The following is a 57671-nucleotide window of genomic DNA, read 5'->3' as shown; positions in this document are numbered from 1 at the left end:
AATTGAGCCGACAGGCCGATTTGTCCCTGCGGATCAGCGGAAACGATGGTCAACGCTGGTACGACAGCTCGGCGCTGGTGCCCGACAAGCTCCCGCAGCAACCGGGTTTATCGACCATCAATGACAACGGCACCGACTACCGCGTGTTGAATGCGCCACTGTTCGTCGACAAAGCGGATTCGCCGCAACTGACGCTGCTGCTGGACATCACTCATCACCAACACTTTTTGCAACGCATGCAGCGCTTGATCTGGCTCACCGTCGGCTTGTCTGCCCTGGCCACCGCGCTGCTCGGTGCCTGGGCGGCGCGCAGCGGGCTGCGACCGTTGCGCCGAATGAGTGCGGTCGCCCGTGGTGTCTCCGCACAATCACTCAACGCGCGCTTGCCCGAGGAGCGCATGCCGCCGGAACTTGCGGAAATGGCCTACCACTTCAACGCCATGCTCGGACGCCTTGACGACTCTTTTCAGCGGCTCTCGGCGTTCTCCGCCGACATTGCCCATGAGCTGCGCACGCCGCTGTCGAACCTGCTGACCCACACCCAGGTCACCCTCACCCGCCCTCGCGCCCTTGAGGACTACCGCGAAGCGCTGCACAGCAACCTCGAAGAACTGCAATGGATGGCGCAACTGGTCAACGACATGTTGTACCTGGCCAAAGCCGACCATGGTTTGCTGACGCCTACCCGTGAACCGCTGGAACTGGCGGAAGAAGCGGACGTGTTGCTGGAGTTTTTTTCGCCACTGGCCGAGGACGCGCGGGTGACGTTGAGCCGCGAAGGCAGCGCGCGCATCGAGGGCGACCGCAGCATGTTGCGGCGGGCACTATCCAATTTGCTGGACAACGCGTTGCGGTTTACGCCGATCGAGGGTCAGGTTCGGATACGCATTGTCGATCAGGTAAAAGGTTTGAGCGTGACAATTGAGAACAGCGGCGAAGGGATCGACGAGACGTTATTGCCGCGTCTGTTCGACCGGTTTTATCGGGCAGATCCGGCGCGGCAGGAAGGTAGCAGCGAACATGCGGGGTTGGGCTTGGCGATTACCCAGTCGATTGTTCGAGCCCATGGCGGGCAGATTCGCTGTGAGTCGGAGGGCGGGTGGACGCGGTTTGTGATTGAGTTGCCGAAGGGGGATTGAGGCCAGCAGGACTGGCCCTATATCGCGAGCAGGCTCGCTCCCACATGGGCCCTGAGTCGTTCACCAATACGTGAATCGGCTCAGTCAAATGTGGGAGCGGGCTGGCTCGCGAAAGCGGTAGATCGCCTTACGAATAGCGCAACGCGTGAGCCGGCTCGATCTTCGCCGCTCGCCAGGCCGGATAGACGGTCGCCAAAAAGCTCAACACAAACCCCGCCGAGCAGATCAACAACACATCCCCACCCTGCAGTTCCGAAGGCAAGTTGCTGACGAAATAAACGTCGGAACTGAAGATGTGCTGCCCGCTCACGCGCTCCAGCCAGCCCACCAGTTCACTGACGTTCAACGCCGCAATCACGCCCAGCACGCCACCGATCAGGGTGCCGACCACGCCGATCACCGTGCCCTGGACCATGAAGATCGCCATGATCTGCCGAGGCGTGGCGCCGATGGTGCGCAGGATTGCGATGTCCGCGCCCTTGTCGTTCACCACCATGATCAGCGTGGCGATGATGTTGAACGCTGCCACCGCGACGATCATCAGCAACAGCAGGCCGATCATGGTTTTTTCCATCTTCATCGCACTGAACAGACTGCCCTGGGTGTGGGTCCAGTCGTCCGCCTTGTACGCCGTACCCAGGCCACCGGCGATGTCGCTGGAAACCTGCGGCGCCGCGTACAGATCCTTCACCGCCAGGCGCACACTCTGCACCTGATTCGGCTCCCAATGCTGCATCTGCGCGGCATCGGCAACGTGGATCAGGGCCATCGAACCATCGAGTTCAGCGCCCACCTTGAACACGCCAACCACGTTCAAGCGCTGCATGCGCGGGGTGATCCCACCTGGCGCGTTGCTGACTTCCGGGACGATCAGGGTAATTTTGTCGCCGACGTTCAAGCGGAAACGCCGCGCGGTAATCTCACCGATCACCACGCCGAACTCGCCCGGTTTCAAATCATCGAGACGACCCTGAACGATGTGCTGGGCCACGATCGACACCTTGCCTTCCAGCGCCGGGTCGACGCCGCTGACCTGGATCGGCTGCATCGTGCCTTTATAGGAGAGCATGCCTTCCATTTCGGTAAACGGCACGGCGGCAGTCACTTCGGGATTCTTCATCGCGGCGGCCGCCACCGGCTGCCAATCGTCGATCGGGTTGACGCCGACGATAGTCGCGTGGGGCACCATGCCAAGAATGCGCGAGCTCATTTCACGCTGGAAGCCGTTCATTACCGACAACACCACGATCATCGCCAGCACGCCCAGGGCGAGGCCGATCATCGAGGTCATCGAGATGAAGGAAACAAAGCGATTGCGGCGCTTGGCGCGGGTATAGCGCGTGCCGATAAAGATCGATAACGGTCTGAACATTCGCTGGGGCACCGTATAAAAATAAAAGACCCGACGCACTGTTCAGCACGCCGGGTTTCGGTCAATCAGATGGGCGTCAGGCAACCTTCCTGCAAATGCAGGACGCGATCCATCTGGCGAGCCAGGTTCATATCGTGGGTCACCACCAGGAACGCCGTGCGCATCGAGGTGCTGAGTTCCAGCATCAAATCCTGAATGCCCTGGGCGGTATGAGAGTCGAGGTTACCCGTCGGCTCGTCGAGCATCACCAGGCCCGGCTTGTTCACCAGCGCGCGGGCGATGGCCACACGCTGACGCTCGCCCCCGGACAATTCGGCCGGTTTGTGTTCGAGGCGATGACCCAGCCCTACCCGCTCCAGCAACGCCGTCGCGCGCTGCCGTGCTTCCGGGATCGCGGTCTTGCCGATCAGCAGCGGCATGCAGACGTTTTCCAGCGCAGTGAATTCCGGCAGCAAATGGTGGAACTGGTACACGAACCCGAGAGAACGGTTACGCAGCAGGCCACGATTTTTCTCGCTCAGTGCCGACAGCTCTTCGCCGTCGAGCCAGACACTGCCCTTGGTCGGCGTATCGAGGCCGCCCAACAGGTTGAGCAAGGTACTCTTGCCCGAACCCGAGGTGCCGACAATCGCCACGCGCTCACCCGGATGCAGCTCCAGCTGCAGACCGGCCAGCACCTCCACCGACTCCGGGCCTTCCTCGTAGGATTTGCCCAGGTTGCGGCAGCTCAAGATTGCTTTATCACTCATACCCGACTCACTCATAACGTAGCGCCTCCGCAGGCTGGGTGCGCGCGGCACGCCAGGCTGGATACAGGGTGGCGAGGAAACTCAGGACCAACGCGGCGGCGCAGACCATCAACACATCCTGGCTCTGCACTTGCGACGGCAGGTAATCGATGAAGTACACGTCGGCGTTGAGGAATTTGTGGCCGATCAGGCCTTCGAGCGCCGAGATCGCGGCGCTGACATTCAGCGCGGCGAAAATGCCGACCACGGCGCCGATCAGCGTACCGACCACACCGATGACGGTGCCCTGCACCATGAAGATCGCCATGATCGAACGCGGCGTGGCGCCGAGGGTACGCAGAATCGCGATGTCGCCCTTCTTGTCGTTCACCACCATCACCAGCGTGGAAATGATGTTGAACGCAGCGACGGCCACGATCAGCAGCAACAACAGGCCGATCATGGCTTTTTCCATGCGGATCGCCTGATACAGGTTGCCGTGGGTGCGGGTCCAGTCGCGGGCGTAGTAGTGGTCTTCGCCGAGCTGCTGGGCGATGTTCCACGCGGTGCGTGGCGCCTGGAACAGGTCGTCGAACTTCAGGCGGATGCCCTGCACCTGATCCGGTTTCCAGCGGTGCAGCCGGGCCAGATCCTGCAGGTTGGTGACGCCCAGGTAGCCGTCGATCTCGCCGGCGCCGACATGGAAAATGCCGACCACGGTGAAGCGCTTCATGCGCGGGAACATCCCGGCGGGGGTCACGGTGACCTCCGGCGCGACGAACGTCAGCTTGTCGCCGATGGCCGCACCGAGCTTGGCGGCCGCCTTGTCGCCGATGACGATGCCGAAACTGCCGGGGGCCAGGTCGTCGAGTTTGCCCTGCAGCATGAACTTGTCGATGATCGACACCTGCCGCTCCAGCGCCGGGTCGATGGCATTGAGCAGCACCTTGGAAACCTTGCCGTTGTTGGTCAGCAAACCCTGCATCTGGGTGAACGGCGCAACCGCCGTCACTTGCGGATTCTGCTTGACCTTGGCGGCCAGGCTTGGCCAGTCGCTGATCGGCTCGCCGGACTCGATGGTCGCGTGGGGCACCATGCCCAGCACGCGGGTGCGCATCTCATGATCGAAGCCGTTCATGACCGACAGCACGACGATCATCACGATCACGCCGAGGGCGAGTCCGATCATTGAAGTCAGGGAAATGAACGACACAAAATGATTGCGACGCTTTGCACGGGTGTAACGCGTGCCAATAAATACGAAGAGAGGTCTGAACATGTCGGGGCTTGTTCGGAGGGAAAAGGAACGTCCTTGTGGCGGGGGTCGATAACCAGCTTTACACTCAGACCACCGCCGCTACCATGGGTTCGCCATGTCGACATTAGATGAAGAAGATCGCCGCGAATACTACCGTATCGAGGATTCGATCGCACTGGAAATTCGGCCCCTGTCCGCTCCCGAAGCCGCAGGCCAGGAAGTGTTGCAGGATGCTTCCCCGCTCTTCAACCTGCTCAGCGAGCTGCACCTGAGCGAATTCGAGTCGCAGCACCTGCTGCGCCAGATCAGCGAGCGCGACCGGAACCTCGCGGCGTTCCTGAAATCCCAGAACAAACGCATCGATCTGCTCAGTCAGGTGATCGCCATCACCGTGCTCGGGCAGATCGGCGAGCCGCAGCCAGTGATCATCTCCGAGGGCGGCGTCGACTTCCAGCACCCGACCCCAATCGCCACGGGCGCGCACCTGTCGGTGAAACTGGTGTTGATGCCGCAAGCCCTGGGCCTGTTGCTGCGAGCGCGGGTCACCCATTGCGACCGCAAGGGCGACGGCTACGACGTCGGCACCGAGTTCGAACGCCCGACCGATGCCCAGCGCCAACTGCTGGCCCGCTACATTTTGCAGAAGCAGGCCCAGGAACGACGCCTGGCCCGCGAACAAGAATCAGGCATTTAACTGTCTCAGGCATTTAATTAAGGAAGAACCGTGACCCTCATCTACGGCCATCGCGGCGCCAAGGGCGAAGCACCGGAAAACACCCTGACCAGCTTTCAGGAATGCCTCAAGCACGGCGTGCGCCGTTGCGAACTGGACTTGCACCTGTCGAAGGATAACGAGCTGATGGTCATCCACGACCCGACGCTCAAGCGCACCACCGACCGGCGCGGCAAAGTCGTCGAGCACACCGCGGCCGAACTGGTGACCTACGACGCGCGCAAGGGCGGCCCGGGCTGGATCAAGCCGTGCCCGATTCCGACCCTGGAAGAATTGTTCGAGAAATGCGACTTCGAGCACTGGCAGCTGGAAGTCAAAAGCGCATCACGCACCCGCGCCGCGACCACGGTGCTGGCGATTCGCGAGATGGCCCAGCGTTTCGGCCTGCTCGAAAAGGTGACGATCACCTCGAGTTCACGGGAAGTATTGAAAGCCGCGCTGGACCTGGTGCCGGACGTGTCCCGCGGACTGGTGGCCGAGTACGCCTGGCTGGACCCGTTGAAGGTCGCGCAAAGCTATGGCTGTGAGATCCTGGCGCTGAACTGGACCCTGTGTACGCCGGAACGCCTGCAGAAGGCGCAGCGCCAGGGGCTGCATGTGTCGGTGTGGACAGTCAACGAGCCCGCGCTGATGCGCAGACTCGCCGACTTCGGCGTTGACAGCCTGATTACAGACTTTCCCGGTTTGGCCAGCGCCACCCTCGAGAATTGCTGAAATCGGTCTCCCCGGCCGGCTCAGGCCACCGGCCGGAGCCGCTCAAAAAAGCCGGTTGAGGCCGTCGTACGCCGCGACCCGATAGGCTTCGGCCATGGTCGGGTAGTTGAACGTCGTGTTGACGAAGTATTTCAACGTGTTCAACTCGCCCGGCTGGTTCATGATCGCCTGGCCGATGTGCACGATCTCCGACGCCTGATAACCGAAGCAGTGCACGCCCAGCACTTCCAACGTCTCGCGGTGGAACAGGATCTTCAGCATGCCCTGGGGCTCGCCGGCGATCTGTGCACGGGCCATGCTCTTGAAGAACGCCTTGCCCACTTCGTACGGCACTTTGGCCTGGGTCAGCTCCTGCTCGTTCTTGCCGATCGAGCTGATCTCCGGGATGGTGTAGATGCCGGTCGGCACGTCATTCACGAAGCGCCAGCTACCGTTGTCGACAATGCTGCCAGCGGCCGAACGGCCCTGGTCGTGGGCGGCACTGGCCAGGCTCGGCCAGCCGATCACGTCGCCGGCGCCGTAGATATTCTGGATGCCGGTGCGGTAAGCCTCGTCGACTTCGATCTGGCCGCGGCTGTTGACCTTGACGCCGATGTTTTCCAGACCCAGCTGATCGGTATTGCCGGTGCGGCCGTTGCACCAGAGCAAGGCGTCGGCCTTGATTTTCTTGCCGGACTTGAGGTGCAGGATCACGCCGTTGTCGACGCCTTCAACGCGGTCGTAGTCTTCGTTGTGGCGAACAGTGATGTTGTTGTTGCTGAAGTGGTAGCTCAGGGCCTGGGAAATTTCCGAGTCGAGGAAGCTCAACAACTGACCGCGGTTGTCCACCAGTTCGACCAGCACGCCCAGGCCGCTGAAGATCGAGGCGTATTCGCAACCGATCACCCCGGCGCCGTAAACGATGAGTTTGCGCGGGGTGTGGCCGAGGCTGAGGATGGTGTCGCTATCGTAGATACGCGGGTGATGGAAATCGATGTCCGCCGGGCGATAAGGACGCGAGCCGGTGGCGATGATGATGTGCTTGGCCACCAGTTTTTCGACCACGCCGTTGGCGCAGACCACTTCGATGGTTTGCTCGTCGGCGAAGCTGCCGGTGCCGAAGAACACGTCGACACGGTTACGGGCGTAGTAGCCGGTGCGCGAAGCGACTTGTTTGGAAATGACTTTCTCGGCGCTTTTCAGCACGTCCGGGAACGAGAACCAGCGTGGCTCACCAATCGCCCGGAACATCGGGTTGGTGTTGAACTGCATGATCTGCCGGACCGAGTGACGCAGTGCCTTGGACGGGATGGTGCCCAAGTGGGTGCAGTTGCCGCCGACCTGGCGACGGCTGTCGACCATTGCCACCTTGCGCCCTGCTTTGGCGGCGTTCATTGCCGCGCCTTCTCCCGCCGGGCCGGAACCCAACACCACCACGTCGTAGTTGTAGACAGCCATGCGTACTCCTCAGAACAGGCCGCGGCGCCCTCGGCACCTGCGGCTAAATCACGCCGATCTGCGGCGTGAAGGAACAATTTGGGGCCAGTACAGAACCCGGACACAGTCTATAGAAGCGTCAACGCCGCGCACATTAACCCTTGGTCGCGTCGTAGGCTAGTTTTGCCTGCACTACAACGCCAGTCTTCAATGCGCAAATCGCCGCAATCATTCGGTTTTGCCGCCACTGAGGCGCTCAAACGCCTGATTGGTTCGCGTGACGAAACCTGTATCGGCACGAATCACAAAGAATGCACCGATGTTGTGAGTTTCGGCGTAGTCCCAGCCCCGCTCCGGGCCAAGAATCAGCAACAGCGTCGATAAGCCATCGGCCATCAACGCTGAAGGATGAATCACCGTGACGGACGCCAGCGCATGTGAGACCGGCGCACCGCTGCGGGCATCAAAGGTGTGGGAATAACGCCGCCCTCCCTGCTCGAAATAGTTACGGTAGTCGCCAGACGTCGATACGCCGAAGCCGTCCACCGCGATGATCCGCTGCGCCACTTGCTGGTCGTCCCGAGGCTCTTCGAGGGCGATATGCCAGGGCGAGCCATCGAGCTTCCTGCCCGCAGCCTTGAGTTCACCGGTGGCTTCGGCCAGATAGTTGTGGATGCCCATGGCTTCGAGTCTGGCAGCGATCCTGTCGACCGCGTAACCCGCCGCGATGCTGTTGAAATCGACCTCGACGGCGGCGTCCTTGCACAGCTGATCGCCTTCGATGCGCAGGTGTTGATAACCCACGCGCTGCCGTGCCTCGGCCAAGGCTTGGTCGGTCGGGACTTTTTCCTCGCGGGCCTGCGGGCCAAATCCCCAGAGATTGAGCAGCGGCTCTACCGTGAGGTCGTAGGAGCCTTCGCTTTGTTCTGACAGTTGCTCGCCGAAGCGAACCAATTCAAGGACCGGTGCCGGCATTGTCTGACACCGATTGGCGGGCAGGTCGTTGAAACGTTCGATGTCCGAATCGCTGCGGTAGGTCGACATTTGCCGGTCGACTTCAGCGAGGATCTTTTCGACCTCGACGCGGACGTCTGCCGGGGCGGGAAGACCGGGGTGGCGCAGGTATTTGATCGAATAGGTGCTGCCCATGGTCGGGCCGCCGAAACCTTCCATGGCGTCGCCGTTGCCGCAGCCGGATAACGTGGCGATCAGGATCACTAAACCGCACAGCCGCCATTTCAACAAATCCTGCGTCCCCTGAAGAATCCTCTGACACAACGCCAAGGCTCGCCATTATGCATCACCCCGCAGGCTGAATTTCGACGTCCGACCGCGGTAATTCACTCCGGCTCCCAATCCACGTTGCCTAATGGCTATATCGTTTAAGCCGCAACCTAACTAATTGTTGCCTAACCATGCCCATACACATACTGTTACAACTATGCTCGCCAAGGGAGTCTGCCCTGCTGGGCGGCGGCGAGGACGCGTCTAAATCAAGGACTTCCGACCAGACAGCTAATAGTGAGTATGTTCACATGTCCTCGAATACGGGCAAAGGCAAAGCGATTTTTCGCGTTGTCAGCGGCAATTTCCTCGAGATGTTCGACTTCATGGTCTACGGCTTTTACGCCACGGCCATTGCCAAAACCTTCTTCCCTGCCGACAGCGCTTTCGCGTCCCTGATGCTCTCGCTGGCCACCTTCGGTGCCGGTTTCCTCATGCGTCCGCTGGGTGCCATTTTCCTCGGTGCCTACATTGACCGTCATGGTCGCCGCAAAGGCTTGATCATTACCCTGGCGATGATGGCGGCCGGTACGGTATTGATTGCCTGCGTGCCGGGTTACGCCACCCTGGGTGTCGCCGCGCCGCTGATCGTGCTGTTCGGTCGACTGCTGCAAGGTTTCTCCGCCGGCGTGGAACTGGGCGGTGTGTCGGTGTACCTCGCGGAAATCTCCACACCGGGCCGCAAAGGCTTCTTTGTCAGCTGGCAGTCCGCCAGCCAGCAAGCGGCGGTGGTGTTTGCCGGTTTGCTCGGGGTCGGCCTGAACCACTGGCTCAGCCCGGAACAGATGGGCGACTGGGGCTGGCGCGTGCCGTTCCTGATCGGTTGCATGATCGTGCCGGTGATCTTCGTGATTCGTCGCTCGCTGGAAGAAACGCCCGAGTTCCAGGCACGGAAACACCGCCCTACCCTGCGGGAAATCGTCCGTTCGATCGGTCAGAACTTTGGCATCGTCATTGCGGGCATGGCCCTGGTGGTGATGACCACAGTGTCGTTCTACCTGATCACCGCCTACACCCCGACCTTCGGTAAAGCCGAACTGCACCTGTCTGATCTGGATGCCTTGCTGGTGACGGTATGCATCGGCCTGTCGAACTTCTTCTGGCTGCCGGTGATGGGCGCCGTGTCTGACAAGATCGGACGAAAACCCCTGCTGCTGGCGGCGACCATTCTGGCGATCCTCACCGCCTACCCGGCCCTGTCGTGGCTGGTGGCGAACCCAAGCTTCAGTCATTTGCTGATTGTCGAACTGTGGTTGTCGTTCCTGTATGGCTCGTACAACGGTGCCATGGTCGTGGCGCTGACCGAGATCATGCCGGTGGAAGTTCGTACGACCGGGTTCTCATTGGCCTACAGCCTGGCGACCGCAACCTTTGGCGGGTTCACGCCAGCCGCGTGCACCTACCTGATTCATGTGCTGGACAACAAGGCAGCGCCGGGGATCTGGCTCAGCGGCGCAGCCGTGCTGGGGTTGATTGCGACGCTGGTGCTGTTCCGTGGCAACAAGCATGAACTGCGGACGGCGCAGGCAGCGGTGGCGGGCGGCGCCTGATAGATCGCCTTCGCGGGCAAGCCCGCTCCCACAGGATCCGGCACATTACCCTGTGAGAGCGGGCTTTCCCGCGAAGAGGCCCTCAAAAACACCAGGAATTCATCGCTCCGCCACCTTCAACGCCCCACTCCACCCGCCACCCAACGCCTTGTACAACGTCACCTGATTGATCTCCCGCGCCAGCTCCAACTGCGCCCATTTCTGCTGCGCATCAAACAACGACCGCTGCGCATCCATGGTGGAAAAGTAACTGTCCAGACCCGCCTCGAAGCGCAACCGCGACTGCCGATACGCCTCCTGATAATCCCCCACCAGCTTCTTCTGATACGCCACCTGCGTCAGCATTTCCTGCCGTGCATTCAACGCATCGGCCGCCTCGCGAAACGCGTTCTGCACAGTGGCTTCATACGCTGCGGCTTGCCCGTCAAACCGCGCATGACTGGCATCCACCTGCGCCCGCCGTGCACCGCCGTCAATCAAAGGCAACGTCCCCGCCAGCGCCACCGACCAGAATTCCGCCGGGCCACTGAGCAGCCGGGAAAAGTCGCCGGTCAGGCTACCCAGCGCCGAGGTCAGGGAAAACGTCGGGAAATACGCCGTGCGAGCAGCGCCGATATCGGCATTGGCTGCGCGCAACTGCGCTTCGGCGGACATGATGTCGGGTCGGCGCTCCACCAGCGACGACGGCAACCCGGCGGGCACATCCAGCGTCGCCATCTGCTCACCCAGTGCGCCGGTCGGCAGCAGATTCACCGGCACTGGTTGCCCCACCAGCACCCGCAATGCGTTGCTGTTTTGCGCCACTTGCATGCGATAGGTGTTGACCTGCACCGCCGCGGTGTTGGTTTGCGCATCCGCCTGGTGTACGTCGATCCGAGCGCTGGAGCCCAGGTTGAAACTCTTGCGCAGCAACTGGCCGTAACGGTCCTGGGATTGGTAAGTGTTCTGCGCGAGATCAAGCAAATGCTGATTGGCCTTGAGGCTCAACCAAGTGCTGGCCACTTCGCCGATGAGCGCCAGCCGCGCGGTTTGATAATCCGCCTCGGACGCCTCGAAGCGTGCCCCGGCAGCGTTGCGCTGGCTGCGGATGCGACCAAACAGATCCAGCTCGTAGGACGTGAACCCGCCGGTTGCCTGAAACGTGTTGGCGATGCTGCCGGCGCTGTCGCCACCGTTCGGCGTGCGCACCAACGGCGGCAGCTTGCTGCGTCCGGCATAGGTGTCGATACCAATCGTAGGAAAAAGCCCCGACCGCGCGCTGTCGTACCCGGCTCGCGCCTCTTCGACGCTGGCCGCGAACTGGCGCAGGCTACGGTTGTTGGCCAAGGCCATTTCGATCAACTGGCGCAGTCGGTCATCGACCACAAAGCCCCGCCAATCCTTGTCGAACGCCTGCTTGCCGACGCAGCACTCGCCAGCCGTGTTGGCCGGCCATTGCTGGTCGATGGGTGCGTCAGGTTTCTCGTAGGTCGGCTCCAGCGAACAGCCACCGATCAACAGCAACGACATGAAGAGCAATGACCACAGGCCAGAGCGGCCCACACTGAGGTGCGGCAAGGCGTGTTTCCGCGAACGCACGCTGACTGGCCGCCAACGATGCCGGGGCACGTAGGACGCTGACTTGATCGCTGCTGGCAAACGCGGCGTCGTGCGTTTCTCACCGATCAAAGAACGACGCAGCAAGGTGCCGAACGCCAGCGCCGGGTCGGCCTTGCTGACGACGTTTATCGTCGCGTCACTGAACAGCCGCGCGATCAAACGTCGCCGCAGCGCCTCATCGAGTTCGGCAAACCTCAGGCCCAGGCGATTTTCGTCGTGATTGCGCATGACCTCGACCTCAAGCCAGCCCAGCTTGTCGATCCACATCTCGCCACACAGGCCCGGTTTGATCGAAGACGCGAAAGCGCAGTGAAACGATGCACCGCTGAGGGAAATATCCAGCAGGCGACCGGGCAGGACCTTGCCGCCGAAGCGCAAACCGCTGGCTTTGTCGAACGGAAAACGTTCTTCGCCATGCAGCCGTGGACGATCGACACAGGCCACCAGGGTCGCCAGGTTGTAGACCAGCGCCACCACCGTCCAGCACAGGTTGAACAGCATATTGCCGTCGAATGCAGCAGCCGAGCTGATGGCGATGTAAGCACCGAACTGCGAAAACACCGTCAAGGCGAAAAAGAACCCGAACAGCTTCCAGTGCACCATGGTTTTCGTCCGGTCCAATCCCTTCGCGGTGACTTTGAACGGTCGCCCGAAGGGACGAATCATCGCGCTGGCGATGGTGGCCGTGACGGCGAGCGAGGCAACGATCTGCGTAACCTCGGTGAAAATCGGCAAGGTGCGCCGATCGGTGACCCAGGTGCCGTAGCCCCAGAACGCAATCAGCGCCGGCATGCCAAACGCGAGGAAATCCACCGGATTGGCGTAGAACCCAGCAATGCCGAAGTACCAATACAGCACCGGTGATACCAGCATCATCAAAATGAACGGCTTAGAAAACCAGTGCATCAGCCCGTGAATGTAGTGCAACCGGTCATTGAGCGTGTAACCGCCGCCCCGCAAAGGCCCGTCCTTGAGCAGCGCCACCTGAATGGTGCCGAGACACCAGCGGCCGCGCTGGTTGATGTATTCGGTCAGTCCCTCGGCTGACAAGCCGATCGACAGCCGCTCGTTCAGCCAGCGGGTGACGTAGCCTTTCTGCAGCAATCGATACGTGGTGTAGATGTCTTCGCAGACTGAACCTGTAGGAAAACCGCCGATTTCATCGATCAAATCGCGCCGCACCACGAAGGACGTGCCCACGCAAAATGCCGCATCCCAGCCATCCTTCGCCGGTTGAAATACATCGAAGAACACCCGCTGCTCATCCACCCAGCAGTCCGACGTGCCCAGGTTATGCTGGATCGGATCAGGGTTGTAATAGAACTGCGGCGTCTGCACCAGGCCGACTTTCGGGTCGTCGAACAAACCCAGGGTGCGCATCAGGATCGGCTGCTGCGGAGCGAAGTCGGCGTCGAGCACCAGGATGTATGGCGCATTGCTGCCGGCCGCCGATTGACGCAAGCCGTTGTTCAGGTTGCCGGCCTTGGCGTGTGAATTGTCCGGGCGCCGCGCATATTGCACGCCGACCTCGGCACAGTAATCGCGCAACCAGTCACGGCGTGTGTCGTCGAGTACCCAGATAGTGAAGTTGGGGTAGTCGATAGCCTGGGCAGCGATAATGGTTTTCTCGAGGATCTCCAGGCCTTCGTTGTAAGTGGCGATGAATATGTCCACCGCGGGCGCCGTTGAGCCTTGCGCGCGCAACCGGCGCTCTCCCGCATCAGCGTCTTTGCTGTGATCCGAACGACAGAGCATGACGACAATGGAAAACAGCGTGTAACCGATCGCCAGCATTTCGAAAAACAAAAAAGTGTAGGCCCAGACCGTGGCAAACCCGGAGTGACCGTCGGGCAGGGTGTCGCGAATCCGCCACGCCGCGTAATTGACCAGCAACAGTGCGGTGACGGCGCCAAACCCCGCTCGCGCAGCCCATTGGTCCCGGTGCGTCAGGCAGGTGAACAGGATCACCAGCGCCAGCGTCCAGAAGTTGATTTGCAGCAGTTGCATCGAGTCCAGTGCCTGCATGTCAGTCAGCCTCCATCGAACCGGTAAAGGGATTGACGCCCGTGGCCGCAATCGCCGCCCACGCCGTGGCGCCCAAGTGAGGCAGGTGGTAATAAAAGAAATCGTTGGTGACGGAGTCCGGACCGATGGCCAGTCCGGTACTGATGCGCGCCGCCGGTGTCGCAAACAGCCAGCCATCGCCCGCCTCCTGGGCGAGCAACACGCTCCACAGCGGCTGCGCCTTGTCACTCAGGCCATTCAATTGCGCGACGGCGGCCGCTTGCGCCGTGCCTTCGGTCCATAAGCCGTCGGGATCGCGATTGAAACCGTATCCATCACCGGCCCGATGCGCCTGATCAATAAATGCGAAGACGCGCCGCCAGTCCTTGGGCGGATCCTGCAAGGCGATCAGCGGCCAGATCTGCGCGTCCAGTCCTGAACGCACGCGGTCGGAGGTCTGACCATCGGCGCCGGTGCCAATCAGAAACCGACCTTCCCCGGCGTCCCACTGGCTGGAGACGAATTGCCGGGCAATCCGTGCCTGTTGCGCCGAGCCCGCATCCGGCGCCACTGCATCGAGTGCCGACCACGCCGCGGCCAGGTCAACGTTATGCTCCGTGGACTTCCAGTTCTGTTGGACCTGTTTGGAGAAGTAGCCGTAGTAGCCACCACTGAAACCCGCCGGCGATTGACCGTCGAAGGTGTTTGCCTGCGACCAGTGCAGGACTTTTCTGGCGGCCTCCAGGTAGGACTCCTCGCCGCTTTGGCGAAAAGCCTCCAGCAGGGCCAATGCCGCCCACGCCTGATTGCCGGTGGCGCTGCTGACCTGATACGCATCCTGGTTCCAGGCGTTGCGCTCGGTGCTCCAGTAACCAGGCAACTTCATCGAAGGCATACCCACCGGGCCGGCGGCGTAGGCGTTACGCAACCGGCCGTCCTGATATTCGGGGTCGTGCCGGGTCGCGAACACCAACGCATCGGCGATCCGCCGCGCCGATTCGGCTTTGCCACAGGCAAACAACGCGATGCTGGCCAACGCATTGTCGTAAGTGAACGCCACACCGCGCAGAGCCAGGATGGGTGCGGGTTGTCCATTCAACGGAGGATAACTGGCCACCAGTACCGGACCCGCCGACTGCGAGGTCACCGCCCGATCCAGTGCCGCGCACGTGCCCGCCATCAGTTGCGGCCGGGCTTGCGTGGCCAGTGCCGATGCTCCGCTGCCGATCAGGATCACGCTGACGATTCCCCGCAAAATGCCCTTCATGGTCGCGACACCTCGGCGCTGGCCCACAATCCCGGATTGCAGGTCATGGCGCGCTGGCTCTCGGTGAGGTCAGCAGCAAACGTGCCGACCACGTACACCGAATTTTGCTCGGCATACGGAAAAGGCACGCTGTAGGTGTTGGCGCGAATGTCCGAAGCGCTGGACAACAGCTGCACCACACTGGCCTTGAGCGGTTCAGCGAGGCCGCGGATTTTCACGGTCAGCACGCTGTCGCGGTCAAATTTGCTGGCCATGCGCTCGGGAAACACCGCGATCACATAGCTTTGCCCGCAATCGGTGGCACGCAGCAAGGTCGATCCCGCCTGCACCAGCGTACCCTGTGGCGCCAGCAGTTCTTGCACGGTGCCGGGTGAATAGGCCACGACGTCGTAACCGGCCATCAACTTGACCCGGTTCTGTTCGGTCGCAATCAATTGGTTGAGGTTGTCGAGTTCCTGTTGATAGGTCGCCCGATTGCGCGCCTGATTCTCCAGGCTGAGTTTCAGCGTGGTCATTTGCGCCGTGAGGTCGAACATGCGCAGTTGATCAGGATCGAGGTACACCTGTTGATTGGCGGCACTGACATCGCCGTCATTGATCCGCAATTGCGAGCGCACCGATTCCGCCGCACCTTGCAAGGACGCCAGTTGGGCTTTGGATGAAGCGACCACCGCGCCGCTCACCGCCCCTTGCACAAACAATTCGAGATTGCGCTCGACGGTTTCCTGAGCATCCATCAGCCGCGCACTCGCCGCACTGCTTTCGGCTTTCAGGGCTTTTTGGGTGAAGAGCTGGCGGGTATGAAACGCGGTTTGATACTGCTGGCTGGTTTTTTCCAGCGCCTCGTAATACTGCTGGTCATGCTCGGCCTGGCTGGCCGAAGAAGACAGCTGTTGTTCAAGGGTGAGACGTCGCGTTTGCAACGTCAGCAAGGTTTCCTGATTCGCTCGCGGATTTTCCACCACGGCGATCTTCTGGCCCTGGACAAACGTCGCGCCCGGCTTGACGTCCAGCGCACTCACCACGCCGTCAATCGGTGTCGTCAGCAGAATGACTGGCGCGTTCAAAATTGCCCGCGTGGCAGAGGCCGACACCAAGGGCATCAACAGCGTCGACAACAGCAGCCAGATGATAAATCCGAGAACTCCCAAACCCACCAGACGGGGTAACAACGACAATAGCCTTGAGCGTTCTTCAGCCATGTTCAGCTCTCCCGATAGACCAACCGCGTAAAGTCAGGCGACAGAAGGCCATGACCACGAAACACTATTGGCAGGGTGAGCAATGCGAATGAGTTTTCTGGACGGCAACTAAGCCGACGCTGTTTGTCTGGATTTATTGTGATGTGAGCAGGAATGAGATTCCTGTCTTTTTGGAGAGTTGCTGAACAGCGCGGTGCCGGGCGCCCTTGGCAGAGCGGGCGATGTTATTGCCGACACTAGGTTCAGCGCTTTGGAGTGTCAAGCATTCGAACCCAACAATTAAATGACGCCAAATATGTAACGCACGCTGAATTGGATCCGCTTTAGTTATTTCCACAGTACTAACGGGCAACCGCTTATTTTTAATGAATGTTTTTTATTTAATGGCGCATTGAACTTTGTATCAGAATTTCAATAATTCTTAATGGTTAATCGACAAGATAAAAACGATATAAGGAAACCCCAAAAAAAACACCCCGAGCTAAGTCGGGGCGTTTCAAGTGCGGCTAAACGCTTAGCGCGGGAAAGCTGGCGGGTTTACACCGGCCATGTCTTCCATCACGCGAACCACCTGGCAGCTGTAACCGAATTCGTTGTCGTACCAAACGTACAGAACAACGCGGTTGTCTTGGGTGATGGTCGCTTCCGCGTCCACTACGCCTGCGTGGCGCGAGCCCACGAAGTCGGTGGAAACCACTTCCTGCGAATTGACGTAGTCGATTTGCTTATGCAGATCGGAGTGCAGCGCCATGTAACGCAGGTAATCGTTCATTTCTTCGCGAGTGGCGGCTTTCTCGAGGTTCAGGTTGAGAATGGCCATCGACACGTTTGGCGTCGGAACGCGGATCGCGTTGCCGGTCAGCTTGCCGGCCAGCTCAGGCAAGGCCTTGGCAGCTGCGGTGGCCGCACCGGTCTCGGTGATTACCATGTTCAATGCGGCGCTACGGCCACGGCGATCGCCTTTGTGGAAGTTGTCGATCAGGTTCTGGTCGTTGGTGTACGAGTGAACCGTTTCAACGTGACCGTTGACGATGCCGAACTTGTCGTTGACCGCTTTCAGCACCGGCACGATGGCATTGGTGGTGCAGGAAGCGGCGGAAACGATCTTGTCTTCAGCAGTGATTTCGCCGTGGTTGATGCCGTGAACGATGTTCTTCAGCTTGCCTTTGCCAGGCGCGGTCAGAACAACGCGGTCGATACCCGGGCAGGCCAGGTGCTGGCCCAGGCCGTCGGCGTCACGCCATACGCCGGTGTTGTCCACCAGCAGCGCGTCTTTGATACCATACTGGGTGTAATCCACTTCAGTCGGGTTTTTCGCGTAGATAACCTGGATCAGGTTGCCGTTGGCGGTGATGGTGTTGTTTTCTTCATCAATGGTGATGGTGCCGTTGAACGAACCATGAACCGAATCGCGGCGCAGCAGGCTGGCGCGTTTGGTCAGGTCGTTTTCGGCGCCTTTGCGCACCACGATGGCACGCAGGCGCAGACCGTCGCCGCCACCGGTTTTTTCGATCAGGATACGTGCCAGCAGACGACCGATACGACCGAAGCCGTACAGCACGACGTCGGTGCCTTTACGGGCGGAAACGTTTTGCTGGCCAACCACGTCAGCCATTTCTTCCCGGACGAACTGCTCGGCAGTGCGGCCCTTGCCTTCGTTACGGAATTTGAACGCCAACTTGCCCAAATCTACCGAAGCTGCGCCGAGCTTGAGCTCGCTCATGGCTTTAAGCAGCGGGAATGTTTCGTGGACGGAGAGTTCGCTGTCGTCGGTGGAGCGGTGGCGAGCAAAGCGGTGGGCTTTGAGAATCGCGATGACAGACTGGTTGATCAGGCTGCGGCCATAGATCGAGCTCACCACGTTGTTATTGCGGTAGAGCTGACCAATAAGCGGAATCATCGCTTCTGCGAGTGCTTCACGGTCGATCCATTCACCAAGACACTGGTCGGGCTTCTGAGTCACGGGAACCTTCCACATGTAGGGGCAGAAAAAAGGGGCTACATTATGCCGCCGTGTGCCTCTCGTAGCAATGCGCGCCTGTCGTGCGATCGGTAACAAATTTCCCTGCAAAAAAATCACACACCGTTGAAGCCCAGTAAAACCGTGGCTTTCAGCGCAGTCATTTTTTTGGAGACATCGCTATCTTGTCCGTAACCCTCCGTAACACTCAGTCGTTTTGCCACTACATAATCGGTCATTTTCAGGCAAAAACCGGCGGATTTTGTCTTTACCACTACATTTCGCAAACCTGCGTAATAGACGCAGTCTGCAACTGACAGGCGGCACCCGGGGCCGCTACAATTACCGACTTTGTCGCAACGCTTGGAGCTCAACCTTCCGTGCCCGTTCTGCGTCTACCGCTTCTCCCTGCCGCGGCAGGTAAACAGCATTGGGGCAACCTGCCCGGTGCCGCCCTGAGCCTGGCCATCGCCGAGGCTGCCAGCGCTGCCAAGCGCTTTACCCTGCTGCTGACTGCCGACAGCCAAAGTGCCGAACGGCTGGAACAGGAGCTGAGTTTCTTCGCTCCGGATTTGCCGGTGCTGCATTTCCCGGACTGGGAAACGCTGCCCTACGATCTGTTCTCGCCGCACCAGGACATCATTTCCCAGCGCATCGCGGCCTTGTATCGATTGCCGGAGTTGAGTCATGGCGTGCTGGTGGTGCCGATCACCACGGCCCTGCACCGCCTGGCGCCGACCAAATTCCTGCTCGGCAGCAGCCTGGTCCTGGACGTCGGCCAGAAGCTCGATGTCGAGCAAATGCGCACTCGGCTCGAGGCCAGTGGCTATCGCTACGTCGACACGGTCTACGAGCACGGCGAATTCACCGTCCGCGGCTCGCTGATCGATCTGTTCCCGATGGGCAGCAAACTGCCGTTCCGGATTGACCTGTTCGACGACGAAATCGAAACGCTGCGGACCTTCGACCCGGAAAACCAGCGCTCCATCGACAAGGTGGACACCGTTCGCCTGCTGCCGGCGAGAGAGTTTCCGCTGCAAAAGGATGCGGTCACTCGTTTCAAGGCACGCTTCCGTGAGCGCTTCGATGTCGACTTCCGTCGCTGCCCGATCTTCCAGGACCTGAGCAGCGGGATTACCCCGGCGGGCATCGAGTACTACCTGCCGCTGTTTTTCGACGAAACGTCCACGCTCTTCGACTACCTGCCCCAGGACACGCAAGTGTTTTCCCTGCCAGGCATCGAGCAAGCCGCAGAAAACTTCTGGAACGATGTGCGCAATCGTTATGAAGAGCGCCGCGTTGACCCTTCCCGTCCTTTATTGCCGCCCGCCGAACTGTTCCTGCCGGTGGAAGACTGCTTCGCCCGCCTGAAAAACTGGCCGCGCGTGGTGGCCAGTCAGCAAGACGTTGAAACCGGCGTTGGTCGCGAACGCTTCCCCGCTCGGGCACTGCCCGATCTCGCTATCGAAGCCAAGGCCACCCAACCGTTGGCAGCGCTGGCCGGTTTCCTCGATGACTTTCCCGGTCGCGTGCTGTTTACCGCCGAGTCCGCAGGCCGTCGCGAAGTGTTGCTGGAATTGCTGGAACGCTTGAAGCTGCGACCGAAAACCGTCGACAGCTGGCCGGACTTCGTCGCGAGCAAGGAGCGCCTGGCGATTACCATCGCGCCGCTCGACGAAGGCCTGGTGCTCGATGATCCGGCCCTGGCGCTGGTTGCCGAAAGCCCGTTGTTCGGTCAGCGGGTGATGCAGCGCCGGCGCCGCGAAAAACGCGCCGATGCCAACAACGATGCAGTCATCAAGAATCTCACCGAGCTGCGCGAAGGTGCGCCGGTGGTGCACATCGATCACGGTGTCGGTCGCTACCTGGGACTCGCAACCCTGGAAATCGACGACCAGGCCGCCGAGTTCCTGACCCTGCAATACGCCGAAGGCGCCAAGCTGTACGTGCCAGTGGCCAACCTGCACCTGATCGCCCGTTACACCGGCAGCGACGATGCCTTGGCGCCGCTGCATCGCCTCGGCTCGGAAACCTGGCAGAAAGCCAAACGCAAAGCCGCCGAACAGGTGCGCGACGTGGCGGCCGAATTGCTCGACATCTATGCCCGCCGCGCCGCGCGCGAAGGGTATGCCTTTGAAGATCCGAAAGCTGACTACGCGACGTTCAGTGCCGGCTTCCCGTTCGAAGAAACCCCGGACCAGCAAACCACCATCGAAGCCGTCCGCGCCGACATGCTCGCGCCGAAACCGATGGACCGGCTGGTCTGCGGCGACGTCGGCTTCGGCAAGACCGAAGTGGCGATGCGTGCCGCCTTCATCGCCGTTCATGGCGGTCGCCAAGTTGCGATTCTGGTGCCGACCACCCTGCTCGCCCAGCAGCACTACAACAGTTTCCGCGACCGCTTCGCCGACTGGCCGGTGACCGTTGAAGTGATGAGCCGCTTCAAGTCGACCAAGGAAGTCAACGCGGCGGTGGCAGACCTCGCCGAAGGCAAGATCGACATCGTCATCGGCACGCACAAACTGCTGCAAGACGACGTCAAGATCAAAAACCTCGGACTGGTGATCATCGACGAAGAGCACCGTTTCGGGGTGCGCCAGAAAGAACAACTGAAGGCGCTTCGCAGCGAAGTCGACATCCTTACGCTCACCGCCACGCCGATTCCGCGCACGCTGAACATGGCGGTGTCGGGCATGCGCGACCTGTCGATCATCGCCACGCCGCCGGCACGTCGCCTGTCGGTGCGGACCTTCGTCATGGAGCAGAACAAGAGCACGGTCAAAGAGGCCCTGCTCCGTGAGCTGCTGCGTGGCGGTCAGGTCTACTACCTGCACAACGACGTCAAGACCATCGAGAAATGCGCCGCCGACCTCGCCGAACTGGTGCCGGAAGCACGGATCGGCATCGGTCACGGGCAGATGCGCGAACGCGAACTCGAACAGGTGATGAGCGACTTCTACCACAAGCGCTTCAACGTGCTGATCGCCTCGACCATCATCGAGACCGGCATCGACGTACCAAGCGCCAACACCATCATCATCGAGCGCGCGGACAAGTTCGGCCTGGCGCAACTGCACCAGTTGCGCGGCCGGGTCGGTCGCAGTCACCACCAGGCGTACGCCTACCTGCTGACGCCACCACGCCAGCAAATCACCGCGGATGCGGAAAAACGCCTGGAGGCGATCGCCAACACCCAGGACCTCGGCGCGGGCTTCGTGCTGGCCACCAACGACCTGGAAATCCGCGGCGCCGGCGAACTGCTGGGCGACGGTCAAAGCGGGCAGATCCAGGCCGTCGGTTTCACGCTCTACATGGAGATGCTCGAACGTGCGGTGAAATCGATCCGCAAGGGCGAACAACCCAACCTCGACCAGCCGTTGGGCGGTGGTCCCGAGGTCAACCTGCGAGTGCCGGCATTGATTCCGGAAGACTACCTGCCGGATGTGCATGCGCGCCTGATTCTGTACAAGCGCATCGCTTCGGCTACCGATGAGGAAGGCCTCAAGGACCTGCAAGTGGAAATGATCGACCGCTTTGGACTGCTGCCGGAGCCGACCAAAAACCTGATGCGCATCACCGCGCTGAAGTTGCAGGCCGAGCTGTTGGGCATCAAGAAAATCGACGGTGGTCCGCAAGGCGGCCGTATCGAGTTCGCGGCGCAGACGCCGGTCGATCCGCTGACGCTGATCAAACTGATCCAGGGCCAACCCAAACGTTACAAATTCGAAGGGGCCACGATGTTTAAATTCATGGTCCCGATGGAACGCCCGGAAGAGCGCTTTAATACTGTAGAGGCACTGCTTGAGTGCCTCGTTCCGAAAACTGCTTGAAGGACGCCGCATGCGCCTGTTCCGCTCACTGACTCTGCTGCTGACCCTGGCCACGCCCGCGGCTTTTGCCGATGATCTGTATCAGATTGAAATGATTCTGGTCCGGCAAAACGCCGTGCCCGCGATTGTCAGCCGCGCCGCACCGGAAGACTGGGCTGCCGGTGCCCAGCCCATCAGCCCTGAGAGCCTGCGCACGCCGAGCCTGAATGGCGAAGTGGAAAAGCTCACCGCCAGCAACGATTACACCGTGTTGCTACACAAGGCCTGGCAACAGAACCTCGGCGAAGAGGCGAGCAAAATCGCGGTCAGCGACGGCACGGAACAGTTCGGCCAATTCCCGATCGAGGGCACGTTGAGCCTGAAACTGGGGCGCTTCACCGACGTCGATGCCGACTTCTGGGTCAACCAGATCGACAGCAATGGCCTGGTCACCGCCAGCGAACGCCTCAAGCAGGAAAGCCACACCAAGAACGGCCTGCTGAACTTCCTCGACAATGGCCACCTTGGCCTGCTGATCAAGATCACCTCGCTCACCGCCCCTGCGCCTCGGCCAGTCCCCGATGAAATTCCGGACTGATTGAGTCCTTATGCCCGCGACCCTGAGCAAACCCCTCGCACCGTCCTGGGTCAGCCGCTTCAAGGAACAAAGCCTGGAGCGCGGCCGTCGCTACGCGCTGGAGAACCGCGTCAGGATCATTGAGGCCGGCGACGCAACGATTGCTGCCGTGTGCGAAGGTTCTGGCGGTAACGTCTACCGTCAGACCATTCGCCTGCGCGAGTCGGCCAAAGCCACACTGCTGATGGTCGATGCCACGTGTACCTGCCCGGTTCGCAGCAACTGCAAGCATTGCGCGGCCGTGTTGCTGAAAGTGCAGGAAACCCTCGCCTACCCCGCCGCCGCGCAAGACGCCGAACTGCTGGAGAAACTTCAGGCGGTCCTGGAAAACCGCAGCCCGAAAGCGCCTCCGCAAGTGCTGGTGGACAACGTGCAACCCGTGCCGCGCCTGTGGCTGGCGAGCATCGAGTTCAGCGCCTTCGAACCGCGCAACGGCAAGATGCAACGCTACATCCAGCACCGCGCGGCGCTGTCCTTCAGCTACCTGGATGAATACGTCTGCGGGCAGAAGAATACTGACATCCTGATTCGCCAGGAAACGCAGACCTTACGGATAAAACGCCACCCGGAAGTGGAACAGGCCTACAGGGAACAGTTGCGAATTCTCGGCTTCAAGGTCGCCACCCGGCAAAGTAAAGCGCTACCGGAAAGTGCCGGCGAACTCTATGAAATGGTCAACGACAGCGCCTGGCTGACCTTCACGCTCAATGAATTGCCGAAGCTGCGCACCCAGGGCTGGGAATTGCAGATCGACGAGGATTTCGGTTTCGACCTGACCGCCGTGGACGACTGGTACGCTACCGTGGAGCAGGCGCCGGAGCGCGACTGGTTCGATCTGGAGCTGGGGATCATCGTCAACGGCGAGCGGCTGAGCCTGCTGCCGATCCTGCTGAACCTGATGCGCTCCCACACCGAAATCCTCAACCCGGAACGCCTCGCTCGGCGTCGCGACGACGAGCTGATCCTGGTAAACATCCCCAATCGCCCCAACTCCGAATATGGCCCGCTCCAGGTAGCCCTGCCCTTCGGTCGCTTGAAACCGGTGCTGGCGACCCTCGGCGAGTTCTACCTGCAGGAGCCCGGCGAAACCACGCTGCGCCTGAGCAAGGCCGATGCGATTCGCTTGAACCCGCTGGAGGACATGCCGCTGCTGTGGGAAGGCGGCGAGCAGATCCGTACCTTTGCCCAGCGCCTGCGCGACATCAAGGACTACACCGCAACGGCGCCCGACGGCCTCAACGCGACCTTGCGTCCGTACCAGCTGGAAGGTTTGAGCTGGATGCAATCGCTGCGGCAACTGGAAGTGGGCGGAATTCTCGCGGACGACATGGGCCTGGGCAAAACCCTACAGACCCTGGCCCATGTGCTTAGCGAAAAAAACGCCGGACGCCTTGATCGGCCGTGCATGGTGGTGATGCCCACCAGTCTGATTCCCAACTGGCTCGACGAAGCGGCGCACTTCACGCCGCAGCTCAAGGTGCTGGCGCTGTATGGCGCCAGTCGTAAAAAGCATTTCGAGCATCTGGCCGATTACGACCTGATCCTGACCACCTATGCGCTGCTGCCCAAAGATGTCGAACGCCTGGCCGCGCAGCCCTTGCATGTGCTGGTGCTGGACGAAGCGCAGTACATCAAGAACCCGAACAGCAAAGCCGCCCAGGCCGCGCGCGAACTGAACGCGCGCCAGCGCCTGTGCCTGAGTGGTACGCCACTGGAAAACCACTTGGGTGAACTGTGGTCGTTGTTTCACTTCCTGCTACCCGGTTGGCTTGGCGACGTCAAAAGCTTCAACCGCGATTACCGCGTGCCGATTGAAAAGCGCGCCAGCGAGGTACGACTCCAGCACCTGAACGGGCGGATCAAACCGTTTCTGCTACGCAGGACCAAAGAGCAAGTGGCGACGGAATTGCCGCCGAAGACCGAGATCATCCACTGGGTCGAACTCAACGAAGCCCAGCGCGATGTGTACGAGACCATGCGCCTGGCCATGGACAAGAAGGTTCGCGACGAGATCACTCGCAAAGGTGTGGCGCGCAGCCAGATCATCATCCTTGAGGCGCTGCTGAAGCTGCGTCAGGTGTGCTGTGACCTTCGACTGGTCAACGACGCTGCCCTGCCGACGCGCGGCAGCACCTCGGGCAAACTCGATAGCCTGATGGAAATGCTTGAGGAATTGTTCGAGGAAGGCCGGCGGATTCTGCTGTTTTCCCAGTTCACTTCAATGCTCGCGCTTATTGAAGTCGAACTGAAGAAACGCGGCGTCGACTATGCGCTGCTGACGGGCCAGACCCGTGACCGACGCTCGCCAGTGAAAGACTTCCAGAGCGGCAAGCGTCAGATCTTTCTGATCAGTTTGAAGGCGGGTGGCGTAGGCTTGAACCTGACGGAAGCGGACACGGTGATTCACTACGATCCGTGGTGGAACCCGGCGACAGAGAACCAGGCGACCGACCGTGCCTACCGTATCGGCCAGGAGAAACCGGTGTTCGTGTACAAGATGATTGCCCGTGGCACGGTCGAGGAGAAAATTCAGCATCTGCAGAAGGAAAAGTCCGACCTCGCGGCTGGCGTGCTGGATGGACGCAAGGCCGGGGACTGGAAGTTGCAGAGTGATGATATTGAGGCGTTGTTTGCGCCGTTGCCGGAGAAGCTGGAGACCCGCTGAGTCTATGGCGCCTGATAAATTGTCATCGCGAGCAGCGCTCGATCCCACAAGGGATCGTGTTTACCTCGGGGCAACACACAATCCCTGCTCGCGAAGGGGTCAACTCACTGAAAAACCCGCCTCAGCCCTTCAACACTCGAGCCAACGTCGACTTGACCTTACCCATCCCGTCATGCAAAGCCTGCTCGATTTCCGCCATGCTGATCACCGCCGTCGACTTGCCCGCCGCCGGGTTCACCACCAGCGCCAGACAGGCGTAATCCAGCTCCAACTCACGGGCCAGTGCCGCTTCCGGCATTCCGGTCATGCCGACGATGTCGCAGCCGTCACGCTCCAGCTTCGCGATTTCAGCGACAGTTTCCAGACGAGGACCCTGCGTGCAGGCGTACACGCCCTGACTGCTGTAATCCACACCTTCGGCAGCCAACGCCGCGATCAGCTGCTGACGCAGCGGCTCGCTGTAGGGGTAGCTGAAGTCAATATGGGTGACGTGCTCCAGATCATCGGCAAAATAGGTGTGCCGGCGACCGCTGGTATAGTCGATCAGCTGATGCGGCACGCAAAAATGCCCGGTGCCCATCGCCGCATGAATCCCACCGACGGCGTTGACCGCGAGGATCGCTTCGGCACCGGCCTGTTTCAGTGCCCAGAGATTGGCCCGGTAGTTGACCTGATGCGGCGGGAAACGGTGCGGATGACCATGGCGTGCCAGGAACAGCACTTCCTTGCCGGCGTACTCACCCACTTGCACCTCGGCAGAAGGCGCGCCGTAAGGGGTGTCCACCGCCAGTGACTGACGAATGTCCAGACCTTCGAGTTGAGTCAGGCCGGTGCCACCGATAATCGCGTAAACCGTCATAACGTAAAGTCCTTATTCAATCAGTTGAGCTTCTTTGAGCGCGCCGATGGCTGTCAGCCAGCGCGGGTCTTGACGGTATTCAGTGCTCGCATACGCCTGGCCGCGCATCCGCGCAATGCGCTCGGACGGTTTGATCTGCAGACGCTGAGCGGCGCTCAAGGCGAGTTCCGCTGCCGCGCGGTCGTTGCATACCAGGCCCATGTCACAGCCGGCGCTGAAGGCCGCTTCGATACGATTGGCGGCGTCACCGACCACGTGGGCGCCGGCCATCGACAGGTCGTCGCTGAAAATCACGCCATCAAATTGCAGCTCGCCGCGCAGAATGTCCTGCAACCAGCGACGGGAGAAGCCGGCTGGCTGGGAATCGACTTGCGGGTAGATCACGTGGGCCGGCATGACCGCGGCCAGCTGCTTGCTCAGCCGGGCGAACGGCACCAGATCGTTGGCGCGGATCTCGTCGAGGCTACGTTCGTCATTCGGGATCGCGACGTGGGAATCCGCCTCGGCCCAGCCGTGGCCCGGGAAGTGTTTGCCCGTGGCGGCCATGCCTGCGCTGTTCATGCCGCGGATGAAGGCGCCCGCCAGCAGCGCCGCGCGCTCCGGGTTACCTTCGAACGAGCGGGTGCCGACTACGGCGCTGCGCTGGTAATCCAGATCCAGCACCGGGGCGAAGCTCAGGTCGAGGCCAACGGCCAGCACTTCGGTGGCCATGATCCAACCGCATTGCTCAGCCAGGTATTCGGCGTTCGGATTGTCGGCGATGGCGCGCATGGCCGGCAGTCGCACAAAACCCTGGCGCAGGCGCTGCACGCGGCCGCCCTCCTGGTCCACCGCCAGCAGCAGATCAGGACGAATGGCACGGATCGCCGCGCTCAGCTCACGCACTTGACGGGGATGCTCGATGTTGCGCGCAAAGATGATCAGTCCGCCCACTTCGGGCTGGCGTAACAATTGGCGATCTTCGGCCGTCAGCCAGGTACCGGCGACGTCCACCATCAACGAGCCTTGCAGGCCAGCAGTCATAGAGATTCCTTGATAACGATAAACCCGGCTCGCACGCATTCGCCGCCTTGGGCTGTGCCCGGCAGGTCAACGATTGCAATGGGGAACGGGTTCAGAACGAGAGTCGGCATGGGCGGCTAGCTTAGCGGATGTCAGCTGCCGCGCCCACCCGTGTGCGGTTAAACCTTGGCGGCAACCTGTGTCGATTTGCTGCGCGGACGCAACTGCGCAGTGGCCATCGCCGTATCCGTCACGCCGGTTTCAGCACGCATACCCGCCGCCAGGAATGGCACCATCAAACGCATGACTTGCTCGATGGACGTGTTGACGCCGAAATCGGTCTCGGCAATTGCGCGCAAGGCCTTGATCCCGGACATGCTGAACGCCGCGGCGCCGAGCATGAAATGCACGCGCCAGAACAGCTCGATCGGCGGAATACGCGGCGCGGCTTCATTGACCAGCATCATGTAGCGGCGGAATACCTTGCCGTACATGTCCTCCAGATAACGACGCAAGTGGCCCTGGCTCTGACTGAATGCCAAACCCAGCAACCGCATGAAGATAGACAGATCGTTGCCGCTGCGTGGCTGCACCACGAGGGCTTGCTCGACGAGAATTTCCAGCAGCTCTTCCAGGGTCGGCTTGTTCTCGGGCTTGGCCTGGCGGCGCTCCAGCTCTTTATCGAGGCTCAGGCAGAACGGCCCGAGAAAGCGCGAGAAGACTGCCTGGATCAGCGCCTTCTTCGAGCCAAAGTGATAGTTCACAGCCGCCAGATTGACACCGGCCTTGCTGGTGATCAAACGCAACGAGGTTTCAGCAAACCCTTTTTCCGCGAACAGCTGCTCGGCAGCATCAAGAATGCGTTCAACGGTTTCCGACTGGGCCATGGCTACTCCGCCTGACAAACACTTGTTTGAAACATACGTTTCAGCCCAGGCCTTGTCAAGCCTGCCGGTTCGTTTTGGGAATGGTCGGTCAGCTATTTAACCATACATCTGCGCAGCATTAATCAGCACGCTGATCGACCGTCTGGCGGCCGGCAAAAAAAGGGGCATTGCCAAGATGCTTTCACTGTATATAATCCCAGGCACTGTATAAAAAGACAGAGCGATCAATATGCTAAAGCTGACGCCACGCCAAGCAGAGATTCTGGCCTTCATCAAACGCTGCCTAGAAGACAACGGCTACCCGCCGACCCGTGCGGAAATCGCGCAGGAACTGGGTTTCAAGTCGCCCAACGCGGCGGAAGAACACCTCAAGGCATTGGCCCGCAAAGGCGCCATCGAGATGACGCCGGGCGCTTCCCGCGGCATCCGTATCCCTGGTTTCGAAGCCAAGGCCGACGAGTCCACCCTGCCGATCATTGGTCGAGTGGCTGCCGGTGCGCCGATCCTTGCCCAGCAGCACATCGAAGAATCCTGCAACATCAATCCATCGTTCTTCCATCCGCGCGCTGACTATTTGCTGCGGGTTCATGGCATGAGCATGAAAGACGTCGGCATTTTCGACGGTGACTTGCTAGCCGTGCATACCACCCGCGAAGCCCGTAATGGCCAGATCGTGGTCGCGCGGATCGGCGACGAAGTGACAGTCAAACGCTTCCAGCGTGACGGCAGCAAAGTTTTTCTGATTGCTGAAAACCCTGAATTCGCCCCTATCGAAGTGAACCTGAAAGATCAGGAACTGGTGATCGAAGGCTTGAGTGTCGGCGTCATTCGCCGCTAAAAGGAGGCTTTATGCAGTTCCCACACACATCACAGCAAGCCCAACTGCCGTTGTTCGAGGCGTTCATGGTGCAGCCGATGGCGCCGATTCTGAAGGACGTGGTCGAGTCGCCGTGGAGCGCCGAACCTGAAGTTTTCAGTGAGCTGTCACTACGTGGTGCGGCCGGGAACTGCCTGAGTCTGCTGGCGCCGATCCTGAGAGAGTTGAGCGAGGATCAGGACGCACGCTGGCTGACGCTGATCGCCCCGCCCGCCAGCCTGACGCAAGCCTGGTTGCGGGACGCCGGCCTGAATCGTGAACGTATTCTGCTGCTGCAGCCACGCGGCACCCAAAGTGCGCAACAGCTGACCTGCGAAGCCTTGCGCCTGGGTCGCAGCCACACGGTCGTCAGCTGGCTCAATCCATTGAGCACCCACTCACGGCAACAGTTGATCAGCGCCGCCCGGACCGGGGACGCACAAAGCCTGAATATTCGATTGGGCTAAACGAAGTTCGCGCTGGACAACGCGAGGCTTCTCCAAGGACAGAGAAGCCGATCTGTAGCAGTATTAGTAAAAGCGACGAACGGAATCAGTGAAGGACCCGCGAACTCTCATCCGTATTGAAATCACCTTCAACCAAGCGACCGGCCATCTGAACGCCGACGCTCAACATCGCCTTGGCGACTTCCACGTGCTGGCCTTGCAGGAACGCTTTGGCATCCTCGGAGAAATCCAAAGTAACCAGAGAACCTTCGTCCTCAGCCCTTCGCAGCTCGATTCGGCCGTCTGGTAACTCGACAATTTCTAGAAAGGACGTTGGCATAAAGGTCTGTTCTCCACGAAAGGCGGGGATTATATAGGCATCGGCCAGGCTTCGCTCGGGATCTTGACCAGATGCCACTACCAAGAGAAATTTCTGACAGCTCTCGTCCATGAACGGACAGTGTTGCCACGGCCGTCGAGCGCTTAGCTCTTCAGCACTCGTTCAGACCTTCACGAAACCGGATTGCCAGACCTTTGAGGTTCTGCCGCCAGCTTTCCAGCTCCTCGCGACTCAACTCTTCCGGAACGTCCTCTTCATCCAGATTCACGGCCAGGATCAGCGGCTGTGTTACATCGCCCTTGGGCTTATGCGGTGCACGGGGCGGCTGGAACAGTGCTGCATGGGCCGACAGAAGCTTGGCCAGCCAGGTTTCGGGGTTTTGCGCCAGCTCGACCATCTCGGCCATTTCAGGAATGGCGATAGCCTCCAGCACGTCCCGGGTCAGCAGCAGTTCTGCCCGTGGTGCGCTGGCCTGCGGCAAACGGTAGAAGCCAGCGATTTCATGGCACAGCCCCAGCAGCGCGCCGTACAAATGGAACAACGCCGACTCGCGCCCGGCCTGAATCAGCGCCAGGGAATTCATCGCCCGCCCTTCTTCGGCTTTCGCGAGGGCTTCCAGCGACAGTCCGGCGAAATAAATCTTCTGGTTGGTACGGGTATAGAGTTCGTGGGCCATGACGGCAGCCTCCACAACGAAATAATTGCTCACGCGGGTCTGACAGTGTCGGGGATCACCCAAGCACACCGCAAGCCCAAAACAAAAGGCCGCATGAAAACCCGAGGGTTGTCATGCGGCCTTTGTGTGCGCTCCTTTTAAGCTTTGGCTGAAGGGCGCTTGTCTTCTACAGTCCACTTGGCGCCGTCGTAGTACGCCTTCCAGCCCGTCGGCTTACCGTCGACTTCCGTCTGCACGTACTGCTCTTTGGTCTTGCGGCTGTAACGGATCACGGCCGGGAGACCGTCCGGATCTTTCTTCGGCGCTTCGCAGAGGAAGTGGTACTTCGGATCGATCTCGTCCTTGTGCGGGATGATTTCCATGACCAGCGGAGCACGGGTCTCGCGGTTTTTCGGGAATTGACTCGCGGCCAGGAACAGACCAGAAGCACCGTCGCGCAGGATGTAGGTGTCGTTGACCTTTTCGCATTTCAGCTCAGGCATCTTCACCGGGTCCATTTTCGGCGGCGCCGCGTCGCCGCTTTTCAGCAGTTTGCGTGTGTTCTTGCACGTCGGGTTGGTGCAGCCGAAGAACTTGCCGAAACGGCCCGTCTTGAGCTGCATCTCACTGCCGCACTTGTCGCATTCCAGGCTCGGACCTTCATAGCCCTTGATGCGGTAAGTGCCCTCTTCGATTTCATAGCCGGCGCAATCCGGGTTGTTACCGCAGATGTGCAACTTGCGCTTCTCGTCGAGCAGGTAGGCATCCATTGCCGTGCTGCAGATCGGGCAACGGTGCTTGCCACGCAGTACCAGCGATTCCGACTCACCCTCGTCATCCGCGGCGATTTCGTCGCCCGGCACCAGGTTGACGGTGGCCTTGCAGCGTTCTTTCGGCGGCAGACTGTAACCCGAGCAACCCAGGAATACGCCGGTAGACGCGGTACGAATCTGCATCGGTCGGCCACAGGTCAGGCACGGGATATCGGTCATCACCGGCTGGTTGGCACGCATGCCGTTTTCCGCGCTTTCGGCTACTTCGAGCTTTTTCTTGAAGTCGCCGTAGAACTCGTCCAGCACGTTTTTCCAGTCGCGCTCGCCCTGGGCGACGTCATCGAGGTTCTCTTCCATGCCGGCGGTGAAGCCATAGTCCATGAGATTGGAGAAGCTCTCGGACAGACGCTCGGTGACAATGTCACCCATCTTTTCCGAATAGAAACGACGGTTGTGCAGCGCCACGTAGCCGCGGTCCTGGATGGTCGAAATGATCGCCGCGTAGGTCGAAGGACGACCGATGCCGCGTTTTTCCATCTCCTTGACCAGGCTCGCTTCCGAGTAGCGCGCCGGCGGCTTGGTGAAGTGCTGGGTCGGATCAAGCTTGATCAGCTTCATCGCGTCGCCCTGGGCCATGTCCGGCAGCACGTCGTCGTCGCCAGGCTTGGTGATTTGCGGCATGACGCGGGTGTAACCGTCGAACTTCAGGATGCGGCCCTTGGCGCGCAGCTCGAAATCGCCGGCGCCCACGGTCACTGTGGTCGACAGGTATTGCGCCGGCAGCATCTGGCAAGCAAGGAACTGGCGCCAGATCAGCTCGTAGAGGCGCTCTGCGTCTCGCTCCATGCCCGACAGCTTGCTTGGCTCGGTGTTGGCGTCGGACGGACGAATCGCTTCGTGAGCCTCTTGTGCGCCTTCCTTGCTGCTATAGACGTTCGGCGTTTCCGGCAGGTACTTCTTGCCAAACTCGCTTTCAATATAAGTACGCGCCATCGTCACGGCATCGGCCGAGAGGTTGGTGGAGTCGGTACGCATATAAGTGATGTAGCCCGCTTCGTACAAACGCTGGGCCATCATCATGGTTTTCTTCACGCCGAAGCCCAGGCGGTTGCTCGCGGCCTGTTGCAGCGTGGACGTGATGAAGGGTGCCGACGGTTTGCTGCTGGTCGGTTTGTCTTCGCGCTTGACGATGCTGTAGCTGGACGCCTTGAGCTTCTCCAGCGCGGCCATGGCCTGGGCTTCGTTGAGCGGCTTGAAGGCCTCGCCTTTCTCGCGGGCCACGTCGAAGCGCACAGTGGCGCCCTTGGCAGTGCCGAGGTCAGCGTGGACTTCCCAGTATTCTTCCGGGTTGAACGCGCGGATTTCCCGTTCACGCTCGACCACCAGTTTCACGGCAACCGATTGCACGCGACCGGCAGACAAGCCGCGGGCGATCTTGGCCCACAGCAGCGGCGAAACCATGTAACCCACCACGCGGTCGAGGAAACGACGCGCCTGCTGGGCATTTACACGGTCGATGTCCAGCTCGCCCGGCTTGGAGAAGGCTTCCTGAATCGCCTTCTTGGTGATCTCGTTGAACACCACGCGCTTGTAGCGGCTGTCGTCACCACCGATGGCTTCGCGCAGGTGCCAGGCAATGGCTTCCCCCTCGCGGTCCAAGTCGGTTGCGAGATAGATGGTGTCAGCATCCTTGGCGAGCCGGCGCAGCTCTTCGATGACCTTTTCCTTGCCCGGGAGGATCTCGTACTTGGCTTTCCAGCCATGATCGGGATCGACACCCATGCGCGAGACCAGCTGCTTGCGCGCTTTCTCTTTCGGCGTGAGCACCGGACCTTCACCCGCAGCAGCTTTGCCACGCTTGGCGGCTGGCTCTTTGCTGGCGCTAGCCGAACCGCTGGTGGGCAGGTCTCGGATATGGCCGATACTCGACTTCACCACGTATTGGTTACCCAGATACTTGTTGATGGTCTTGGCCTTAGCCGGGGATTCCACAATGACCAGCGATTTGCCCATGGATCAGAAAATTCCTGAATTCTAGAAGTGAAAGGCGGTTGGCGCCTGACGCGGCACCGCTATATATAGTGGCTACAAGGTGAGGTCAAGCGCAGGGTTTTGCGCGCACTCCGCTTATGCCTTCGAAAAAACGCTCGGTTCGGCTTGCACCAAAGCAAAGCGTGGCACCTGCTCGCCGTCAACCTCGACCGACTCCAGGAACATGCTCAAGGGACGCACCCAAAAGCCGTAATCGCCATACAGGGCTTGGTAGAAGACCACTTCTTCCTCGGTTTCCGAATGCCGCGCAATACTGAATACACGGTACTGCGGACCTTTGTAATGTTGGTAGAGCCCAGGTTGTATCGGCATGCTTCGGCCCTCACTCAAATCTTTTCAAAATAAAAACAAAAATAAATTCAGAAAAACAAAAACCGGGGCACTTGGCCCCGGCTTCCATCAACGGAACGCTTAGACGCGTTCGAAGACGGTGGAGATGCCTTGGCCGAGACCAATGCACATGGTAGCTACCCCGAAGGTGCCGCCATTTTGCTTCATCACGTTCAACAGGGTGCCGGAAATACGTGCACCGGAGCAACCGAACGGGTGACCCAGGGCAATGGCGCCGCCGTGCAGGTTAACCTTCTCGTTCATCTTGTCGAGCACTTTCAGATCTTTCAGCACTGGCAGGGCCTGTGCAGCGAAAGCTTCGTTGAGCTCGAAGAAGTCGATATCGTTAATGCCAAGACCTGCGCGTTTCAGTGCTTTTTGTGTTGCCGGTACTGGACCATAGCCCATGATTGCCGGGTCCACACCCGCCACTGCCATCGAACGGATGACCGCCAGAGGCTGGATGCCCAGGTCCTGTGCACGCTGCGCCGACATCACGATCATGCACGAAGCACCGTCGGTGATCTGCGACGACGTACCGGCCGTCACGGTGCCGCCCTTCGGGTTAAACGCTGGCTTCAATGCCGCCAGGCTTTCCAGGGTGGTTTCCGGACGAATGGTTTCGTCGTAGTCGAACAGTTTCAGGAAACCGTTCTCGTCGTAACCCTGCATCGGGATGATTTCATCTTTGAACTTGCCTTCCACGGTCGCCTTGTGGGCGAGTTGGTGGGAGCGCACGCCAAAGGCGTCCTGTTGTTCGCGGGTAATGCCGTGCATTTTGCCGAGCATTTCCGCGGTCAGGCCCATCATGCCCGAGGCTTTCGCCGCGTACAGCGACATGTGCGGGTTCGGATCGACACCGTGCATCATGCTCACGTGGCCCATGTGCTCGACGCCGCCGACCACGAACACGTCGCCGTTGCCGGTCATGATCGCTTGCGCGGCGGTGTGCAGTGCGCTCATGGACGAACCACACAGGCGGCTGACGGTCTGGCCGGCCGAAGTGTGCGGGATCTGGGTCATCAGCGACGCCATACGGGCGATGTTCCAGCCCTGCTCCAGGGTCTGGTTCACGCAGCCCCAGATCACGTCTTCGACTTCGTTCGGGTCGACCTTGACGTTGCGTTCCAGCAATTTGCTGATCAAGTGTGCCGACATGTCTTCGGCACGGGTGTTGCGGTGCATGCCGCCCTTGGAGCGGCCCATCGGAGTACGACCGAAGTCGACAATCACGACGTCTCTAGGATTCAAGCTCATAAAATTTCACTCTCGCTCTAGTCGTTTGGACGCTTAACCGAAGAACCGTTGGCCGGTTTTGGCCATTTCACGCAGTTTTGCGGTCGGGTGGTACAGCGCGCCCAAATCAGCGTACTGGTCAGCCAGGGCCACGAACTCCGCAACACCAATCGAGTCGATGTAGCGCAGCGCACCGCCACGGAATGGAGGGAAACCAATACCGTAGACCAGACCCATGTCGGCTTCGGCGGCGGTTTCGACGATGCCGTCTTCCAGGCAACGCACGGTTTCCAGGCACAGCGGGATCATCATCCAGTTGATGATGTCTTCGTCAGTGACTTCGCGCTGCTCGTAAACGATCGGCTTGAGCACTTCCAGCACCGATGGATCGGCGACTTTCTTCTGCTTGCCTTTCTTGTCGGTCTCGTAGGCGTAGAAGCCCTTGCCATTCTTCTGGCCCAGGCGCTTGGCTTCATAGAGCACGTCGACAGCCGAACGACGGTCGTCTTTCATGCGGTCCGGAAAGCCTTCAGCCATCACGTCACGACCGTGATGACCGGTGTCGATGCCGACCACGTCCATCAGGTACGCCGGGCCCATCGGCCAGCCGAACTTTTCCATGATCTTGTCGATACGGACGAAGTCCACACCGGCGCTGACCAGCTTGGCGAAACCGCCGAAGTACGGGAACAGCACGCGGTTGACCAGGAAGCCCGGGCAGTCGTTGACCACGATCGGGTTCTTGCCCATTTTTTTGGCGTAGGCCACGGTGGTGGCGACCGCCAGCTCGCTGGACTTCTCGCCGCGGATCACTTCAACCAGCGGCATCATGTGCACCGGGTTGAAGAAGTGCATGCCGACGAAGTTTTCCGGACGCTTGAGGGCCTTGGCCAGCAAGGTAATGGAAATGGTCGAAGTGTTGGACGCGAGGATGGTGTCCTCTTTGACCTTGTCTTCGACTTCAGCCAGCACGGCTTGCTTGACCTTGGGGTTCTCGACGACCGCCTCGACCACCAGGTCCACGTGACCGAAGTCGCCGTAAGACAAGGTTGGACGAATGCCGTTGAGGACTTCAGCCATTTTCGCCGCGGTCATACGACCTTTGTCGACACGGCTCACCAGCAGCTTGGCGGCTTCAGCCAGGCCTTGCTCGATGCCGTGCTCATTGATGTCCTTCATCAGAATCGGTGTGCCTTTGGACGCCGACTGATAAGCTATGCCGCCACCCATGATGCCGGCGCCCAGTACGGCGGCCTGCTTCACGTCCTTGGCGATTTCATCGTAGGCCTTGGCCTTTTTCTTCAGTTCCTGATCGTTCAGGAACAGACCGATCAAGCTTTGCGCGGCAGAGGTCTTGGCCAGTTTGACGAAACCGGCGGCTTCGACTTCCAGTGCCTTGTCCCGACCGAAGTTGGCGGCTTTCTGAATGGTCTTGATCGCTTCAACCGGCGCCGGGTAGTTCGGGCCCGCCTGGCCAGCGACGAAACCTTTGGCGGTTTCGAAAGCCATCATTTGTTCGATCGCGTTCAGTTTCAGCTTTTCCAGCTTCGGCTGACGCTTGGCTTTGTAATCGAACTCGCCGGAAATGGCGCGCTGGATCAGTTCCAGAGCGGCCGCCTGCAGTTTCTCGGGAGCAACCACGGCGTCGACGGCGCCCACTTTCAGAGCGTCTTCAGCACGGTTTTCCTTGCCGGCGGCAATCCACTCGATGGCATTGTCGGCACCGATGAGACGCGGCAGGCGAACGGTACCGCCGAAGCCTGGGTAGATGCCCAACTTGACTTCCGGCAGACCGATCTTGGCCGTGGTGGACATGACGCGGTAGTCCGCCGCCAGGCACATTTCCAGACCGCCGCCCAGGGCGATGCCGTTGATCGCGGCAACGGTCGGGACATTGAGATCTTCGAAATCACTGAAAATCTTGTTGGCTTCCAGATTGCCAGCAACCAGCTCGGCATCAGGCAGCTTGAAGTTCTCGACGAATTCGGTGATGTCGGCGCCGACGATGAAGACGTCCTTGCCGCTGCTGACGATCACACCCTTGATCGAAGCATCTGCCTTGATGGTGTCTACGGCCTGACGCAGTTCGTTCAGGGTTAGACGGTTGAACTTGTTGACGGACTCACCCTTGAGGTCGAAATTCAATTCGACGATGCCACTTTCAAGAGCCTTAACCGTGATGGCTTTACCTTCGTAAATCATCAACTGATCTCCACGATATGGAAGCTGAACAGTACACGTCGGACGCAGGCGAATGGCTTGGCAGGGACATTTATCGTCGATGCTACGCCCATCCACCCAACACACCCGCCAACGCGATAGTCGGGATTCTGTAGGAACGGTCTGCAATGCAAACGCTCAATTCATACGCCCGTTTGATTTGGGTACGCCACCTTCACGGAATTTCAGACAATTGTCAATCGCCCAAAATGCGGGCTTGAACTCGACTTTCCGGTCATTTGCGCACCACGACGGCCCACAATAAGCAGCCGCATGCCAGGCCATTCATAGAATCAATAGTTAGAAAAGTCGCCCTAATTCGCTGCAGTCTTTGTTTAAAAGGCTACGCTGGCGTAGGACCGAGGAAAAATTTTGAACGCGCGAGACGAATGTCGGCGTAAGATCTGCGCACAGCGAATTACCGGCCTGCCTGGCCAACTCCAGCCCGATGATGAATGTCGGGCTTTTTATTGCCTGACGAAACGCCGTCGCCCCATCACCCGGCCGGGTTCAGGCTAACGCTTTGAGAGTGGCATCGATTTGTTGCAAAACGGTCGCTTCGCCCTTCTCGCCCCAGTACAGCGTGATCATTTGCTTGTCGGCTTCGACCTTGTAGACATTGGCCGGCAATTTTTCGAAATGATTGAGCAGCGCCTGGTCCTTGCAGACCTCCTGCCACTGGTTCACCCACATCCCCGGCGACTTCTGCCAGTAACTCCAGCACACCGGCTGGTTGCTGCGACGCGGCCGATGGTACTGCGCACACGGGCTTGGCGGCTCCGGACTGAGCCAGTGCGGCCATTCCTGAGGCGCCAGTTGCATGGCCAGGCCGATGCGGCGGGCCTCCATGCGCAGGGCCATGCGTCCGCTCTGGCCACGGGACGGTCGCAGCCATGCCAGCGGGCTCAACACCACCAACAGGATTGACACCACTATCCAGACCGTCATATGTGTACTCCCGATTCTTGACGGGCGCTTTGGGTCACTTTGAAAACAATGCGCTTGAAACCAGCCATACTTACCCTTATTGCAATTCTCAGGAGGAGCACCTCATGCCCTACACCCACATTTTGGTCGCTGTAGATCTAACCGAAGAGTGCGATCCTGTCATCCATCGCGCTCGCGAACTCTCGGTGAGCAGCGGCGCGAAATTGTCCCTGGTGCACATTGTCGAGCCGATGGCCATGGCTTTTGGCGGCGACGTGCCGATGGACCTTTCCCAGTTGCAGCAGCAACAATTCGATCAGGCCAAGGAGCGTCTTGACCGGCTGATCGTGAAGTATCCGGAACTCACCAAGGAATACAGCCACCTGACCTACGGCCAGCCACGTCAGGAGATCCATCACCTGGCCAAAGAGCAGGCCTGCGATCTCATTGTGGTCGGCAGCCATGGCCGGCATGGCCTGGCGCTGCTGCTAGGCTCCACCGCCAATGACGTGCTGCACGGTGCGCCATGCGATGTCCTCGCGGTGCGCCTGATCAAAAGCTGAACACCGCCCCCTGTAGGAGCGAGCTCGCTCGCGATGGACCCGGGAGCGCCGCTGGGTGTCTGGCACCCAGTGTCATCGTTCGCGACCATCGCGAGCGAGCTCGCTCCTACAGGGATCGACGCGATCACATTGCCTATGAAAAGCCCGGCATTCACACAGGTGAAGCCGGGCTTTTTTTGTTACTGGATCAATCAGGCATCCAGTTCAGCCCAACGCTCGACCATCACGTCGAGTTCAGCTTGCAATTGCTCAAGCTGAGCGATCACGGCAGCCGTCTCGGCAGCCGGGCGCTGATAGAACGCGGAATCCGCCATCTGCGCTTCAACCGCGGCGATCTGCTGCTCCATGGCTTCGATCTGACCCGGCAGCATTTCCAGTTCGCGCTGATGCTTGTAGCTGAGTTTCTTTTTCGCCGCTGGCGCCTCGACTACCGGGGCCACCGGCGCCGCTTCGGCGGTCACGACCGCCGACGTCAGGTCAGCCTTGCCGGACTTGCTTTCGGTCACGCCCAGCAGGCGCGGCGAGCCGCCCTGACGGAGCCAGTCCTGGTAACCACCGACGTATTCGCGAACCTTGCCTTCACCTTCGAAGACCAGGGTGCTGGTGACCACGTTGTCGAGGAATGCCCGGTCGTGGCTGACCATCAGCACGGTGCCGTTGAAGGTCAGCAAGACCTCTTCCAGCAGTTCGAGGGTTTCCACGTCGAGGTCGTTGGTCGGTTCGTCGAGGACCAGCAGGTTGGCTGGCTTGCTGAACAGTTTCGCCAGCAACAGACGAGCACGCTCACCACCGGACAGCGCCTTGACCGGCGTGCGGGCACGCTGCGGGCTGAACAGGAAGTCGCCGAGGTAGCTCAGCACGTGACGGCTCTGACCATCGATGTCGATGAAGTCGCGACCTTCGGCGACGTTGTCGATCACGGTCTTTTCCAGGTCCAGCTGATGGCGCAACTGGTCGAAGTAGGCCACGTCGATGCGTGTCCCCTCTTCCACTTTGCCGCTGGTGGGTTGCAGACCGCTGAGCATCAGTTTCAGCAGCGTGGTCTTGCCGGTACCGTTGGCGCCGAGCAGACCGATACGGTCACCGCGCTGCAGGACCATCGAGAAATCCTTGATCAGGAACGGGCCGCCCGGGTGAGCGAAACTCACATTCTCGAGGACCATGACCTGCTTGCCGGACTTGTCGGCGGTATCCAGCTGAATGTTGGCCTTGCCGGTGCGCTCACGACGCTCGCTGCGCTCGACACGCAAGGCTTTCAGGGCGCGGACGCGACCTTCGTTACGGGTGCGGCGGGCCTTGATGCCCTGGCGGATCCAGACTTCTTCCTGGGCCAGTTTCTTGTCGAACAGTGCGTTGGCGGTTTCTTCAGCCGCCAGCGTCGCTTCCTTGTGCACGAGGAAACTGGCGTAGTCGCCGTTCCAGTCGATCAGGCCGCCGCGGTCCAGTTCGAGGATGCGGGTGGCCAGGTTCTGCAGGAATGAACGGTCGTGCGTGATGAACAGCACGGCGCCCTGGAAATCTTTCAGCGCCTCTTCGAGCCAGGCAATCGCACCGATGTCCAGGTGGTTAGTGGGTTCGTCGAGCAGCAGCAGATCCGGCTCGGAAACCAACGCCTGGGCCAGCAGGACGCGGCGACGCCAGCCACCGGACAATTCGGCGAGGGTCTTGTCGGCGGGCAACTGCAGACGGCTCAGGGTGCTGTCGACCAGTTGCTGCAAACGCCAGCCATCGCGGGCTTCGAGGTCGTGCTGGACATGCATCAGTTTGTCCAGGTCGGCGTCGGTGACGATGTTCTGGCTCAAGTGGTGATACTGCGCGAGCAGCTCGCCGACACCGTCCAGGCCTTCGGCCACCACGTCGAACACGGTCCGCTCGTCGGCTACCGGCAATTCTTGCGGCAATTCGCCAATCTTGAGGCCGGGCGCGCGCCAAACGGAGCCGTCATCGGGCTTCTGGTCGCCCTTGACGAGCTTCATCATGCTGGACTTGCCAGTGCCGTTGCGGCCGATGATGCACACCCGCTCACCACGGGCGATCTGCCAGGACACCTTGTCCAACAACGGCATAGCGCCGAAAGCAAGGGACACATCGCTGAATTTGAGCAGGGTCATGAGCTTCTCCAAAAACCGGGCGCGCATTCTACCTGACTTGAGGCTTCAGAAGGCCGGCAATTTCACCTTCGCGACACTCTGCATGACAAATGTTGCGAACTGATGCAGACGGGGCCGCAAAGCTTTCGCCCGTTGCTGGCAAAAGGCTAAGCTACAGATTATTCAGCGCGGGCATGCCCCGCGCTTGTCATGATTTCTCTGCCCGGATGTCTCATGCGCAGTCGCCTTTTCAGTCTTTTATCGTGTTTGCTTCTTTCTGCCACTGCCGTTCAAACCGTCCAGGCGGTGGACCTCTCCACCCAGCGCCAATATTACGATGAAGCCAAGCGGGCCTTGGCCAAGGGTGACACCGGCCCTTATTTCCGTTACAGCCAGGCGCTCAGCGATTACCCGCTGGAGCCGTACCTGGCCTATGACGAATTGACCGCGCGCCTGAAAACCGCGAGTAACGCCGAGATCGAGAAATTCCTCGCCGAGCACGGTGACCTGCCCCAGGCCAACTGGATGAAATTGCGTTGGTTGCGCTGGCTGGCCGATCGTGGCGACTGGGCAACCTTCGTCAAATATTACGACCCCAAGCTCAATTTCACCGAGCTGGACTGCCTGAACGCGCAATATCAGATCGGCAGCAACCAGAAAGCCGAAGGTTACGCCAACGCCAATAAACTCTGGCTGACCGGTAAATCCTTGCCCGCCGCATGCGACGGCTTGTTCGGCGTCTGGGCGGCCGATGGCCAACTGACCGAGCAGAAACGCTGGGAGCGCACGAAACTGGCCGCCCAGGCCCGTAACTACCCGCTGGCCAACAGCCTGATCAGCGGCCTGACTACCCTGGCCCCGCGCGGTCGCCTGCTGGTGGATGTGGCGCAAAAACCTGAGTTGCTCAACCAGCCGTCGCGCTTCACCCCGGCCGACGAACCGATGTCCGACATCGTCAGCCTCGGCCTACGCCGTCTGGCCAAGCAGGATCCGGACAAAGCCATGGAGTTGCTGGACGGTTACGCCAGCAGCATGCACTTCTCCCGTGATGAAAAAGTCGCGATCGCCCGGGAAATCGGTTTGACCCTGGCCCGTCGTTTCGATCCGCGCGCATTGGACGTAATGACCAAGTACGACCCGGAGTTGCGCGACAACACGGTGTCCGAATGGCGCTTGCGCCTGCTGCTGCGCCTGGCCCGCTGGGACGACGCCTACCAGTTGACCCGCCGCTTGCCGCAAGACCTGGCGACCACCAACCGCTGGCGCTACTGGCAGGCCCGCAGCCTGGAGCTGGCGCAGCCGCAGAACCCGGAAGCGCAGACGCTTTACAAAGGCCTCGCCCGTGAGCGCGATTTCTATGGCTTCCTCGCGGCTGACCGGTCGCAGTTGCCCTACTCGCTGGTCAACAAACCGCTGGTGCTCAGCCAGGCGCTCATCAACAAGGTGCGCAACACCCCGGGCGTGCGTCGAGCCCTGGAGTTTCATGCCCGTGGGCAGATCGTCGACGGTCGTCGCGAGTGGTATCACGTCAGCCGCCACTTCAACCGTGACGAGATGGTCGCCCAGGCGAAACTGGCCTACGACCTGAAATGGTACTTCCCGGCGATCCGCACCATCAGCCAGGCGCAGTATTGGGACGATCTCGACATCCGATTCCCGATGGCCCACCGCGAAACCCTGGTGCGCGAAGCCAAGATTCGCGGCCTGCATTCGAGCTGGGTGTTCGCCATTACCCGTCAGGAGAGCGCCTTCATGGACGACGCCCGCTCAGGCGTCGGCGCCAGCGGTCTGATGCAACTGATGCCGGGCACCGCCAAGGAAACCGCGCGCAAGTTCAGTATTCCGCTGGCCTCGCCACAGCAGGTGTTCGACCCGGACAAGAACATCCAGCTCGGCGCCGCCTACCTGAGCCAGGTACACAGCCAGTTCAACGGCAACCGTGTCCTCGCCTCCGCCGCCTACAACGCAGGCCCCGGTCGCGTGCGCCAGTGGCTACGCGGTGCGGATCATCTGAGTTTCGATGTCTGGGTCGAAAGCATACCGTTCGACGAAACCCGCCAGTATGTGCAGAACGTACTGTCCTATTCGGTGATCTACGGCCAGAAGCTCAACTCGCCGCAGCCGCTGGTGGATTGGCATGAGCGCTATTTTGATGATCAGTGAGCCTGTCTGAAGCGCTGAAAATGCCCGCATTGAAGCAGGCCTTTCGTAGGAGCGAGCTTGCTCGCGATGGTCGTTAACGATAACGCGTGCAGCCTGAATGAACGCGGCGCGCTTGAATCCATCGCCAGCAAGCCGGCTCCTACAGGTTTTGCGTGATCGTCTGATGGGGCGAAGCTTCATGCCCATCATTGAATTGCAACGCCGCCAACCGCGCATACAGCGCATTGCTTGCAATCAATTCCTGATGCGTCCCCACCGCCACCAGTTTCCCTTGGTCCATCACAGCGATCCGGTCGGCGTTTTTCACGGTGGCCAAGCGGTGGGCGATGACCAGGGTCGTGCGATTTTTCATCAGGCTGGGCAGGGCTTGCTGGATCAGGTGCTCGCTCTGGGCGTCGAGGGCGCTGGTGGCTTCGTCGAGCAGCAGGATCGGCGCGTCCACCAGCAGCGCACGGGCAATCGCCAGGCGTTGGCGCTGGCCGCCGGACAGGCCGAGGCCTGCGTCGCCCAGATGCGTCTGGTAACCGTGGGGCATCGCCTCGATGAAGTCGTGGGCGTAGGCGATTTTTGCCGCTTCCTGGACCTGCGCCAGGCTTGCCGTAGGATTGCCGTAGCGGATGTTCTCTTCGATGCTGCCAAAGAACAGCGCCGGGGATTGCGAGACCAAGGCGAAGCAACGACGCAAGTCGAGGGGATCGAGCTGGGTCAACGGCACACCGTCGAGCAGGATGCGGCCTTCAGCCGGGTCATAAAAACGCAGCAACAGGTCATAGACCGTTGACTTTCCCGCGCCGGACGGCCCGACCAATGCCAGGGTTTCCCCGGCGTTGATGGTCAGATTCAAGCCATCGATGGCATAGCTTTCAGGACGCGACGGGTAGGAAAAGCGCACGTCTTGCAGCTGCAGATTGCCGGTGACGCGCTCGGGCAATGTCACCAGGCCGGCGCTCGGAGGCTGAATGATGTTTTCCGAGCGCAACAGCTCGGCAATCCGCTCGGCGGCCCCGGCGGCGCGCTGCAATTCGCCGATCACTTCGCTCAATGTGCCGAAGGCGCTGCCGACGATCAGGCTGTAGAAGACAAACGCCGCCAGCTCACCCGCGGAAATCCGCCCGGCCATCACGTCCATGCCGCCGACCCACAACATCACACCGACCGCCCCCAACACCAGCACGATCACCAGGGTAATCAGCCAGGCGCGTTGGAAAATGCGCTTGCGAGCGGTGTCGAACGCCTCTTCCACGGTGACGGCAAATCGCTGCTCGTCCTGAACCTGATGGTTGTAGGCCTGCACGGTTTTGATCTGGCCGAGGGTTTCGGAGACGTAGCTGCCGATATCGGCAATCCGGTCCTGGCTCAGACGGGACAGACTGCGCACCCGTCGGCCGAAGATCAGGATCGGCGCAATCACCAACGGCAAGGCCACCACGACGATGCTGGTGAGCTTGGGATTGGTGATGAACAGCAACACAATCCCGCCGATCACCATCAGCAGATTGCGCAGGAACAGCGACAACGACGAGCCGATCACCGATTGCAGCAACGTGGTGTCGGTGGTCAGGCGCGACTGAATCTCGGAGCTGCGATTGTCCTCGTAGAACCCCGGATGCAGGTAAACCAGATGGTTGAACACCTGGCGGCGGATATCGGCCACCACCCGTTCGCCGATCCAGGAAACCAGGTAAAAACGTGCAAACGTGCCGAATGCCAGGCCTAGCACCAGCAGCATGAACAGACCAATGGTCTGGTTGAGCAAGTGTGGCGACCGGGTCATGAACCCCTGATCGACCAACAAGCGAATCCCCTGCCCCATGGACAAGGTGATGCCTGCGGTGACAATCAGTGCGAGCAAGGCGCCAAGGGACTGCCAGCGATACGGCACGAGGAAACGACTGGCCAGGCGAATGGCGCGGCGGTGACGGGCAGAAAGCATCGGGTTGTCCAGTTCGCGAGTTAAGGGGCCAGCTCTACTTGTTCAATGGGGGGGAACTCTGTAAATCACAATGAGTCAGGTTAATTATGACCGCAAGGACCATACCCTAGATGCTATCGATCTAAAGTCCGGGTGGTAACGTCGCAGAATTTCTGGTCGACTGGCATTGCCGCCCCGACATGATCGCAGGGAGTTGTCACAGCCCGGTCACCTGGCGGTTCTACAGTAGGCACACAACCTGATGAGGAGACAGGCAATGTCCTTGCAAAACAGTAGCGATGACAAGATTCAAGTGATCCGCACACAGCCAGACCAGTCTCTGGGTTGCTCAATCATTGACGAAAACGGCCGTGAAGTACCGATCACTGAAGGCATGATCCAGGACGCCTGCCGCGAACTGGAGAAGCGATTGGTCAAGACTGCCAAACAAGATTGATATAGCCACCGTCTTCTTGACCCGGCCCTGATGGCCGGGTTTTTTGTGGGTGAAAATCAGCAATGGTCAGACAGCCGTCGCCCCCAACGCCGCCACAATCTTCAACAACGCTGGCGCCTCCCCCTCGATCCGCACCTGCAACCCATCGATTTCCCGGCGCGACGGATAATACTTGCGCAACCGATCAAACGCCGCACGCTGTTCGCTCACGCTGCCTACAAGGCTGCGGCGGAAATCCGCGTCATCACGGCGCGGGTCGTACACGCCCCGGCACAACATCGCCAGCGCCCAGGCGGGATCGCTGTCGGCGTGCAAGGTCACTTGCGACAGCCACGGCGCCGGCAACAAATCGCTCAGGCTGACCTGCGCCGGTTGCCCGAGAAACTCGCAATACGCCTGATAGATCTGCGCCGTCCCGCGCTGTTTGCCGTCAAGGCTGTAACCGGCGATGTGCGGTGTCGCCAGCACGCAGAGCTCCGCCAGCGCGACATCGACCTCGGGCTCGCCTTCCCAGACGTCCAGCACCGCCTGCAGGTCCTCGCGCTGCAGCAACACCTCGCACAGGGCCGCGTTATCCACCACCGGGCCACGGCTGGCGTTGATCAGCCAGGCGCCAGGTTTTAGCTGGTTCAGACGACTCTTGTCGAACAGGTGCCAGGTCGATCCGGCGCCATGTTTTTGCAACGGCGTATGCAGGCTGATGACATCGCACTGTTCAACGATCTGTTCGAGGCTGACGAAATCGCCCCCTTCGGCGGCTTGCCGTGGCGGATCACAGACCAGCACGTTCCAGCCCAGCCCTTGCAGGACCTTGACCAGGCGACCGCCCACTTCGCCCGCCCCCACCACACCGTAGGTACGCTGGGTGAGGTCGGCGCCTTCGATTTCGGCAAGGGTCAGCAAACTGCCCAGCACATAGTCGACCACGCCGCGGGCATTGCAGCCGGGGGCGCTGGACCAGGTGATGCCGGCCTGCTGAAAGTAATCGAGGTCCAGGTGATCGGTGCCAATGGTGCAGGTGCCGACGAAGCGCACCTTGCTGCCCTCGAGAAGCGAGCGATTGACGTTGGTCACTGAACGCACCAGCAAGACGTCGGCCTGTTCGACGCTGGCGCGGTCGATGGAACGTCCCGGCATCCGGCGGATTTCACCGAAACCTTCGAAGAACGCATCGAGCAGCGGAATATTTTCGTCGGCAACAATCAGCATGGCAGGCTCCTTTGGCGGATCGGCAGTGTAGGCGGAGATGGTGGGTGACGCCTAGCACCGCTCCTACAGGGAAAGCCGGAGGATTACAAATCGGTAACAGAGGATTTTTCCTGACCGCTGCGTCAACGCGTAGAATGCGCCGCCTCGTGCATCAAAAATTCTGGACGTTTCGCCCTTGAACTCAGTGACTGAGCAACCTGCTGCCATTTCCCTCTCTCGCCCGGCCCGGGTTCGCCTGGAGCTGAACAACCTGCTCGGCCTGGCGCTGCCGATCATGATCGCGCAACTGGCCACCACGGCGATGGGCTTTGTCGATGCGGTGATGGCCGGCCGTGTCGGGCCGCGAGACCTGGCGGCGGTGGCGCTGGGCAACTCGATCTGGGTCCCGGTGTTCCTACTGATGACCGGCACACTGCTGGCCACCACGCCAAAAGTCGCCCAGCGTTTCGGCGCCGGCACCCACAGCGAAATCGGTCCGATCGTGCGTCAGGCGCTGTGGCTGGCGCTGGTCGTCGGCTTGATCGCGACCACGCTGCTGTTCAGCGCCGAGCCGATCCTGCACATCATGAAGGTCGATCCGGAACTGATCGGGCCGTGCATGCAATACCTGCACGGCATCGCCAGCGGTTTGCCTGCCGTCGCGTTCTATCACGTGCTGCGCTGTTTCAGTGATGGCCTGGGGCGCACGCGTCCGGCGATGGTCCTGGGCTTGTGCGGCCTGGCACTGAATATCCCGCTGAACTACGTGTTCATTTATGGCCACTTCGGTGTGCCAGCGATGGGCGGAGTCGGTTGCGGCTGGGCCACGGCGATCGTGATGTGGGTGATGGCGCTGGGCATGGCTGGTTGGGAACGCTGGGCGCCGGCCTATCAGTCGAGCGAATTGTTCAGCCGCTTCGACTGGCCGCAATGGTCGGTGATCAAACGCCTGCTGGGCATCGGCCTGCCGATCGGCATCGCGGTGTTCGCCGAGTCGAGCATCTTCGCGGTGATCGCCCTGCTGATCGGCAGCCTGGGCGCCACGGTGGTGGCCGGGCACCAGATCGCGCTGAACTTCAGCTCGCTGGTGTTCATGATTCCCTACTCCCTCGGCATGGCCGTGACGGTGCGCGTCGGCCAGGCACTTGGCCGCCAGGAACCGCGGGAAGCCCGATTCGCCGCCGGGGTCGGCATGGGCACCGCGCTGGCTTACGCCTGTATTTCCGCGAGCCTGATGCTGTTGTTGCGCGAACACATTGCAACCATCTACACGGCGGACCCGACGGTGATCCACGTGGCCGCAATGTTGATCGTGTATTCGGCGTTGTTCCAGTTTTCCGATGCGATCCAAGTCACGGCCGCCGGAGCATTGCGCGGTTATCAGGACACGCGGGTGACGATGATCCTGACCCTATTCGCCTACTGGGGCATTGGTTTGCCGGTGGGCTACGCGCTAGGCCTGACCGACTGGCTCGGCACGCCGAGCGGCCCGAGCGGGTTGTGGCAGGGCTTGATCGTCGGCCTGAGCTGCGCCGCGCTGATGCTGTCGATCCGCCTGACGCGCAGTGCGCGCAAGCGGATCCGCATGAGCCATGCGGCGGGTTAAGCGAGCTTCTTGCGAATCCAGTAGAGGTACGTGCCGGCCTCTTCATGCTGCCCGACCAGCTCGTGGTCGAGGAATACGCAGAACTTGGGAATGTCGCGCCGGGTCGACGGGTCGGTGGCGATCACCTTGAGCAGCCCACCGGGGGCCAGGTCGCGGATGTGCTGGTGCAACATCATCACCGGCTCCGGGCAGTTGAGGCCGGTGGCGTCGAGGGTGCCGTCTACCGGCCTATCAAGCAGTTCACTCATGATTTACTCCTGAAACTGGCCGGCATTGTCGCGCATTGCCGGGTATTCGGTCATCTGTGGCATGACGCCATCCCTGTAGGAGCCGGGATGTCAGCGGGATTTCGGTTTCTTGACGTCGAGCCGGCGCAGGTGGCACGTGACTTCTTCGCGGTCGTGATACAGCTGCTTGCAGCCGATCTCGACGCGAATCCCGCGTTCCTTGAAACCATCGGCAATACGCTCGAGCAAGCGTTTCACCTCAGCGTAACGCTGTTTCATCGGCAACTTGAGGTTGACCACGGCCTCGCGGCAATGGCCCTCGCCGATCCACTCTTCCAGCATCGCTGCGTTGCGCGCGGGTTTCTCGACGATGTCGCAGACCATCCAGTCCACCGGTTGCCGAGGCTTGTAGGTGAAACCGTCGGCCATCAAATGCTGCACCAGGCCTGTCTCCATCAGGCTTTCGGCCATCGGGCCGTTGTCGATGGCGGTCACCAGCATGCCACGGTTGACCAGTTGCCAGGTCCAGCCACCCGGCGCCGCACCGAGGTCGACGCCGGTCATGTCGCTGTGCAGGCGCTCGTCCCACTGGTCGCGCGGGATGAAGTGGTGCCACGCCTCCTCCAGCTTCAAGGTCGAGCGGCTCGGGGCCTCGCGGGGAAACTTCAGCCGCGGGATGCCCATCGGCCACATCGCCGAATTGTTCGACTCGGCCAGGCCCATGAACACTTCGCGACCGCTTTTGAAGGTCAGCAACAGGCGCGGCTTGTGGGCGTCTTCCACCAGTTTGCCCGCGGCCATCAGTGCCTTGCGCAGGTGCACTTCGAATTTCTTGCAGAAGTTCGACAGTTCCTTGCCATCGTTGGTGTCGACCATTTCCAGCCACAGGCTGCCACACAGCGGAAAGTCCGCCATATGCGCCAGGATCACGCTGATGCGGTCGGTTTCCGGCAGGTCGATGAAAATCCCCCGGGCCCACTGCCGCGGAAAAATCAGATCGGTGAAATGCTGGCCGCGCATCAGGCGCTCGGCGCCGTCTTCTTCGGTGCAGATGAATTCGGCACAGGCGCTGGCGGCCTTGGCCTTGGCATAACCGGCCACGTTCAGCCGCGCGGCGTGTTCGGAGATCTCGGAACAGACTTCGCCTTCGAAGCCCGGCCGGCAATGCATAAAGAGGGTGTTCATTCTTACTCCTGGGCAGTTGGCGAAGAATTCAGCCACTGCGCGATGCCCAGGCTTGCGTTGAAGCAAAGCCTGTCACGAAAACCGGCGCATGATAGCCGAGTTCGGAACCTCGGTACTGTCGATAGAGTCCAGTTATTAGCCAGCTACTTAAAACAGGGCTAGGTTTAATGCTCTGCCCGTCCCCTCAGTCCGTATCCGTGCGGACGAAAAGGAGTGATCGTAATGCCGTCCCTCGATAGCCTGAAAACCCTTAAAACCCTGCAAGTCGACGACAAAACCTACCATTACTTCAGTCTGCCCGACGCCGCCAAAAGCCTCGGTGACCTCGACAAGCTGCCGATGTCGTTGAAAGTGTTGCTGGAAAACCTGCTGCGCTGGGAAGACGAAAAGACCGTCACCGGCGCCGACCTCCGGGCGATTGCGGCCTGGCTCAAGGAGCGCCGTTCCGATCGTGAAATCCAGTACCGCCCGGCGCGGGTATTGATGCAGGACTTTACCGGCGTGCCCGCAGTGGTCGACCTGGCCGCCATGCGCGCGGCCATGGCCAAGGCCGGCGGCGACCCGCAGCGAATCAATCCGCTGTCACCGGTGGACCTGGTGATCGACCACTCGGTGATGGTCGACAAGTTCGGCAGCGCGAGCGCCTTCGGCCAGAACGTCGACATTGAAATGCAGCGCAACGGCGAACGCTACGCCTTCCTGCGCTGGGGTCAGAGCGCCTTCGACAACTTCAGCGTGGTGCCGCCCGGTACCGGCATCTGTCACCAGGTCAACCTTGAATACCTGGGACGCACCGTCTGGACCAAGGACGAGGACGGTCGCACATACGCGTTCCCCGACACCCTGGTCGGCACCGATTCCCACACCACCATGATCAATGGCCTCGGGGTCCTTGGCTGGGGCGTCGGCGGGATTGAAGCGGAAGCGGCGATGCTCGGCCAACCGGTGTCGATGCTGATTCCGGAAGTGATCGGCTTCAAACTCACCGGCAAGCTGAAGGAAGGCATCACCGCCACTGACCTGGTGCTGACCGTCACGCAAATGCTGCGCAAGAAAGGCGTGGTCGGCAAATTCGTCGAGTTCTACGGCGACGGCCTGGCCGATTTGCCGCTGGCCGACCGTGCGACCATCGCCAACATGGCCCCGGAATACGGCGCCACCTGCGGCTTCTTCCCGGTGGACGAAGTGACGCTGGAATACCTGCGCCTGTCTGGCCGGCCACTGCAAACCGTGAAACTGGTCGAGGCCTACAGCAAGGCCCAAGGCTTGTGGCGCCTGCCGGGCAAGGAACCGGTGTTCACCGACAGCCTGGCCCTGGACATGGCCAGCGTCGAAGCCAGCCTCGCCGGGCCGAAACGGCCGCAGGACCGGGTGTCGCTGCCCAATGTCGCCCAGGCGTTCAGCGACTTTCTCGGCCTGCAATTCAAACCCACCAGCAAGGAAGAAGGTCGCCTGGAAAGCGAGGGCGGGGGCGGCGTTGCGGTGGGCAATGCCGACCTGGTCGGCGAAGCCGACTACGAGTACGAAGGCCACACCTTTCGCCTGAAAAACGGCGCGGTGGTGATCGCTGCGATCACGTCGTGCACTAACACCTCCAACCCGAGCGTGATGATGGCCGCCGGCCTGGTGGCGAAAAAAGCCGTGGAAAAAGGCCTCAAGCGCAAACCGTGGGTGAAAAGCTCGCTGGCCCCCGGCTCTAAAGTGGTCACCGACTATTACAAGGCAGCCGGCCTGACCCCGTACCTGGATCAACTCGGTTTCGACCTGGTCGGCTATGGCTGCACCACGTGCATCGGCAACTCGGGGCCGTTGCCGGAGCCGATCGAAAAAGCCATCCAGAAGGCCGACCTGACGGTTGCCTCGGTGCTGTCGGGTAACCGCAACTTCGAAGGCCGGGTGCATCCGCTGGTGAAAACCAACTGGCTGGCCTCCCCGCCGCTGGTGGTCGCGTATGCGCTGGCCGGCACGGTACGCATCGATATCAGCAGCGAACCACTGGGCGACGACAAGGATGGCAACCCGGTTTATCTACGGGACATCTGGCCAAGCACCCAGGAAATCGCCGACGCGGTGAACAAGGTCAACACCGCGATGTTCCACAAGGAATACGCAGAAGTGTTTGCCGGCGACGAGCAATGGCAGGCGATCGAAGTGCCGCAAGCGGCGACGTATGTCTGGCAGGACGATTCGACCTACATCCAGCACCCGCCGTTTTTCGACGACATCGGCGGCCCGCCACCCGTGGTCAAGGACGTTGCCGGTGCCCGGGTTCTCGCGCTGCTCGGCGACTCGGTCACCACGGACCACATCTCCCCGGCCGGCAACATCAAGTCTGACAGCCCGGCAGGCAACTACCTGCGGGAGAAAGGCGTGGAACCCCGGGACTTCAACTCCTACGGCTCCCGTCGCGGCAACCATGAAGTGATGATGCGCGGCACCTTCGCCAACATCCGCATTCGCAACGAAATGCTCGGCGGTGAGGAAGGCGGGAACACGATCTACATTCCCACCGGCGAAAGGATGGCGATCTACGACGCGGCCATGCGCTATCAAGCGTCGGGCACGCCGCTGGTGGTCATCGCCGGCCAGGAATACGGCACCGGCTCGAGCCGCGACTGGGCCGCCAAAGGCACCAACCTGCTGGGCGTGAAAGCGGTGATTGCGGAAAGCTTCGAGCGGATCCACCGTTCCAACCTGGTAGGCATGGGCGTGCTGCCGCTGCAATTCAAGCTGGATCAAAACCGCAAGAGCCTCAATCTGACCGGCAAGGAAACCGTGGACATCCTTGGCCTGACCGGCGTCGAACTGACACCGAGAATGAACCTGACGCTGCTCATCACCCGTGAAGACGGCAGCCGCGAGAAGATCGAGGTGTTGTGCCGGATCGACACGCTGAATGAAGTCGAGTACTTCAAGGCGGGGGGGATTTTGCATTATGTGTTGCGGCAGTTGATTGCGTCTTGACCAATTTTATGGGGTTGAGCCATGGCCAACCCCATATTCAAGTAGATTTTTTCGCGCAATGGGCAGGCAAATGCGCGCGCATTACAACAATAAACATCTTCACCTGTTACGAAAAATATTTACCTGAGCACATCTAAATACGACAATAAAAAGCATCTTAAAAGCGAGATATCCGAAAAGAGTCATCACATACAACAAATATAAAATTCCGACAGAAAACAATGCAAAGGCCATCTTATAATTACCAAAAAAAGAGTACCGATTGCCAAGACTTGCAAAATCTCTACCACCAATAAAAACAAAATAAAATACAAACGCTACCAAACCCAAAAAAGAGATCAATATAAAAATTTGTTTTCCCACAGACCACTCAACAACATCCGAGCTTTCTACAACCGACTTTCTCATCGTCACAATTGTGAAAATCACGGCACACACCGGCGCCACTAAACATATATAGTTTGCGACAGCTTTTGAAGTCAAAGGGAATGCCGAAGACCACACCCCAACGTTGCCAAAGAGATGCTCATCAATCATTCTCTCCACTAACTGGTAAAACTGTGAATCAGCGGTCGACGGAACTATACAAGCCAGCAAAAAAACAGGCAGCCAAGTAAAAACCATGAACCCGTAAGGGATTTTCATCTTTATAAATTTGATTTTAAAGCGTCGCATTTCAGTCCTCCACAACCCCCCCCCAGCTTGCAAAACTGAGGGAGCGACCTACGAAAGTGCGCTAACTAGACGCCTTCACATGTTAAACGCTAACTTATGAAATACCCGTTTATCTCATCAACCAACGCTGCGTCAAAAAAAACGGCGATCAAACCCATCAGCAATGCGACTATTGAAACACTCAAAATTGCAGGCGCAAGCCCATCGCTTGCCCAAGTTCGTATTAGCTTGTAGCCCTTTTTTTACATGTGGTCCTAAATAGCTTGCGGCGTTAGACATATAAGGTTCCTTCCTTTCAGTCCTATTAATGAGATTCGAGTGACTGACAGAGCTGCACTCTGTCCGATGCGGAACGTTGAGTTAAAAAACTGCGCCGCTTGCAAACAATAAACATTCACTCGCCGTTTTACTGCGTAAAAAATGAGAATATCTACGAATCAGAACAGCCCCACTCTTTTAGATCCGCTAGCTGTAGGACTCATCCTACAATCGAGTAACAACAGCGAGCCAGCAAATCTCCCGCAATGGACGAAGGCGTTCGCAAAATCTCAGTAATAAGGACTTCAGATGTTTTCTTTGCCATGGACTTTGCTTGTCCTTCTCTCCCTCGGCTACGGCCTGGCCCTGACTTACGGCCATCTCGGCTGGCTCGCGCTCATTTCCGTCGCCTTGTTGCTGACCGCCGGTTTCGCCGCGCGCCAACAACAGGTCCGCATTGGCCACTACCTCGGTCACGGCCTGTTCGTCTTCATGGCGCTGGCCCTGGCCCTGCACTGGCTACCGGGTTTTTATAACGGCCGCGGCATTCATCCGCAGCGCTTCACCGACGATGCCGTGCAGTTCTCGATGTACCTGAACCTGGACAAGCCGCTGATTGGTTTCTGGCTGTTGCTGGTCTGTCCGTGGATTGTCGGCCGGCGTTCGCTGCGGCTTTGCGCCTACGCCACCGCGCTGGGACTGGCGCTGAGCACGCTATTGGCATTGGGCGGCGCCTTGCTGCTGGGGATGATCAGTTGGGCACCGAAATGGCCGGATCAGGCCTGGCTGTGGCTGTTCAACAACCTGTTGCTGGTGACGCTGGTGGAGGAATCGCTGTTTCGTGGCTACCTCCAGGGCGGTCTGAGCCGCTACTTCAGGCACCTGGCGTACGGCGAGCATCTGGCGTTGCTGCTCTCCTCGCTGGTGTTTGGCCTGGTGCATCTGGGCGCGGGCTGGCACTGGGTGTTGCTGGCGGGTCTGGCGGGCGTCGGCTACGGTCTAGCCTATCGTTTCGGCGGGTTGGGGGCGGCCATCGCTACGCATTTCGGTTTGAATCTGCTGCATTTCGGCCTGTTCACTTATCCGATGCTGGCCGGCTGACGCAACGCCCGTTTTGCGAGGCGCTGCCGATTATTGAAAAATAAGTTCAACAAATCCTCGACCATGCCGACAACCTTTCAAAGCCTTGCGGATTGAAAAAGCCATGCGTAACAACCAGCCCATTACACAACGCGAACGGACCTTCCCGGCTCAGCAACGGTTGATTTCCACCACCGACGCCAAAGGCGTGATCACCTACTGTAACGACGCATTCGCTGAAATCAGTGGATTTACCCGTGAAGAGCTGATCCGTGCGCCGCATAACCAGGTCCGCCACCCCGACGTCCCGGCCGCGGTGTTCGCGCACATGTGGGGCACACTGAAACAAGGCTTGCCATGGATGGGCATTGTCAAGAATCGCTGCAAGAACGGTGACCACTATTGGGTGAACGCCTACGTCACACCGGTCTTCGAAGGCAACCAGGTGATCGGCTACGAGTCGGTGCGGATCAAACCCACCGCCGAACAGATCCAGCGCGCCGAAGCGCTCTACCAACGCATCAACCAGGGCAAGTCAGCGATTCCGTCCACCGATAAATGGTTGCCGGTGCTGCAGGACTGGCTGCCGTTCATTCTGATCAGTCAACTGAGCTTCATGATCGGTGCCACGCTCAACTCCCAGTGGGGCTTTGCCCTGGCTGCCGGTCTTTCGGTGCCGTTGGGCCTGCTGGGGCTGAGCTGGCAACAGCGCGGCCTCAAGCGCTTGTTGCGCCTGGCCGAACAGACCACCTCCGACCCGCTGATCGCGCAGATGTACACCGACAGCCGTGGCGCCCAGGCGCGTCTGGAGATGTCGATCCTCAGCCAGGAAGCCCGCCTGAAAACCTGCCTGACCCGTCTGCAGGACACCGCCGAGCACCTGACCGAGCAGGCTCGGCAGTCCGACACCCTGGCCCACGACAGCTCCACCGGCCTGGAGCGTCAACGCGTCGAAACCGAGCAAGTGGCCACCGCCGTCAATCAGATGGCCGCCACCACCCAGGAAGTGGCCAGCCATGTACAGCGCACCGCTGACGCCACTCAGGAAGCCAATCGCCTGACCGGTCGCGGTCGTGACATCGCCGGGGAAACCCGCGAAGCCATTCAGCGCCTGTCGGTGGTGGTCGGTGAAACCGGTCTGACCGTGACGCAACTGGCCAAGGACAGCGACGAAATCGGCGGCGTGGTCGACGTGATCAAAGGCATCGCCGACCAGACCAACTTATTGGCGTTGAACGCCGCGATCGAAGCGGCGCGTGCCGGTGAGATGGGTCGAGGGTTTGCGGTGGTGGCGGACGAAGTGCGTCAACTGGCACAACGCACCAGCGAATCCACCGGGCAGATCCACGCCCTGATCGCCAAGTTGCAGCAAACCGCGGGCACCGCCGTGCAAACCATGGAAGCCGGGCATCGCCAGGCGGAGGAAGGTGTGGCACGAGTGCTGGAAGCGGATCAGGCGCTGATCGGGATCAGCGAAGCGGTGGCGCACATCACCGACATGACCACGCAGATTGCCGCTGCGACGGAAGAGCAAAGCTCGGTGGCCGAGGAGATCAGCCGCAACATCAGCAACATCTCACAACTGGCGGATCAAACCTCGGAACAGGCGCAGAACTCGGCGTTGTTGAGTGAAGAGCTGACCAAGACGGCGAATACCCAGTATTCGCTGGTGGAGCGATTTAATCGCTGATTGCGACCCGAAAGACAAAAACCCGGACAGCGGCGGCTTCCGGGTTTTTTATTGGAGCCGGGAACGTGATGTTGTCTGGTAGGCCCTCATCGCCTGTACAAAACCCCGCTGAAGGCACTAGCACCCTTCACGATGAAGCCGATCCAAAACCAACTCATAAGGTTCGTCATACAAAGAATAATATTTGATTCGCAATGAAAGCTGGCATAACACCCTAATGTAATTCATTTCAACGTTATATGCTTGAGCCGCAGATTTAGGATAGTTGAAGAAGAACAAAACACTGGATTCCTCCTGACGCAACAGCACAGACTCAGACGACCATGAAGATCTTACAAAATACTTATGATCAAGCTCAAACTCTGAAAATATCGACTCCAGGTCTTTGACAGATATTTTTTTGCCCGTATTAAGGGAAGTAAACTCAATTTCTTTTATATCGGCAGGCCCAAGACCATTGTTAGTAATGGTCAGTGATCTGCGTTTTACGCCGTCTATCGTTTCAATTGGACTTCCGACAGAAATTATCGGCTTCACCGACAAGGCATTGGCCTTCCTGGTCTCCGTCCTGTCCCAGATCCCCAGACCTAAAGCGATAACAGCAGTGACCACTGCGGAGACGGCAGTAACCATCTCCCAATTTGTCCTGTATCCGTTTGCCATGAATGGGGTCCCTTTGAAGGCTCAATCAAACGTCCTTGCAACTGTAGACCGTTTTTTTGCTGAGTGCCGCTGATGCCTCGACTGCCTTCGGCTTCGCATAAAACATGATGCCTCTACGTGGTAATGAGTGCAGCAAGCTATCCAGAATTCCCGACCGTTGAACTGAAAAAAATGTCGGATGCTTCGTCAATTTACGACCGCAAACGTCATTTTCCTACTCGTAGGTCGGATGGATCACCTACTCGGTGATAGTTGTTTAAAAGTGTTTAGTTGCACTTCTTGCAGGCCACACGACCTTGCGCCATTGCCTACAGGTAAGCCAGACTTCGCCGGCTTGTGCAGCCTGATCTCGGGTTCTATCGTTGACCTGCCACTGCTCATCAGTGGTCGGGTTTAGCAGCCTGCGGCATAAATCACTGCACATGCATCCATCTCACAGGTGTTTTTTAGCCTGCGGTCTGATGGTGGCTGTACGCAGGGCACCTTCGGGTGCGCCGGCTTTGTGATTTTCCCCGGTCTGCTAACCTGCGTGCAGCTGCCTCCCTTTTCGTTTAGCAGCGAAACGGTTGGCACCCATTATGGAAAAATCACGCATGCAAAAGGTAACCCCTGATCCTCCAAATGCGGATAACGTATCTGCGCAAGAAAGCCCTCGCACTGAAAAACCCGGCGACGCCACCGACCGAAACGTCGATGACGCCCATCTCACCTTCGCCCACCTCAAAGCCCTTCCGCGCCAGCCTTCCACGTTCTTCATCGTCAACCCTGAACTGCCTGTTCAAGACCTGCTGGGTTTTGCCAGCGAAGCCGCGGCGTCGGCCTGCGTGATCATCGCGGATAAGGCAGACCAGGAGTCAGGGTCGATTCGCAATACCCTGTTTGGGCCTGGAACTAATCATCTCGGCGATCGAGATTTCGGTGAACGGTGCCCTGGACCACCTCGACCCCATCGAGTAGTCCAGCCAACCCCACAAGCCCCGTTCAAATTCCGTGGCATTCCTGTTTTCCGCAAATACGAATGTCATGGACC

At 59.9% G+C, this 57671-nt stretch carries 43 protein-coding genes (1 of these 43 running past the window's edge); 17 read left to right on the top strand and 26 right to left on the bottom strand.

The window, feature by feature from the left end:
* A protein-coding gene (locus NTD84_RS09635) for a heavy metal sensor histidine kinase (protein WP_262164912.1) crosses the window boundary here: on the top strand, positions 1–1139 show its 3' portion. It extends 211 nt beyond the left edge of the window; 1139 of the gene's 1350 nt are visible here — the last part of the coding sequence; its start codon lies beyond the left edge, outside the window; its stop codon occupies positions 1137–1139.
* 127 nt (positions 1140–1266) lie between these two features.
* Here the strand turns inward: NTD84_RS09635 and NTD84_RS09630 are convergent, their stop codons facing one another.
* The 3 genes from NTD84_RS09630 to NTD84_RS09620 all read right to left on the bottom strand — a co-directional run bounded on the left by NTD84_RS09630 (position 1267) and on the right by NTD84_RS09620 (position 4518).
* Entirely contained in the window at positions 1267–2511 is a 1245-nt protein-coding gene (locus tag NTD84_RS09630) for a lipoprotein-releasing ABC transporter permease subunit (RefSeq protein WP_262164911.1), read from the bottom strand.
* A 65-nt stretch (positions 2512–2576) separates the two neighbouring features.
* Positions 2577–3260: a lipoprotein-releasing ABC transporter ATP-binding protein LolD gene (gene lolD, locus NTD84_RS09625; protein WP_167362922.1), complete on the bottom strand. Its 684-nt coding sequence runs from the start codon at positions 3258–3260 to the stop codon at positions 2577–2579.
* A 7-nt stretch (positions 3261–3267) separates the two neighbouring features.
* Positions 3268–4518 (bottom strand): lipoprotein-releasing ABC transporter permease subunit, encoded by a 1251-nt coding sequence (locus NTD84_RS09620; protein ID WP_262164910.1) that lies wholly within the window; start codon positions 4516–4518, stop codon positions 3268–3270.
* A gap of 94 nt (positions 4519–4612) precedes the next feature.
* Between NTD84_RS09620 and NTD84_RS09615 the strand changes: the two genes are divergently transcribed.
* Both NTD84_RS09615 and NTD84_RS09610 read left to right on the top strand, forming a co-directional pair.
* A complete protein-coding gene (locus NTD84_RS09615) occupies positions 4613–5191 on the top strand; it encodes a PilZ domain-containing protein (protein WP_262164909.1) in 579 nt (192 codons plus the stop codon).
* Between the two features lie 30 nt (positions 5192–5221).
* On the top strand, positions 5222–5944 hold the full coding sequence (locus NTD84_RS09610) for a glycerophosphodiester phosphodiesterase (protein ID WP_262164908.1): 723 nt from the start codon (positions 5222–5224) through the stop codon (positions 5942–5944).
* 42 nt (positions 5945–5986) lie between these two features.
* Here the strand turns inward: NTD84_RS09610 and sthA are convergent, their stop codons facing one another.
* Both sthA and NTD84_RS09600 read right to left on the bottom strand, forming a co-directional pair.
* A complete protein-coding gene (gene sthA, locus NTD84_RS09605) occupies positions 5987–7381 on the bottom strand; it encodes a Si-specific NAD(P)(+) transhydrogenase (protein ID WP_262164907.1) in 1395 nt (464 codons plus the stop codon).
* Between the two features lie 207 nt (positions 7382–7588).
* On the bottom strand, positions 7589–8533 hold the full coding sequence (locus tag NTD84_RS09600; protein ID WP_410017339.1) for an FAD:protein FMN transferase: 945 nt from the start codon (positions 8531–8533) through the stop codon (positions 7589–7591).
* A gap of 362 nt (positions 8534–8895) precedes the next feature.
* On the opposite strand from NTD84_RS09600, the gene NTD84_RS09595 reads away from it, so the two are divergent.
* Positions 8896–10194: an MFS transporter gene (locus tag NTD84_RS09595; RefSeq protein ID WP_262164906.1), complete on the top strand. Its 1299-nt coding sequence runs from the start codon at positions 8896–8898 to the stop codon at positions 10192–10194.
* A 99-nt stretch (positions 10195–10293) separates the two neighbouring features.
* Here the strand turns inward: NTD84_RS09595 and NTD84_RS09590 are convergent, their stop codons facing one another.
* The 4 genes from NTD84_RS09590 to NTD84_RS09575 all read right to left on the bottom strand — a co-directional run bounded on the left by NTD84_RS09590 (position 10294) and on the right by NTD84_RS09575 (position 18244).
* Positions 10294–13818 (bottom strand): efflux transporter outer membrane subunit, encoded by a 3525-nt coding sequence (locus NTD84_RS09590; RefSeq protein ID WP_262164905.1) that lies wholly within the window; start codon positions 13816–13818, stop codon positions 10294–10296.
* 1 nt (position 13819) lies between these two features.
* Complete coding sequence (locus tag NTD84_RS09585; protein ID WP_262164904.1) at positions 13820–15064, bottom strand: hypothetical protein; 1245 nt, start codon at positions 15062–15064, stop codon at positions 13820–13822.
* Positions 15061–16266 (bottom strand): hypothetical protein, encoded by a 1206-nt coding sequence (locus NTD84_RS09580; RefSeq protein ID WP_262164903.1) that lies wholly within the window; start codon positions 16264–16266, stop codon positions 15061–15063. The genes NTD84_RS09585 and NTD84_RS09580 overlap by 4 nt, the downstream gene beginning before the upstream one ends.
* Before the next feature lie 514 nt (positions 16267–16780).
* Entirely contained in the window at positions 16781–18244 is a 1464-nt protein-coding gene (locus NTD84_RS09575; RefSeq protein WP_262164902.1) for a glyceraldehyde-3-phosphate dehydrogenase, read from the bottom strand.
* 362 nt (positions 18245–18606) lie between these two features.
* On the opposite strand from NTD84_RS09575, the gene mfd reads away from it, so the two are divergent.
* From mfd to NTD84_RS09560, 3 genes are read left to right on the top strand one after another with little or no spacing between them, the layout of a single operon-like run.
* A complete protein-coding gene (mfd, locus tag NTD84_RS09570) occupies positions 18607–22056 on the top strand; it encodes a transcription-repair coupling factor (protein ID WP_262164901.1) in 3450 nt (1149 codons plus the stop codon).
* Positions 22057–22066: 10 nt separating this feature from the next.
* Entirely contained in the window at positions 22067–22633 is a 567-nt protein-coding gene (locus NTD84_RS09565) for a peptidoglycan binding protein CsiV (protein ID WP_262164900.1), read from the top strand.
* A 10-nt stretch (positions 22634–22643) separates the two neighbouring features.
* Complete coding sequence (locus tag NTD84_RS09560) at positions 22644–25337, top strand: DEAD/DEAH box helicase (RefSeq protein WP_262164899.1); 2694 nt, start codon at positions 22644–22646, stop codon at positions 25335–25337.
* Positions 25338–25458: 121 nt separating this feature from the next.
* Here NTD84_RS09560 and NTD84_RS09555 read toward each other — a convergent pair whose 3' ends face one another.
* From NTD84_RS09555 to NTD84_RS09545, 3 genes are all read right to left on the bottom strand, one after another.
* The gene (locus NTD84_RS09555) at positions 25459–26196 is read right to left on the bottom strand and encodes an S-methyl-5'-thioinosine phosphorylase (RefSeq protein ID WP_262164898.1); all 738 of its coding nucleotides are present in this window, start codon (positions 26194–26196) and stop codon (positions 25459–25461) included.
* A 12-nt stretch (positions 26197–26208) separates the two neighbouring features.
* A complete protein-coding gene (gene nagZ / locus NTD84_RS09550) occupies positions 26209–27219 on the bottom strand; it encodes a beta-N-acetylhexosaminidase (RefSeq protein ID WP_262164896.1) in 1011 nt (336 codons plus the stop codon).
* Between the two features lie 158 nt (positions 27220–27377).
* Positions 27378–28085 carry a TetR/AcrR family transcriptional regulator gene (locus NTD84_RS09545; protein WP_008028474.1) on the bottom strand — a complete coding sequence of 236 codons (708 nt, stop codon included), beginning with the start codon at positions 28083–28085 and terminating at the stop codon, positions 27378–27380.
* Positions 28086–28314: 229 nt separating this feature from the next.
* On the opposite strand from NTD84_RS09545, the gene lexA reads away from it, so the two are divergent.
* The gene (gene lexA, locus NTD84_RS09540; protein WP_262164894.1) at positions 28315–28923 is read left to right on the top strand and encodes a transcriptional repressor LexA; all 609 of its coding nucleotides are present in this window, start codon (positions 28315–28317) and stop codon (positions 28921–28923) included.
* A gap of 11 nt (positions 28924–28934) precedes the next feature.
* Positions 28935–29408, top strand: coding sequence for an SOS-induced cell division inhibitor SulA (gene sulA / locus NTD84_RS09535; RefSeq protein WP_262164893.1), 474 nt, complete (start codon positions 28935–28937; stop codon positions 29406–29408).
* A gap of 85 nt (positions 29409–29493) precedes the next feature.
* Here the strand turns inward: sulA and NTD84_RS09530 are convergent, their stop codons facing one another.
* The 7 genes from NTD84_RS09530 to NTD84_RS09500 all read right to left on the bottom strand — a co-directional run bounded on the left by NTD84_RS09530 (position 29494) and on the right by NTD84_RS09500 (position 37941).
* Complete coding sequence (locus tag NTD84_RS09530) at positions 29494–29727, bottom strand: hypothetical protein (RefSeq protein WP_008028479.1); 234 nt, start codon at positions 29725–29727, stop codon at positions 29494–29496.
* 151 nt (positions 29728–29878) lie between these two features.
* Complete coding sequence (locus tag NTD84_RS09525; protein WP_262164892.1) at positions 29879–30403, bottom strand: DUF6586 family protein; 525 nt, start codon at positions 30401–30403, stop codon at positions 29879–29881.
* A 137-nt stretch (positions 30404–30540) separates the two neighbouring features.
* The gene (gene topA, locus NTD84_RS09520; RefSeq protein WP_262164891.1) at positions 30541–33168 is read right to left on the bottom strand and encodes a type I DNA topoisomerase; all 2628 of its coding nucleotides are present in this window, start codon (positions 33166–33168) and stop codon (positions 30541–30543) included.
* Positions 33169–33282: 114 nt separating this feature from the next.
* Positions 33283–33519 (bottom strand): DUF1653 domain-containing protein, encoded by a 237-nt coding sequence (locus NTD84_RS09515; protein ID WP_262164890.1) that lies wholly within the window; start codon positions 33517–33519, stop codon positions 33283–33285.
* A gap of 99 nt (positions 33520–33618) precedes the next feature.
* On the bottom strand, positions 33619–34794 hold the full coding sequence (fadA, locus tag NTD84_RS09510) for an acetyl-CoA C-acyltransferase FadA (protein ID WP_096512656.1): 1176 nt from the start codon (positions 34792–34794) through the stop codon (positions 33619–33621).
* A 33-nt stretch (positions 34795–34827) separates the two neighbouring features.
* Positions 34828–36975 carry a fatty acid oxidation complex subunit alpha FadB gene (gene fadB / locus NTD84_RS09505; RefSeq protein ID WP_262164889.1) on the bottom strand — a complete coding sequence of 716 codons (2148 nt, stop codon included), beginning with the start codon at positions 36973–36975 and terminating at the stop codon, positions 34828–34830.
* A 528-nt stretch (positions 36976–37503) separates the two neighbouring features.
* Positions 37504–37941, bottom strand: coding sequence for a hypothetical protein (locus tag NTD84_RS09500; protein ID WP_262164888.1), 438 nt, complete (start codon positions 37939–37941; stop codon positions 37504–37506).
* Between the two features lie 104 nt (positions 37942–38045).
* Between NTD84_RS09500 and NTD84_RS09495 the strand changes: the two genes are divergently transcribed.
* Entirely contained in the window at positions 38046–38483 is a 438-nt protein-coding gene (locus tag NTD84_RS09495; protein ID WP_262164887.1) for a universal stress protein, read from the top strand.
* 191 nt (positions 38484–38674) lie between these two features.
* On the opposite strand, the gene NTD84_RS09490 is transcribed toward NTD84_RS09495, so the two are convergent.
* On the bottom strand, positions 38675–40594 hold the full coding sequence (locus NTD84_RS09490) for an ATP-binding cassette domain-containing protein (RefSeq protein WP_262164886.1): 1920 nt from the start codon (positions 40592–40594) through the stop codon (positions 38675–38677).
* Positions 40595–40807: 213 nt separating this feature from the next.
* Here NTD84_RS09490 and NTD84_RS09485 point away from each other — a divergent pair, with 213 nt between their 5' ends.
* Positions 40808–42736, top strand: a complete 1929-nt coding sequence (locus NTD84_RS09485) for a transglycosylase SLT domain-containing protein (protein ID WP_262164885.1) — start codon at positions 40808–40810, stop codon at positions 42734–42736.
* 139 nt (positions 42737–42875) lie between these two features.
* Here NTD84_RS09485 and NTD84_RS09480 read toward each other — a convergent pair whose 3' ends face one another.
* Positions 42876–44669, bottom strand: coding sequence for an ABC transporter transmembrane domain-containing protein (locus NTD84_RS09480; RefSeq protein WP_262164884.1), 1794 nt, complete (start codon positions 44667–44669; stop codon positions 42876–42878).
* A gap of 256 nt (positions 44670–44925) precedes the next feature.
* Between NTD84_RS09480 and NTD84_RS09475 the strand changes: the two genes are divergently transcribed.
* A complete protein-coding gene (locus NTD84_RS09475) occupies positions 44926–45105 on the top strand; it encodes a PA1571 family protein (RefSeq protein WP_262164883.1) in 180 nt (59 codons plus the stop codon).
* A gap of 66 nt (positions 45106–45171) precedes the next feature.
* On the opposite strand, the gene pdxB is transcribed toward NTD84_RS09475, so the two are convergent.
* Positions 45172–46314, bottom strand: a complete 1143-nt coding sequence (pdxB, locus tag NTD84_RS09470) for a 4-phosphoerythronate dehydrogenase PdxB (protein ID WP_262164882.1) — start codon at positions 46312–46314, stop codon at positions 45172–45174.
* Positions 46315–46489: 175 nt separating this feature from the next.
* On the opposite strand from pdxB, the gene NTD84_RS09465 reads away from it, so the two are divergent.
* On the top strand, positions 46490–47899 hold the full coding sequence (locus NTD84_RS09465; protein ID WP_262164881.1) for an MATE family efflux transporter: 1410 nt from the start codon (positions 46490–46492) through the stop codon (positions 47897–47899).
* Here the strand turns inward: NTD84_RS09465 and tusA are convergent.
* Both tusA and rlmM read right to left on the bottom strand, forming a co-directional pair.
* Positions 47896–48147 carry a sulfurtransferase TusA gene (gene tusA / locus NTD84_RS09460; RefSeq protein WP_262164880.1) on the bottom strand — a complete coding sequence of 84 codons (252 nt, stop codon included), beginning with the start codon at positions 48145–48147 and terminating at the stop codon, positions 47896–47898. The genes NTD84_RS09465 and tusA overlap by 4 nt on opposite strands.
* 90 nt (positions 48148–48237) lie before the next feature.
* Positions 48238–49311: a 23S rRNA (cytidine(2498)-2'-O)-methyltransferase RlmM gene (gene rlmM / locus NTD84_RS09455; protein ID WP_262164879.1), complete on the bottom strand. Its 1074-nt coding sequence runs from the start codon at positions 49309–49311 to the stop codon at positions 48238–48240.
* Positions 49312–49533: 222 nt separating this feature from the next.
* Between rlmM and acnA the strand changes: the two genes are divergently transcribed.
* Positions 49534–52275 carry an aconitate hydratase AcnA gene (acnA, locus tag NTD84_RS09450; RefSeq protein ID WP_262164878.1) on the top strand — a complete coding sequence of 914 codons (2742 nt, stop codon included), beginning with the start codon at positions 49534–49536 and terminating at the stop codon, positions 52273–52275.
* 99 nt (positions 52276–52374) lie between these two features.
* Here acnA and NTD84_RS09445 read toward each other — a convergent pair whose 3' ends face one another.
* The gene (locus tag NTD84_RS09445; protein ID WP_262164877.1) at positions 52375–52950 is read right to left on the bottom strand and encodes a hypothetical protein; all 576 of its coding nucleotides are present in this window, start codon (positions 52948–52950) and stop codon (positions 52375–52377) included.
* Positions 52951–53517: 567 nt separating this feature from the next.
* Between NTD84_RS09445 and NTD84_RS09440 the strand changes: the two genes are divergently transcribed.
* Positions 53518–54309 carry a CPBP family intramembrane glutamic endopeptidase gene (locus tag NTD84_RS09440; RefSeq protein WP_262164876.1) on the top strand — a complete coding sequence of 264 codons (792 nt, stop codon included), beginning with the start codon at positions 53518–53520 and terminating at the stop codon, positions 54307–54309.
* Between the two features lie 103 nt (positions 54310–54412).
* A complete protein-coding gene (locus NTD84_RS09435) occupies positions 54413–55978 on the top strand; it encodes a methyl-accepting chemotaxis protein (RefSeq protein ID WP_262164875.1) in 1566 nt (521 codons plus the stop codon).
* A gap of 117 nt (positions 55979–56095) precedes the next feature.
* On the opposite strand, the gene NTD84_RS09430 is transcribed toward NTD84_RS09435, so the two are convergent.
* The gene (locus NTD84_RS09430) at positions 56096–56641 is read right to left on the bottom strand and encodes a hypothetical protein (RefSeq protein ID WP_262164874.1); all 546 of its coding nucleotides are present in this window, start codon (positions 56639–56641) and stop codon (positions 56096–56098) included.
* Positions 56642–57234: 593 nt separating this feature from the next.
* Between NTD84_RS09430 and NTD84_RS09425 the strand changes: the two genes are divergently transcribed.
* Positions 57235–57671: hypothetical protein (locus NTD84_RS09425; protein WP_262164873.1), on the top strand; the 437-nt coding region annotated here is incomplete at its 3' end.

Source organism: Pseudomonas sp. 14P_8.1_Bac3, assembly GCF_025466085.1.
GTDB lineage: Bacteria > Pseudomonadota > Gammaproteobacteria > Pseudomonadales > Pseudomonadaceae > Aquipseudomonas.
This window is presented reverse-complemented; position numbering and strand designations above follow the sequence as displayed.

Excerpts from the sequence above, each read along its gene's own strand:
- NTD84_RS09630 (WP_262164911.1), bottom strand. The coding sequence starts at position 2,511 with ATGTTCAGACCGTTATCGATCTTTATCGGCACGCGCTATACCCGCGCC.
- lolD (WP_167362922.1), bottom strand. The coding sequence starts at position 3,260 with ATGAGTGATAAAGCAATCTTGAGCTGCCGCAACCTGGGCAAATCCTAC.
- NTD84_RS09620 (WP_262164910.1), bottom strand. The coding sequence starts at position 4,518 with ATGTTCAGACCTCTCTTCGTATTTATTGGCACGCGTTACACCCGTGCA.
- NTD84_RS09615 (WP_262164909.1), top strand. The coding sequence starts at position 4,613 with ATGTCGACATTAGATGAAGAAGATCGCCGCGAATACTACCGTATCGAG.
- sthA (WP_262164907.1), bottom strand. The coding sequence starts at position 7,381 with ATGGCTGTCTACAACTACGACGTGGTGGTGTTGGGTTCCGGCCCGGCG.
- NTD84_RS09600 (WP_410017339.1), bottom strand. The coding sequence starts at position 8,533 with ATGGAAGGTTTCGGCGGCCCGACCATGGGCAGCACCTATTCGATCAAA.
- NTD84_RS09595 (WP_262164906.1), top strand. The coding sequence starts at position 8,896 with ATGTCCTCGAATACGGGCAAAGGCAAAGCGATTTTTCGCGTTGTCAGC.
- NTD84_RS09590 (WP_262164905.1), bottom strand. The coding sequence starts at position 13,818 with ATGCAGGCACTGGACTCGATGCAACTGCTGCAAATCAACTTCTGGACG.
- NTD84_RS09585 (WP_262164904.1), bottom strand. The coding sequence starts at position 15,064 with ATGAAGGGCATTTTGCGGGGAATCGTCAGCGTGATCCTGATCGGCAGC.
- NTD84_RS09580 (WP_262164903.1), bottom strand. The coding sequence starts at position 16,266 with ATGGCTGAAGAACGCTCAAGGCTATTGTCGTTGTTACCCCGTCTGGTG.
- NTD84_RS09575 (WP_262164902.1), bottom strand. The coding sequence starts at position 18,244 with ATGTGGAAGGTTCCCGTGACTCAGAAGCCCGACCAGTGTCTTGGTGAA.
- NTD84_RS09565 (WP_262164900.1), top strand. The coding sequence starts at position 22,067 with ATGCGCCTGTTCCGCTCACTGACTCTGCTGCTGACCCTGGCCACGCCC.
- NTD84_RS09560 (WP_262164899.1), top strand. The coding sequence starts at position 22,644 with ATGCCCGCGACCCTGAGCAAACCCCTCGCACCGTCCTGGGTCAGCCGC.
- NTD84_RS09555 (WP_262164898.1), bottom strand. The coding sequence starts at position 26,196 with ATGACGGTTTACGCGATTATCGGTGGCACCGGCCTGACTCAACTCGAA.
- nagZ (WP_262164896.1), bottom strand. The coding sequence starts at position 27,219 with ATGACTGCTGGCCTGCAAGGCTCGTTGATGGTGGACGTCGCCGGTACC.
- NTD84_RS09545 (WP_008028474.1), bottom strand. The coding sequence starts at position 28,085 with ATGGCCCAGTCGGAAACCGTTGAACGCATTCTTGATGCTGCCGAGCAG.
- lexA (WP_262164894.1), top strand. The coding sequence starts at position 28,315 with ATGCTAAAGCTGACGCCACGCCAAGCAGAGATTCTGGCCTTCATCAAA.
- sulA (WP_262164893.1), top strand. The coding sequence starts at position 28,935 with ATGCAGTTCCCACACACATCACAGCAAGCCCAACTGCCGTTGTTCGAG.
- NTD84_RS09530 (WP_008028479.1), bottom strand. The coding sequence starts at position 29,727 with ATGCCAACGTCCTTTCTAGAAATTGTCGAGTTACCAGACGGCCGAATC.
- NTD84_RS09525 (WP_262164892.1), bottom strand. The coding sequence starts at position 30,403 with ATGGCCCACGAACTCTATACCCGTACCAACCAGAAGATTTATTTCGCC.
- topA (WP_262164891.1), bottom strand. The coding sequence starts at position 33,168 with ATGGGCAAATCGCTGGTCATTGTGGAATCCCCGGCTAAGGCCAAGACC.
- NTD84_RS09515 (WP_262164890.1), bottom strand. The coding sequence starts at position 33,519 with ATGCCGATACAACCTGGGCTCTACCAACATTACAAAGGTCCGCAGTAC.
- fadA (WP_096512656.1), bottom strand. The coding sequence starts at position 34,794 with ATGAGCTTGAATCCTAGAGACGTCGTGATTGTCGACTTCGGTCGTACT.
- fadB (WP_262164889.1), bottom strand. The coding sequence starts at position 36,975 with ATGATTTACGAAGGTAAAGCCATCACGGTTAAGGCTCTTGAAAGTGGC.
- NTD84_RS09500 (WP_262164888.1), bottom strand. The coding sequence starts at position 37,941 with ATGACGGTCTGGATAGTGGTGTCAATCCTGTTGGTGGTGTTGAGCCCG.
- NTD84_RS09495 (WP_262164887.1), top strand. The coding sequence starts at position 38,046 with ATGCCCTACACCCACATTTTGGTCGCTGTAGATCTAACCGAAGAGTGC.
- NTD84_RS09490 (WP_262164886.1), bottom strand. The coding sequence starts at position 40,594 with ATGACCCTGCTCAAATTCAGCGATGTGTCCCTTGCTTTCGGCGCTATG.
- NTD84_RS09485 (WP_262164885.1), top strand. The coding sequence starts at position 40,808 with ATGCGCAGTCGCCTTTTCAGTCTTTTATCGTGTTTGCTTCTTTCTGCC.
- NTD84_RS09480 (WP_262164884.1), bottom strand. The coding sequence starts at position 44,669 with ATGCTTTCTGCCCGTCACCGCCGCGCCATTCGCCTGGCCAGTCGTTTC.
- NTD84_RS09475 (WP_262164883.1), top strand. The coding sequence starts at position 44,926 with ATGTCCTTGCAAAACAGTAGCGATGACAAGATTCAAGTGATCCGCACA.
- pdxB (WP_262164882.1), bottom strand. The coding sequence starts at position 46,314 with ATGCTGATTGTTGCCGACGAAAATATTCCGCTGCTCGATGCGTTCTTC.
- tusA (WP_262164880.1), bottom strand. The coding sequence starts at position 48,147 with ATGAGTGAACTGCTTGATAGGCCGGTAGACGGCACCCTCGACGCCACC.
- rlmM (WP_262164879.1), bottom strand. The coding sequence starts at position 49,311 with ATGAACACCCTCTTTATGCATTGCCGGCCGGGCTTCGAAGGCGAAGTC.
- acnA (WP_262164878.1), top strand. The coding sequence starts at position 49,534 with ATGCCGTCCCTCGATAGCCTGAAAACCCTTAAAACCCTGCAAGTCGAC.
- NTD84_RS09445 (WP_262164877.1), bottom strand. The coding sequence starts at position 52,950 with ATGCGACGCTTTAAAATCAAATTTATAAAGATGAAAATCCCTTACGGG.
- NTD84_RS09440 (WP_262164876.1), top strand. The coding sequence starts at position 53,518 with ATGTTTTCTTTGCCATGGACTTTGCTTGTCCTTCTCTCCCTCGGCTAC.
- NTD84_RS09435 (WP_262164875.1), top strand. The coding sequence starts at position 54,413 with ATGCGTAACAACCAGCCCATTACACAACGCGAACGGACCTTCCCGGCT.
- NTD84_RS09430 (WP_262164874.1), bottom strand. The coding sequence starts at position 56,641 with ATGGCAAACGGATACAGGACAAATTGGGAGATGGTTACTGCCGTCTCC.